Source organism: Streptomyces sp. NPDC058697, from assembly GCF_042715345.1.
Lineage (GTDB): Bacteria > Actinomycetota > Actinomycetes > Streptomycetales > Streptomycetaceae > Streptomyces > Streptomyces liliifuscus.
In genome coordinates this window covers 1-56907 of sequence record NZ_JBHXSU010000001.1, presented here as the reverse complement: position 1 = coordinate 56907, position 56907 = coordinate 1, and the positions used below count along the sequence as shown (strand labels likewise).

The 56907-nt window shown below is 70.3% G+C and carries 48 protein-coding genes (1 of these 48 only partly in view); 24 read left to right on the top strand and 24 right to left on the bottom strand.

Annotated features, from left to right (window positions below):
- The 3 genes from ACFWXQ_RS00240 to ACFWXQ_RS00230 form a co-directional block, all read right to left on the bottom strand.
- On the bottom strand, positions 1 to 300 hold the 5' portion of the coding sequence (locus tag ACFWXQ_RS00240; RefSeq protein WP_386267178.1) for an AAA family ATPase. It extends 870 nt beyond the left edge of the window; 300 of the gene's 1170 nt are visible here — the first part of the coding sequence; the start codon lies at positions 298 to 300; its stop codon lies beyond the left edge, outside the window.
- Between the two features lie 126 nt (positions 301 to 426).
- Positions 427 to 5517, bottom strand: a complete 5091-nt coding sequence (locus tag ACFWXQ_RS00235; protein WP_386267176.1) for a hypothetical protein — start codon at positions 5515 to 5517, stop codon at positions 427 to 429.
- Positions 5514 to 6368 (bottom strand): DUF4132 domain-containing protein, encoded by an 855-nt coding sequence (locus tag ACFWXQ_RS00230; RefSeq protein ID WP_383953940.1) that lies wholly within the window; start codon positions 6366 to 6368, stop codon positions 5514 to 5516. Before ACFWXQ_RS00230 ends, ACFWXQ_RS00235 begins: the two co-directional genes overlap by 4 nt.
- 173 nt (positions 6369 to 6541) lie before the next feature.
- Between ACFWXQ_RS00230 and ACFWXQ_RS00225 the strand changes: the two genes are divergently transcribed.
- From ACFWXQ_RS00225 to ACFWXQ_RS00190, 8 genes are all read left to right on the top strand, one after another.
- On the top strand, positions 6542 to 7393 hold the full coding sequence (locus tag ACFWXQ_RS00225; protein ID WP_383953938.1) for a hypothetical protein: 852 nt from the start codon (positions 6542 to 6544) through the stop codon (positions 7391 to 7393).
- A gap of 124 nt (positions 7394 to 7517) precedes the next feature.
- Positions 7518 to 7883, top strand: a complete 366-nt coding sequence (locus tag ACFWXQ_RS00220) for a peptidoglycan-binding protein (RefSeq protein ID WP_383953936.1) — start codon at positions 7518 to 7520, stop codon at positions 7881 to 7883.
- 94 nt (positions 7884 to 7977) lie between these two features.
- On the top strand, positions 7978 to 8739 hold the full coding sequence (locus ACFWXQ_RS00215) for an N-acetylmuramoyl-L-alanine amidase (protein ID WP_383953934.1): 762 nt from the start codon (positions 7978 to 7980) through the stop codon (positions 8737 to 8739).
- A gap of 133 nt (positions 8740 to 8872) precedes the next feature.
- Positions 8873 to 9883: an ArsR/SmtB family transcription factor gene (locus tag ACFWXQ_RS00210; protein ID WP_383953932.1), complete on the top strand. Its 1011-nt coding sequence runs from the start codon at positions 8873 to 8875 to the stop codon at positions 9881 to 9883.
- Between the two features lie 101 nt (positions 9884 to 9984).
- Positions 9985 to 10953: an RNA polymerase sigma factor gene (locus tag ACFWXQ_RS00205; RefSeq protein ID WP_383953930.1), complete on the top strand. Its 969-nt coding sequence runs from the start codon at positions 9985 to 9987 to the stop codon at positions 10951 to 10953.
- An 85-nt stretch (positions 10954 to 11038) separates the two neighbouring features.
- On the top strand, positions 11039 to 11926 hold the full coding sequence (locus ACFWXQ_RS00200) for an alpha/beta fold hydrolase (RefSeq protein ID WP_383953928.1): 888 nt from the start codon (positions 11039 to 11041) through the stop codon (positions 11924 to 11926).
- An 81-nt stretch (positions 11927 to 12007) separates the two neighbouring features.
- Positions 12008 to 12697: an alpha/beta hydrolase gene (locus ACFWXQ_RS00195; RefSeq protein ID WP_383953925.1), complete on the top strand. Its 690-nt coding sequence runs from the start codon at positions 12008 to 12010 to the stop codon at positions 12695 to 12697.
- 102 nt (positions 12698 to 12799) lie between these two features.
- Positions 12800 to 13636, top strand: a complete 837-nt coding sequence (locus ACFWXQ_RS00190; protein WP_383953923.1) for an alpha/beta fold hydrolase — start codon at positions 12800 to 12802, stop codon at positions 13634 to 13636.
- A gap of 67 nt (positions 13637 to 13703) precedes the next feature.
- Here the strand turns inward: ACFWXQ_RS00190 and ACFWXQ_RS00185 are convergent, their stop codons facing one another.
- The 3 genes from ACFWXQ_RS00185 to ACFWXQ_RS00175 form a co-directional block, all read right to left on the bottom strand.
- Positions 13704 to 16517, bottom strand: a complete 2814-nt coding sequence (locus ACFWXQ_RS00185; protein WP_386267172.1) for an ATP-binding protein — start codon at positions 16515 to 16517, stop codon at positions 13704 to 13706.
- Positions 16518 to 16807: 290 nt separating this feature from the next.
- Positions 16808 to 17317, bottom strand: a complete 510-nt coding sequence (locus tag ACFWXQ_RS00180) for a hypothetical protein (protein ID WP_383957329.1) — start codon at positions 17315 to 17317, stop codon at positions 16808 to 16810.
- The gene (locus ACFWXQ_RS00175) at positions 17310 to 19547 is read right to left on the bottom strand and encodes an MMPL family transporter (protein ID WP_386267170.1); all 2238 of its coding nucleotides are present in this window, start codon (positions 19545 to 19547) and stop codon (positions 17310 to 17312) included. Before ACFWXQ_RS00175 ends, ACFWXQ_RS00180 begins: the two co-directional genes overlap by 8 nt.
- A 161-nt stretch (positions 19548 to 19708) precedes the next feature.
- Here ACFWXQ_RS00175 and ACFWXQ_RS00170 point away from each other — a divergent pair, with 161 nt between their 5' ends.
- The gene (locus ACFWXQ_RS00170; RefSeq protein ID WP_383943424.1) at positions 19709 to 20635 is read left to right on the top strand and encodes an AraC family transcriptional regulator; all 927 of its coding nucleotides are present in this window, start codon (positions 19709 to 19711) and stop codon (positions 20633 to 20635) included.
- Here the strand turns inward: ACFWXQ_RS00170 and ACFWXQ_RS00165 are convergent.
- The 8 genes from ACFWXQ_RS00165 to ACFWXQ_RS00130 form a co-directional block, all read right to left on the bottom strand.
- On the bottom strand, positions 20632 to 21609 hold the full coding sequence (locus tag ACFWXQ_RS00165; RefSeq protein ID WP_383943427.1) for a phosphotriesterase: 978 nt from the start codon (positions 21607 to 21609) through the stop codon (positions 20632 to 20634). The two genes, ACFWXQ_RS00170 and ACFWXQ_RS00165, sit on opposite strands and share 4 nt — an antisense overlap.
- A 284-nt stretch (positions 21610 to 21893) precedes the next feature.
- A complete protein-coding gene (locus ACFWXQ_RS00160; RefSeq protein WP_383943430.1) occupies positions 21894 to 23165 on the bottom strand; it encodes a VWA-like domain-containing protein in 1272 nt (423 codons plus the stop codon).
- Complete coding sequence (locus tag ACFWXQ_RS00155; protein ID WP_383943433.1) at positions 23162 to 24424, bottom strand: AAA family ATPase; 1263 nt, start codon at positions 24422 to 24424, stop codon at positions 23162 to 23164. The genes ACFWXQ_RS00160 and ACFWXQ_RS00155 overlap by 4 nt, the downstream gene beginning before the upstream one ends.
- A gap of 93 nt (positions 24425 to 24517) precedes the next feature.
- The gene (locus tag ACFWXQ_RS00150) at positions 24518 to 25963 is read right to left on the bottom strand and encodes a hypothetical protein (RefSeq protein ID WP_383943436.1); all 1446 of its coding nucleotides are present in this window, start codon (positions 25961 to 25963) and stop codon (positions 24518 to 24520) included.
- Positions 25964 to 26073: 110 nt separating this feature from the next.
- Positions 26074 to 27606, bottom strand: a complete 1533-nt coding sequence (locus tag ACFWXQ_RS00145; RefSeq protein ID WP_386267167.1) for a HEAT repeat domain-containing protein — start codon at positions 27604 to 27606, stop codon at positions 26074 to 26076.
- Positions 27607 to 27676: 70 nt separating this feature from the next.
- The gene (locus ACFWXQ_RS00140; RefSeq protein WP_383943442.1) at positions 27677 to 28213 is read right to left on the bottom strand and encodes a hypothetical protein; all 537 of its coding nucleotides are present in this window, start codon (positions 28211 to 28213) and stop codon (positions 27677 to 27679) included.
- A 48-nt stretch (positions 28214 to 28261) separates the two neighbouring features.
- On the bottom strand, positions 28262 to 29113 hold the full coding sequence (locus tag ACFWXQ_RS00135; RefSeq protein ID WP_383943445.1) for a class I SAM-dependent methyltransferase: 852 nt from the start codon (positions 29111 to 29113) through the stop codon (positions 28262 to 28264).
- Positions 29114 to 29181: 68 nt separating this feature from the next.
- Positions 29182 to 29559, bottom strand: a complete 378-nt coding sequence (locus ACFWXQ_RS00130; protein ID WP_383943448.1) for a MerR family transcriptional regulator — start codon at positions 29557 to 29559, stop codon at positions 29182 to 29184.
- Between the two features lie 134 nt (positions 29560 to 29693).
- Between ACFWXQ_RS00130 and ACFWXQ_RS00125 the strand changes: the two genes are divergently transcribed.
- Positions 29694 to 30767: an alkene reductase gene (locus ACFWXQ_RS00125; protein WP_383943451.1), complete on the top strand. Its 1074-nt coding sequence runs from the start codon at positions 29694 to 29696 to the stop codon at positions 30765 to 30767.
- Positions 30768 to 30869: 102 nt separating this feature from the next.
- On the opposite strand, the gene ACFWXQ_RS00120 is transcribed toward ACFWXQ_RS00125, so the two are convergent.
- Positions 30870 to 32402 carry a DUF4419 domain-containing protein gene (locus ACFWXQ_RS00120; RefSeq protein WP_383943453.1) on the bottom strand — a complete coding sequence of 511 codons (1533 nt, stop codon included), beginning with the start codon at positions 32400 to 32402 and terminating at the stop codon, positions 30870 to 30872.
- A 51-nt stretch (positions 32403 to 32453) separates the two neighbouring features.
- Here ACFWXQ_RS00120 and ACFWXQ_RS00115 point away from each other — a divergent pair, with 51 nt between their 5' ends.
- Positions 32454 to 33437 (top strand): phosphotransferase family protein, encoded by a 984-nt coding sequence (locus ACFWXQ_RS00115; RefSeq protein ID WP_383943456.1) that lies wholly within the window; start codon positions 32454 to 32456, stop codon positions 33435 to 33437.
- 78 nt (positions 33438 to 33515) lie between these two features.
- Here ACFWXQ_RS00115 and ACFWXQ_RS00110 read toward each other — a convergent pair whose 3' ends face one another.
- Positions 33516 to 34232 (bottom strand): FadR/GntR family transcriptional regulator, encoded by a 717-nt coding sequence (locus ACFWXQ_RS00110; RefSeq protein WP_055611957.1) that lies wholly within the window; start codon positions 34230 to 34232, stop codon positions 33516 to 33518.
- Between the two features lie 220 nt (positions 34233 to 34452).
- Between ACFWXQ_RS00110 and ACFWXQ_RS00105 the strand changes: the two genes are divergently transcribed.
- The 4 genes from ACFWXQ_RS00105 (at position 34453) to ACFWXQ_RS00090 (ending at position 38964) form a co-directional block, all read left to right on the top strand.
- Positions 34453 to 35676 (top strand): aminotransferase class V-fold PLP-dependent enzyme, encoded by a 1224-nt coding sequence (locus ACFWXQ_RS00105; RefSeq protein WP_383943462.1) that lies wholly within the window; start codon positions 34453 to 34455, stop codon positions 35674 to 35676.
- A 152-nt stretch (positions 35677 to 35828) separates the two neighbouring features.
- Positions 35829 to 37133: an ABC transporter substrate-binding protein gene (locus ACFWXQ_RS00100; protein ID WP_383943465.1), complete on the top strand. Its 1305-nt coding sequence runs from the start codon at positions 35829 to 35831 to the stop codon at positions 37131 to 37133.
- A 2-nt stretch (positions 37134 to 37135) separates the two neighbouring features.
- Positions 37136 to 38131, top strand: coding sequence for a carbohydrate ABC transporter permease (locus ACFWXQ_RS00095; protein WP_383943469.1), 996 nt, complete (start codon positions 37136 to 37138; stop codon positions 38129 to 38131).
- Positions 38128 to 38964, top strand: coding sequence for a carbohydrate ABC transporter permease (locus ACFWXQ_RS00090; RefSeq protein WP_362070756.1), 837 nt, complete (start codon positions 38128 to 38130; stop codon positions 38962 to 38964). The genes ACFWXQ_RS00095 and ACFWXQ_RS00090 overlap by 4 nt, the downstream gene beginning before the upstream one ends.
- Positions 38965 to 39008: 44 nt before the next feature.
- Here the strand turns inward: ACFWXQ_RS00090 and ACFWXQ_RS00085 are convergent, their stop codons facing one another.
- Positions 39009 to 39473, bottom strand: a complete 465-nt coding sequence (locus ACFWXQ_RS00085) for an SRPBCC family protein (RefSeq protein ID WP_383943473.1) — start codon at positions 39471 to 39473, stop codon at positions 39009 to 39011.
- Between the two features lie 72 nt (positions 39474 to 39545).
- The gene (locus tag ACFWXQ_RS00080) at positions 39546 to 39977 is read right to left on the bottom strand and encodes a Rid family hydrolase (RefSeq protein ID WP_383943476.1); all 432 of its coding nucleotides are present in this window, start codon (positions 39975 to 39977) and stop codon (positions 39546 to 39548) included.
- A gap of 230 nt (positions 39978 to 40207) precedes the next feature.
- Between ACFWXQ_RS00080 and ACFWXQ_RS00075 the strand changes: the two genes are divergently transcribed.
- On the top strand, positions 40208 to 41173 hold the full coding sequence (locus ACFWXQ_RS00075) for a GlxA family transcriptional regulator (protein WP_383943479.1): 966 nt from the start codon (positions 40208 to 40210) through the stop codon (positions 41171 to 41173).
- On the opposite strand, the gene ACFWXQ_RS00070 is transcribed toward ACFWXQ_RS00075, so the two are convergent.
- Positions 41151 to 44018: an ABC transporter substrate-binding protein gene (locus ACFWXQ_RS00070; RefSeq protein ID WP_383943482.1), complete on the bottom strand. Its 2868-nt coding sequence runs from the start codon at positions 44016 to 44018 to the stop codon at positions 41151 to 41153. The two genes, ACFWXQ_RS00075 and ACFWXQ_RS00070, sit on opposite strands and share 23 nt — an antisense overlap.
- A 166-nt stretch (positions 44019 to 44184) precedes the next feature.
- Between ACFWXQ_RS00070 and ACFWXQ_RS00065 the strand changes: the two genes are divergently transcribed.
- Positions 44185 to 44898: a hypothetical protein gene (locus ACFWXQ_RS00065; RefSeq protein WP_383943485.1), complete on the top strand. Its 714-nt coding sequence runs from the start codon at positions 44185 to 44187 to the stop codon at positions 44896 to 44898.
- Between the two features lie 152 nt (positions 44899 to 45050).
- Here ACFWXQ_RS00065 and ACFWXQ_RS00060 read toward each other — a convergent pair whose 3' ends face one another.
- Together ACFWXQ_RS00060 and ACFWXQ_RS00055 are read right to left on the bottom strand one after the other, a co-directional pair.
- On the bottom strand, positions 45051 to 45506 hold the full coding sequence (locus tag ACFWXQ_RS00060) for a PaaI family thioesterase (RefSeq protein ID WP_383943488.1): 456 nt from the start codon (positions 45504 to 45506) through the stop codon (positions 45051 to 45053).
- Positions 45507 to 45605: 99 nt separating this feature from the next.
- Positions 45606 to 46223: a LysE family translocator gene (locus tag ACFWXQ_RS00055; protein ID WP_383943490.1), complete on the bottom strand. Its 618-nt coding sequence runs from the start codon at positions 46221 to 46223 to the stop codon at positions 45606 to 45608.
- 114 nt (positions 46224 to 46337) lie between these two features.
- On the opposite strand from ACFWXQ_RS00055, the gene ACFWXQ_RS00050 reads away from it, so the two are divergent.
- From ACFWXQ_RS00050 to ACFWXQ_RS00040, 3 genes are all read left to right on the top strand, one after another.
- A complete protein-coding gene (locus ACFWXQ_RS00050) occupies positions 46338 to 46790 on the top strand; it encodes an Lrp/AsnC family transcriptional regulator (RefSeq protein ID WP_383943493.1) in 453 nt (150 codons plus the stop codon).
- A 168-nt stretch (positions 46791 to 46958) separates the two neighbouring features.
- On the top strand, positions 46959 to 47402 hold the full coding sequence (locus tag ACFWXQ_RS00045; RefSeq protein ID WP_383943496.1) for a hypothetical protein: 444 nt from the start codon (positions 46959 to 46961) through the stop codon (positions 47400 to 47402).
- 218 nt (positions 47403 to 47620) lie between these two features.
- The gene (locus ACFWXQ_RS00040) at positions 47621 to 49135 is read left to right on the top strand and encodes an FAD-binding oxidoreductase (protein ID WP_383943499.1); all 1515 of its coding nucleotides are present in this window, start codon (positions 47621 to 47623) and stop codon (positions 49133 to 49135) included.
- Between the two features lie 34 nt (positions 49136 to 49169).
- On the opposite strand, the gene ACFWXQ_RS00035 is transcribed toward ACFWXQ_RS00040, so the two are convergent.
- Both ACFWXQ_RS00035 and ACFWXQ_RS00030 read right to left on the bottom strand, forming a co-directional pair.
- Positions 49170 to 50552 (bottom strand): FAD-binding oxidoreductase, encoded by a 1383-nt coding sequence (locus tag ACFWXQ_RS00035; protein ID WP_383943502.1) that lies wholly within the window; start codon positions 50550 to 50552, stop codon positions 49170 to 49172.
- A gap of 43 nt (positions 50553 to 50595) precedes the next feature.
- Positions 50596 to 51573, bottom strand: a complete 978-nt coding sequence (locus ACFWXQ_RS00030; protein WP_383943505.1) for an antibiotic biosynthesis monooxygenase — start codon at positions 51571 to 51573, stop codon at positions 50596 to 50598.
- 78 nt (positions 51574 to 51651) lie between these two features.
- On the opposite strand from ACFWXQ_RS00030, the gene ACFWXQ_RS00025 reads away from it, so the two are divergent.
- On the top strand, positions 51652 to 52218 hold the full coding sequence (locus ACFWXQ_RS00025) for a nucleoside deaminase (RefSeq protein ID WP_383943508.1): 567 nt from the start codon (positions 51652 to 51654) through the stop codon (positions 52216 to 52218).
- A gap of 101 nt (positions 52219 to 52319) precedes the next feature.
- On the opposite strand, the gene ACFWXQ_RS00020 is transcribed toward ACFWXQ_RS00025, so the two are convergent.
- A complete protein-coding gene (locus tag ACFWXQ_RS00020; protein WP_383943511.1) occupies positions 52320 to 53264 on the bottom strand; it encodes an AraC family transcriptional regulator in 945 nt (314 codons plus the stop codon).
- A gap of 108 nt (positions 53265 to 53372) precedes the next feature.
- Between ACFWXQ_RS00020 and ACFWXQ_RS00015 the strand changes: the two genes are divergently transcribed.
- The 3 genes from ACFWXQ_RS00015 (at position 53373) to ACFWXQ_RS00005 (ending at position 56759) form a co-directional block, all read left to right on the top strand.
- The gene (locus tag ACFWXQ_RS00015) at positions 53373 to 54356 is read left to right on the top strand and encodes an oxidoreductase (RefSeq protein WP_383943513.1); all 984 of its coding nucleotides are present in this window, start codon (positions 53373 to 53375) and stop codon (positions 54354 to 54356) included.
- Between the two features lie 273 nt (positions 54357 to 54629).
- The gene (locus ACFWXQ_RS00010) at positions 54630 to 56081 is read left to right on the top strand and encodes an alpha/beta hydrolase (RefSeq protein WP_383943517.1); all 1452 of its coding nucleotides are present in this window, start codon (positions 54630 to 54632) and stop codon (positions 56079 to 56081) included.
- 24 nt (positions 56082 to 56105) lie between these two features.
- Positions 56106 to 56759: a hypothetical protein gene (locus ACFWXQ_RS00005; RefSeq protein WP_383943515.1), complete on the top strand. Its 654-nt coding sequence runs from the start codon at positions 56106 to 56108 to the stop codon at positions 56757 to 56759.
- The last annotated feature ends 148 nt before the right edge of the window (positions 56760 to 56907 follow it).

Sequence of the window (56907 nt, the reverse complement as noted above, 5' to 3'; positions counted from 1 at the left end):
CAGCCCGCGCTCACCGGCGAGGGTGACGACACACCGCTCGACCAGGGCTCGGTCGCCGACGAACTTGCCCTCGACGACGAGGCGCCGCGGCACGCCCTCGGGCGTCGGGGCGTCGTCGGGCAGCCGCAGGGCCCGGCCGTCGCTGCCCATGACGAACGTGACGACGGCACGGGGGGTGAGCCGCCACGCAGGTGGGCGCGGCCCGTCGTCGTAGGCGGCGAGGAAGGCCAGCTCGGTGGCGTGGCGGTCCTCGGGCGGGGTGATCTGGCGGGCCGTGTCGGCGGCCAGGGTGGTGGTCATCGGTGGTCCGTCCGGTCGGGTCGGGAGGTCGTCGGCAGAAGGGGTGTCATCCGGGGAGCCGTCATGCGGGTGGCCGTCATCCGGTGCGCCGTCGGCGAGGGTTCGTCAGGTCGGCTCGGGCGGTGGTCATCGGCGGCGGCCCTTCCGGGTGGCGCGGGTGGTGAGCTTTTCGTAGGCGGGTGCGTCGCCGTCCTGCACGCGGGCCCAGGCGCCGGCGAACAGGTCGGGCACCGGGAGGAGGGGCACGGCACGCGAGCGGTCGCGCACCGGGTAGAGGCCCTCCTTCCAGGTCTCCACCGGCAGGGCGGGGGACTTGAGGTCGCGCCAGCCGCAGGGCAGGAAGAGGGTGCGTCCCGCGCGCGGTCGCTTCGCGTCCACGACCAGGTCGGTGGCCGCCAGTTCGGTGCGGGCCTTCTTCAGCCGAGCGGGCGTCCAGCCGGTCCAGCGGGCGCAGTTGCGGTCCGTCGGATCGGGCAGGGCCAGCAACTGGAGGTAGAGCGCGGCCGCGTCCTCACTCAGACCGTGTGCCGAGGCCACCTCGGCGACCAGTGCGGGAGCGACGACGGTGGGGTCCTGGGCGTGACCGACGGGGCCCTCGGGGTCGAGGCCGGCGGTCAGGGCCCGTTCGAGTCCTGCGTCGAGGATCGTGCGCAGGGCCTGAAGACCACTGTCGCGGTCCGGACCCACCAGGCCCTCCAGGAGCCCGAGGACCGCGTCGTCCGGACCGGTGAGGGCGGCGGGGCGGAGCAGGACCGTCTCCTGATCGCCGTACCAGGGGCGCAGCACGAGCGCCTCTCCGACAGGCGTCATACCGTGTTCGTCGGCTCCTCCGGTGGCGGGAAGACCGTATGCCTTGCGCAGTTCGACCGCCGTCGAGCTGCCCTTGTCCGTCCACTCGACGTCGAGGTCGAGCAGCAGGCCGGGGTCGGTGAGCCGGCGGCGCAGGGCGGCGAGGCCCTCGGGCAGGCAGGCGCGCAGCGGGTGCCCGTACGGCAGGGCATACGCGAGTGCGGCCAGGGAGGCGACGGCACGGGTCAGGTCGTACCGTCCGGGCACTGCCGCGGGGTCCGCCGGGACGAGGTTGCCGTTCTTGTCCGGCCGTTGCACCGTCGTGCGGCTGATCCAGGGGGTGAGCCCCGGATTGAGCACGGCCTCGGCGGAGCCGGCGGGTAGACCGGCGAGGTCGACCGCGAGGTCCTCGGGCAGGCGGACGACGGAGGCGAGGCGCTCGGCCCACACCCGTCCCGCGGCCGCGATGTCCGGCCCGGTCGTCCACAGATCGCCAGGGTCCTCGGGCAGCAGCGCGCTCATGAGCGCGAACCGGTCCTCCCGGCCGAGTGACGACAGACGGCCGTTGCCCAGGTCCATCTGCCGGGGCTTGAGACCGATCGTGGCGAGTACGTCGGCGCTGGGCTGCTGCGGACGCGCGGCGAGGAGCACGGTGGACTGGACGGGGCCCAGACCGTCGCGGGTCGCGGCGGCGAACGCGGCGGGCGCATCCGGGTGCCAGGGGGCCGCACCCTTGTCCCGGATCATCCGGGTGAGGGCGGCGAGCCCGTCGGCCGGAAACGCCGACGACACCGCGGTCTCCTTGTCCAGCGTGAAGTGCGCGACGGCGCCGAACGCGCCGGAGGGGTCGTGATCGAGAGCGAGCCAACTGACCCGGTCGCTCTGGGAGTCGATGTTGTGGCAGCCGAGGAGGACCACGGTGCGGCCCTCCCGACGGAGCACCTGACCGGCGCGCTGCTGTTTGCCGTGCGGCTCGCTCAACAGGATCTCGCGCAGCCCGTGTCCGGGTGCGGCGAGCGGCCCCTCGGCGACCGCTTCGAGCAGCAGGAGCAGCGCTTCCCGCTCGACGTCGGTCAGGGTGGGCGTGGCGGCGCGGTAGGCCAGCGGTCGCAGTACGCCCAGGAGGGACGGCCACACCAGGCCGATGCCGGGGATCGTGTGCTCCTCGCTCCGCCAGCCGTCACGGAGAGCGCCCGTCTGCGCGGAATCGGGCAGCTGCTTGCCGTCGGCGGGCCGTCCGGACAGCACGTGGTTCACGGCCCGGATCTGGCGCAGCGCGCTCCACTGTTGGTCGCCTCCCCACCCCCACAGGTCGGCCATGCCGTCGGTGGCGGAGCGCAGGGTGCGGTCGTCGCCGTGCACGGGACGGTAGTCGGCGAACATCTCCTCGTTCCGCCGCTGTTCGGGCCGCTTCTTCTCGACCGGCGGTGCCACGAACGCGGCGGCCGTCCCGGTGAGTTGGAGCGCCGCACGGACCAGGGCGGACACGCCGATGAGCAGCCGCTCGTCGGTGAGGCCGGGCAGGGCCCGCGCCACGGCAGGCCGAATGAAGTCGTCCACCGACGGGACGACGGGCTTGCCGTCGACGGTGGTGCCGGCGGCGTCGCCCGCCTTGACGACCTGGGCCTCACGCTCGGTCAGGGCCTGGGCCGCGGCACGCAGCACGTCGGCCGCCGCCTCGTCGGTGAGCGCCCGCAGCACGGCGGACGCCTGTTCGTCGCGGGGGCGCAGCGCGTGCCAGAAGGCGACAGGCGGTACGAGCCGGGTGCCCGCGGCGTACTCCCCGCCCCGCTGACCGGGTGTCACCCGGCCGAGTTCGCCGGAGGCGGAGGTGTCCTCGGAGGCGAACAGCACGACATGCTGGTGGAGGTACGCGGCAACGGGCTCGGCACCTCCGGGCAGTCGGAGCGCACCCAGCGGGAAGCCGGCCGTCCGCAGGGTGACGGTCCGGCCGTCCGGCGTACCGGCGGTCGTCCGGGCCTCGGTGCCTTCGCCCTCCGAGCGCACCCAGCGGCCGAGGACCGAGCCGTCGGTGCCGAAGGGGCTGTGTTCGAGGCCGGGTTGCAGCGGCAGGACCTCGCAGTGGTGCTGCAGGAGTGCGGCGTCCTCGCGGATGCCGGACCTCAGGAAGGCGGGCAGGGACGCCCGTCCGTGCGTACCGGTGGCCGGGTCGTACTCCAGCCAGACCTGCTGTCGGCCCTGCCTGCCCTCGCGCCAGCAGGTCGTGCCGTCACCTATGACGGACCGGCTCGGCGGCAGGACGGTGTCGCCGGCGTGCAGGGTGCGTCCGCCGGTGGCCCGGCCGCCGCCGGTCAGGGGGATGGAGGGGTCACCGGCGTCGTTGCCGTACCAGTGGGGCAGTTGTTCGCCGCCGAGGGAAAACACCTCGGACGGCCTGGCCGACCAGTAGCCGAACTGCTTGCTGTCCTGCCGCCACATCACGAGCAGTTCGCCGTCGGTGTAGCGGAACTGCGGGTGCTGCCAGCGGTTGAGCTCGACGGGCAGGCGCAGGTCGTGGTCGAGCAGCACCTTGTCCGGTCCGACGACGACGGCCTTGTGCCTGCGGGAGAGGATCAGCGCGGGCCAGGCCTCGGTCAGGCGCAGTGGGTCGTCGTCGCGGCTGCGGTTGCGGCCGTGCTTGCTCTTGCTCTTGGGTTCGGTGTCGGTTTCGAGGAGGCGCAGGGCCTCGTCCAGGGCGGGCCAGCCCAGTTCGTCCGGGATGCCGGCCCGCAGGGTGCGGCCGAGCAGCGGCGCGATCTCGTGCTCCGCGACATGCGCGACCGCTTGGGGGCTGACCCTGGCGGCGACCGAACGGAAGAGGCGCAGGCGGTGGAGCGCCGCGCGGGCGCCGGGCAGGCCCGTCGAGGCGCGGAACGTCTCGGCCGCGTCGTCCAGCCACTCGCGCAGCACGTCACCCAGCACGGGATGGGAGGCGAGGGCCTCCAGCACGTCGGCGAGTGTCCGGTTGTCGCTCAGCGCGTCGATGGCCCGGTGCAGCAGGGGCCGGAAACGCGGATCCGCGGCGCTGGCGGCCAGGTCGCGCCCACCGGGCTGACGATCCTGAAGCCAGCGGTCGAGGGACAGGTACACCTCTTTGTCCGCGTCGGGCATCGCCAGGGGAACTCCCTGTGACACGCACAGGTCCAGGAGGTCGAGGTCGGCACCGGCGTGCCAGCGGCCCGTGAACAGGTCCACGTCCCGGCCGTCGGCACACAGTCGTGGTGCCATCCGCTCGACGAGCCGCAGGGTGAGCGGGGAGCGGCTGCTGACCGTGCCGCCGTGCTTGCGGTGGGCGGCCCAGCGGCTGAGCCAATCCGCGGCGTCGATGGCGTCGGCCGCGTCGACGGCTCCCGTCTTCTCGCCGCCCGGACTGTCCTCGTCGCCCCGACTGTCCTCGCCGTCCTCGCCGGTGAGGAGGCGGTCGGCGCCGCTCTCGGCGAGCAGTGTCAACCAGAACTCGTCGTCCTTGACGGCGCGTCCCAGGGCGGTCGGCATGATCTCCAGCAGCCGGGCCCGGACGGCCGGTTGCTGCTCGGCGAGGATCGGGAGGGTGGCCCGGTAGGCGGTCCAGAAGGAGACGGGCGCGCGCACCGCGGCGGGCGAGGCGACCAGGTCGGCCACCAGGGCACATTCCTCGGTGACCCGGGGCAGCCCGGCGGCCTTGATCAGGCCGCGGGCATCCTGCGGCAGCGACGCGTACGGCGGCATGCCCGCCGCGCAGCGCTCCACGCACAGCTGCCGGAACTGCGACCACGCCGTGGCCGGATCCAGCCGGTGGGCCAGGTCCTTCACATACTCCTTGAGTGCCTTGACCGTCAGTGCCCCTGCGAAGGCGAACTCCAGGAACACGGCGCGCTGCCGCTCCTCGTCGACGGTGAGCGCGTGCACCCGCTCGGCCTCACGGGCCTTGCCGAAGAAGGCGGCGGCGTACGTCGTGTTCTCGTGCTGGAGGAAGATCCGGGCGGCCTGCTCGTAGAAGGTGGGCAGGAAGTGCGGTACGGCACGGCCGAGCCGCTCGCCGAGTTCCTCGAAGCCCTCTTTGGCGGTGCCGGGGCGGGACTTGGCCTGGCGTGCGAGCCGTTCGACGTCCTTGACCAGGGCCAGTGCGTGGTGGCCGTTGGCCGGGTCGTTGACCAGCGCCCAGGCGGGGAAGCCGAGGGTCTCGCGGCGCACCTGTCCGACCTCGGGGGTCTCCGGTTCGCGGGCCAGACCGAGGAACTCCAGGGCGAGGTCCTCGGCCTCGCCGAGGGTGCCCGGCACGAGCCGGACGGCGAGCCGGCCGTCCAGCGCGGGATGGGTGTACGTCCGTACGGTGAGGGAGTCGGCGTCCTCGCCGCTGGTGGCGCCCACGGGCAGGACGGCGCCGGCTTCGAGCAGCGCGGCCGCGGTGGTGTGTGCGTACGCGGTGGTTTGTGCGTCCGTGGTCATGCCGCCTGCTCCTCGTCCTCGATGTCACGCCCGGCGAACAGTGCGGCAGCCATGCGCATGCCCTCCGACCAGGCGACGGGCCCCACCTGACCGAGCTTCAGCACCCGGCCGGAGCCGTCGGTCCACATGAGGGGGCCGGTCTCGGTCTCCTCGTAGCCGTCGTAGTCGCCGATCCAGACGCGGGCCTCGACGCCGCGGGCGTCCTCCCGCACGGAGCAGACCGCGTTGCCGCCGCGCACGCGGTAGCCGAGCTGGGTGGTCCTGCCGTGCAGGAAGCGCAGTTGCTTGAACGCGCCGCCCGCGTAGTCCTCCACGCTGGTGGCCTCGGCGTCGAGACTCGCCGGGCGCTGCCACACTTCGCGAAAGAGCTGCTGGGCCCGCTGCTCCACCCCGAGTTCGACGGCGAACTCCCGCAGTTCCTCAAGGTCGTCGAGCAGAACGGGATGGGGGAGATGGACGAGCTCGGGGGCGATGCGCACACTGTCTCCGTCGAGGTCGACGAGGCCGAGCCCGCGGTCGAGGTCGGCGTCCCGGAGGAATCCGGCCACCTCGCCGTCCGGACCGGTGACGACGAGATCGCGCAGCGCGCTCTGCCAGGCGGGATCCGGCCACACCCGGGCGATGACGGCGAGGGGCACCGGAAGCGAGCGCACCATCCACTTCTCGACATCGGCGAGGCACTGGCGCTCGTGCCGTTCCAGCCACTCGGCGAGCTGCCGCAGTCCCATGACCGCGGGATCGTCGGCGAGTTTGGCCGGTACGGACTTCAACTGCCGCCCCGCTGAGTTGCGGCACACCACCTTTCCGCCGTCGAGGCCGACCTCGTAGTCGCCGGCCGTGACCCACCCCATATGTGCCTCCCCGCACTCCACTGATCAAGTGACCGGAACTCTAGGTGAGACCACTGACAACGCCTGCTCCGAGCCCCTTCGGACCGTCCTCCGGGCGGAGTTCGAGTCCGAAGCCGGTAAGTCCCCAGTACCCTGCGGGCTTTCGTGGTGATGTGGGAAACAGGGGGCACGGGATGGGACGTCAGGATCTCGCGGACGCGCTGGACGACGAGATGAGGAGGCGGCCACTGCCCCCGACTGCGGTGCGCACGCTGGGACTTTGGCTGGCCGGATCCGGTGCTCAGTACGCGAAAGGCGCCGGCGGTCACGCCGTGGAGTACAAGCCCGCACACTGGTCCGGCGTCGAACCATGGCCCGCCGAGTTCCCCGAGCGGTCGCGGACCGGAACCGCGAGAATCAGCCGTGACCAGGTGGTCGCCGCGACCCGCGGGGCGGCAGAGCGCTCGGAGTGGGCCGAGGCCCTGGTCGCGTCGTACGTATGGGGTCAGGGCCGGATCGGCTACGGTCCGCACCGGCTCAAGGAGATCCTGGCGGAGCCCACTGCGGACGACGCGTTGGCCAAGGCCGGCGCCGCCCTTCGCCAGGAGGGTGCCGTCGCGGCGTACGACGGCCTCCGCGGGGCGGTGAAAGGACTGGGACCGGCGTTCTTCACCAAGTTCCTCTACTTCCTCGACCAGGGCCACGTCCTTGATCATGCGTACTCCCTAGACCAGGGCCACTCCCTCGACCTGGCGACGGACGCTCCCGTCGCTCCCCGCGCGCTGATCCTGGACCAGCGGGTCGCGCGTGTGATGAGGGCTCATGCCGCGCGGGTGGGCGCGGACATGGCACTGGCCCACGCGTCGGACGTGGCCGCCTGGATCTGGTCGGACAGCGGCTGGACCTCCCATCGGTACGGGGTGTACCTGGAGTGGATCCATTCGGCGACCGAACAACTCGCCTCCGCGGGGATCGGGTGGCCCGGGTCACGCCCGGATCTGCTGGAACTGGCGTTGTTCGACGGTGTCTGGAATCCCGAGTCCTGACATCTGGCGTGGAGACACGTCTGACCTGCCTTCTTTCGGCCTGTTCGAATCTCGTGGACCGGCGGTCGTGTTCACACGCACTCTTACGTTCATCACAACAACCACACACCTCGGGAGAGACATCATGCGTACCCGCCGCCTAGCCCTCCTGTGCAGTACCGCCGTACTGGCCCTCGGAGGAAGCCTCGCGGTCGCGCCCTCCGCGAGCGCCACGGCCGCCGAGCCGTACTGCAACTACATCTCCGACACCGCCCGGCCCACGGTCCGTCCCAACGACGAGGGCAACGCGGTTCGTCAGGTGCAGTGCCTCATCAACGTCTACAGCAAGTACCCGACCTACGTTGACGTGGACGGGGACTACGGCCCGGCCACCGCGCAGGGCATCTACTACGTACAGACCTGTAACGCCACCGACGGCGGCGCCGACGGCATCGTGGGCCCCAGCACCTGGAACCGCCTCTACAACCCGAAGCCCGCCTGCGCCATCTAGGGCACTCCTCCGTTCCACCGGCTGCCCGCTCTTCCCGACCGAGGGAGCGGGCAGCTTCGACCGGCCCGGACACCCCCACAGGAGGAATCACGCGATGACGGTCCCGGACTCGAACCCCGCAGGCTCCCGCAGACCGGCTCGCACGGCGTCCGCGGTACCGCGACGCGTGTTCCTGGGTGCCCTCGGAGTCGCCGCCGCGTTGAGCGTCGTGCCCGGCCCGGCGGCCGCTGCCGCCACCGCCGCGTACACGCTGCGCTCGCGTGCTGCCTGGGGCGCGGACGAGAGCCTGCGGTACGCCGCCGACGGCACGGAGATCTGGCCGCCGGAGTACTACCCGGTCCAGACCCTCACCGTGCACCACACCGCCGACGGGAGCACCGATCCGGACCCGGCCGCGGTGGTACGCGCGATCTACCGCAACGACACTGTCGGCAAGGGCTACGGCGACATCGGCTACAACTTCCTGATCGACAGGAACGGCCTTGTGTACGAAGGGCGTTGGTCCGGCACCGACGGCACACCCGCGCACGACGCGTCGGGGCGGCTCGTCACCGGCGCGCACGTCCAGGGATACAACAGCGGAAACCTCGGAATCGCCCTTCTGGGGACGCTGACGACCACGCCCGCGACGACCGCCGCACGCACCGCGCTCATCCAGCTCCTGGCCGAACTGGCGGAGCGCCATGCGATCGACCCCTTGGGGAAGGTGTCCTACGTGAATCCGGTGAGCGGAGCCGCCCGCGTCGCGCCGGCCATCGGGGGTCACCGCCACTGGGCCGCCACCGACTGCCCGGGTACGGTCTTCGCAGACATGCCCGCCATTCGCACAGAGGTGGCCGCCCTGATCCAGGGCTGACGGTCCGGGCGGGCGTACACAGCACTGACCCCGCTGTGTGCGCCCGGAGGTTGAGCCGTTCCAGTCATTGTCTTCACGAGGGCCGGCGCGGCATCGTCTGCCGCGTCGGGCAGGAATCACGCATGGGGGGACCGTGCTGCGCATCCACTTCACGTCGGAGGATCTCGTCCGAACGCGGCTCGCCTGCCGCCCAGATCCCTTATGGGAGATCACCGCCAGTCTGCACCGGTTGCAGTCCCAGATGGGGCGCTGGGCCCACGCCGCCTGGTACCGCGACGCCCGCGCCGCCATCGCCACACAGCAACTGGGCTCCGTCGTGCGCACGTTGCTGTTGCCGCTCTTCCCGCGCGCGACGTACTTCCCCGACTTCCTGACCCCGGCCGAGGCAGGCGACGGGCTGAAGAGCGGGCTCGACGCGATCCTCGACACGCCGCCTGCCCGGGTCCGGCACGAGATCGGTCTGCTGGCCCAGGTGAGGAACGTGCCGACGGACATGTACCGCCTGGCGGACAAGGACGTCCGCGGAGACCTGGTCGCGGCGCTGCGCAAGTACCACAACGCGGTCATCGCCCCCTACAGCGACCGAATGCAGGCCCGTGTCGACGCCGAGTGCGCCCGCCGGGGCCGCGATCTGCTGCACGGCGGAGCGGAAGGGCTGCTCGGGGGACTGGGTCCCGCGATGCGCTGGAGAGCCCCCGTCCTGGAAGTGGAGTACGTGGGCGGTGTCGATCGTGATCTGCACCTGGGCGGCCGCGGCCTGGTCCTGATCCCCTCGTACTTCTGCTGGCAGAAGCCGGTCTCCTTCGCCGACCCCGACCTGCCGCCCGTCCTGCTGTACCCGCTGGCGTCGGGCGGCCCCATACCCCAACAGCGCCCGGCCGAGGCTCCGTTGTCGGCACTGCTCGGACGCACCCGCGCCGCGGTACTGCTCGCGGTGACGTACGGCGCCACCAACGCGGAGATCGCCCGCGCGGTCTCGGTGTCCCCCGCCAACGCCAGCCACCACACCACGGTGCTGCGCGACTCGGGACTCATCGCCAGCCACCGCCATGCGAACACCGTCCTGCACACCCTCACCCCGCTGGGAGCGGCCCTCCTCCGCCTTCCCGACCAGGACCGCCAGATCACGGTGCAGGAGGACTGAATACCGGCGGAGCCCGGTCCTCCCGGGGCGGCCGTGACGCCACCGGGCCGCCCACAGTACGGTCGCACCCAGGACGGGAGACGGCGGAAGAGGAACACCCCATGAGCCCGAACGCGGACGACGCCGCACGTCTGGAGGACGCGGTGCTCACGCGTGCCGCGCAGGCGGGTGACGTCACCGCCCTGGGTCTGCTGCTCGAACGGCACCGGGCAGGCATGCGCGCGGTGGCGCTGAGCATCCTGGGGCCGGGGCCCGACGTCGACGACGTCCTCCAGGACGCGGCCGTGACCGCGCTCCGCCGAGTGGGCGACGTCCGCGACCCCGGAGCCATCGGCGCGTGGCTGCGGATGATCGTGCGCAACGCCGCCCGTTCCCTGTTGCGAGGCGCCGTCGCCTTCCGGCCGATCGACGATCTGCAGGTGCCGTCCACGGACGCCGGACCGGAGCGCCGGCTGGAGCACCACGCGATGCGGGACTGGATCTGGGAGGCCATCGAAGAGCTTTCCCCCGCACTGCGACTGCCCCTGGTACTGCGTCACTTCAGCACCGGCGTCACGTCCTACGAGCGGATAGCCGAGGCATGCGGAGTCCCGGTCGGCACGATCCGCAGCCGGCTCAACCAGGGACGGGCCAAGCTCGCGACCGCCCTCGCCGCCACCGCGGACGCCCCGCACGGCGACACCGCGCGGCGCACCCGTGCCAGCCGTGTCGAGGCACACGAGACACTGGCCGCCGCCGAGAGCGGACGGTTCGGCGCGCTGCTGACGGAACGCTGGTCACCCGGGATCGCCCTGCTCAGGGGGAACGAACCGGTGGGCGACCGGAGCCTCCTCGTGCGGGGCATGGACGGTGACCTCGAAGCCGGCGTACGTCAGCGCCTGGCCCATGCCGTGACCGGCCGGTCCCTCGTCGTGTGGGAGATGGACCTTCTCGCCCCCGCCGACGATCCCGACCACTGCCCGCCCTCGGTGGCCTGGCTGATGACCCTGGACGACGCCGGTCGTCCGCACCGGCTGCGCCTCCTGCACCCCAGGCCGGTCCAGGCCCTCCAGTCACTCACTCCGATGTGACGGGCGTCACGTAGGCGGGGTCGAACTTCGTCCTCCCTCCGGCGTCCTGCCGGTGTCATCGACACCTGCCCGACACGGAGACCCCATGACAACGTCCTCTTTGGCCAACCCCCTGGCCGCCGGCACGCACACCGTCGAGATCGACGGAGTCGAGCAGCGCTACCACGTGCACGGCACCGGTCCGGTGTGCGTCGCGCACTCCGGCGGACCCGGCATCTTCTGGGAGTACCTGCGGATGCCCGCGCTGGAGCGGCATCTGACGGTCGTCTACCCGGAGCCGATCGGCACCGGCGCCTCCGGCAGGCTGCCCTCCCACCCCCACGGCTACACGCGGCCCCGCTACAGCCGGTTCCTCGGGGCGCTGATCGACCACCTCGGCGTACCCGAGGTGCACCTCCTGGGGCACTCGCACGGCGGCTTCGTCGTCCAATACCACGCCCTGCACCACCCCGAGCGCGTCGCCGGTGTGATCCTCTACGACAGCGCGCCGCTGACCGGTCCCGAACACGGCGCCGAGGCCATGCGCCTGGTCCAGCTGTTCGCCGAGCGGCACGCGGACCACCCCGGACTCCCCGAGGTCCTCGCGGCCTTCCAGGCCATCCCCACGATCTCCGACGACGCACGGATGACGGCCGTCGCCAGGGGACTGCTCCCCTCGTACTTCGCCGACTACTGGGGCAGGGAGGAGGAGTTCGCCCCCTTGCGAGCCTCCGTGCGGGCCACGCACATCTCCGGTCTTGACGAGAACCTCGCCCCGCACGTCATCGACGACCGTGCGGACCTCGGCTCACTCACCGTGCCCGCCCTCGTCGTCGTCGGCCTCCACGACGTCATCTGCGGGGTGCGGTGGGCCGAGGAACTGCACGAGCTGATCCCCGGATCGGAGCTGCTGATCCTGGAGAACAGCGGGCACTTCGGCCACATCGAGGAGCCGGAGGCCTTCTCGCGGGCAGTGACGCGCTTCGTGAACTAGGCCATTTGGCAGAAGCCTGCGCGGACGGTCCGCCCTAGCTTGTAGCTGCCCGGAAGCTTCCGACAAACAAGGAGCAATCGCATGAGCACCGTGAAGAACATCGTTCTCGTACATGGAGGATTCGTCGACGGCTCCGGCTGGCAGTCGGTGTACCGCCTCCTCACCCGCGACGGCTTCAACGTCAGCGTCGTGCAGAACCCGACCCACTCCCTCGAAGGCGACGTGGCGGTCACCCATCAGGTCCTCGACTCGCAGAACGGGCCGTCCGTGCTCGTCGGCCACTCCTACGGAGGAGCTGTGATCACCGAGGCCGGCCGGCACGACGGTGTGGCCGCGCTGGTCTACATTGCGGCCTTCGCGCCGGACAAGGACGAGTCGGTCGGCACCCTGATCGCCGACCCGGCTCCCGGCGCGCCCGTTCCGCCGATCCTGCCGCCCCAGGACGGCTTCCTCTTCCTGGACCGCGAGAAGTTCGCCGCGTCGTTCGCGGGCGATGTGCCGCCCGAGGACGCGCGGTTCATGGCCGACTCGCAGGTCCCCTGGGGCCTGGGGGCCCTCAACGGAACGGTCACGGAGGCCGCCTGGCGCGCGAAGCCGAGCTGGTACCTCGTCGCGACCGACGACCGCATGATCCCGCCGCCGGCGCAGCGCGCGATGGCCGAGCGGACCGGAGCCACCGTCAGCGAGGTCGCCGGAAGCCACGCCATCTACGTCTCCCAGCCGGAGGCCGTGGCGGAGCTGATCAAGCAGGCCGCCGCCCACGAGGCGTGACCCCGGCCCAGGACGGCCACCCGCAACGAGCGTGAGTTCTCACGAATCCCGACAGGATTTCGTGCCACCAGAAACGTCAGCAGAAAGCAGAGAACCAAGAACATGCGCAAGAAGGTCGTACGTCGAGGAATAGTCGCTGCGGGCACCGCGGGCGCCGTAGCGGCTGTCCTCCTGGCAACGACGGCGTCAGCGGCGCCGACGTCCACCCCGAAGGACACTGCCAAGCCGACGGTCGTGCTCGTGCACGGCGGCTTCGCCGACGCGTCCGCGAGCTGGAACGACGTGATCAAGCAGCTCCAGAAGGAGGGCTATCCGGTCGTCGCCCCCGCCAACCCGCTGAGAGGGCTGCCGACCGACGCGCCCTACCTCGCGAGCGTCCTCAAGTCCGTCAAGGGGCCGGTCATCCTGGCCGGCCACTCCTACGGCGGCGCGGTGATCACCAACGCCGCGGCCGGCAACCCCAACGTCAAGGCCCTTGTCTACGTTGCCGCGTTCGTGCCCGACAAGGGCGAGCAGGTGGGCGAGCTCCTCGGCAAGTACCCGGGCAGCGAGATCCCCGACGCGGTCAACCCCGTGCCGTTCCCGAACCCGGACGGCAGCACGGGGTCGGACCTCTACCTCAAGGCCGACAAGTTCCGCAGCGCCTTCGCCGGAGACCTTCCGGCGTCGGTCACCAACGTCATGCACGCCGCCCAGAGGCCGTTCAGCGCGTCCTCCCTGACCGATGTCACCCAGGCCGCCGCCTGGCGCACCATTCCCTCCTGGGGGCTGGTCGCGACCTCGGACAAGGCCATTCCGCCGGCACTGCAGCGCTTCGAGTACCAGCGTGCCCAGGCCCGTGGCACCGTCGAGGTCCGGGGTGCCTCCCACTCGGTCATGATCAGCCACCCGGAGGCGGTCACCAAGCTCATCGAGCGGGCCGACCGCGGCACGCGCTGATCGACAGTCACCACTGAGCGACGGCCCGCCTGTTCTCCATCACAGGCGGGCCGTCCGCGGTGAGCCATCACGGAGCCGAAGGCGTGCTGTCCTCAAGCGCAGGTGGTGAAGACGACCGGGACAGGCCGGTCAGAGCGTCGCGCAGTCCGGCGCGCGAGGTGACGTTCAACTTCCGGAAGACACTGCGCAGATGGGCGGCCACGGTTCGAGGAGACAGGAAGAGCCGCGCGGCAATCTGCTTGTTGGTCAGTCCGGTGGCGGCCAGTTGGGCCACCTGCCGTTCCTGCGGGGTCAGTTGAGAGGGCGGGGCCGCCCCGGGAATGACCGTCCTGATGGGGATTCCGCTCGCCCGCAGCTCGTTGCCCGCCCGCGCGATCCAGGGGGCTGCTCCCAGGCGTTCGAACGTGCTGAGCGCCGCTTCCAGGTGCACGCGGGCCTCGACGCCCGCTTTGGCCCGGCGCAGCCTTTCGCCGTACGCCAGACAGATCCGGGCCCAGTCGAAGGGCCATCGCTCGGCTCCGGGCGTGGCGATGGCCGCTTCGAAGAGTTCATGGTCCACGAAGTCCGGGGTGGCGATCGCCTCGGCGGCATCCGTCAGCATGGCCAGCCGCGGCGAGATCGACGGGATGTCAGTCTTCCTGACCGCCGCGACATGCGCGGCCGCTTCGGAGTGGCGGCCGGAGTGGGCGGCGGCCTCGGTGAAGTCCAGCAGGAGCCACAGGGCATGCGGCATGTGCGGCGGCAGTTCTCCGGGGGTGCCCACTTCGCCGAGGAAGCGGTAGGCGGCGTCGAAGTCCGCGCTGCCGAGCGCCGACAGGGCCCGGATGTGGGAGGCGTAGTAGCGGAGCATGCCCAGGCCCCGGGGGTTCCCCCAGGAGATGAGGCGGTCCGCGATCTGCCGTGCGGTGGTGCTGTCTCCCTGTGCGGCGGCCACCAGCCCCTGAAGGAACTGGGCAGCGCATCCCAGTACGCGGTAGTTGTAGGTCGCGCACCACCCGAGACCCTCGTCCGTGGTCCTGCGGAGTTCGTCCCACTGCCCGCTGGTGTACGCGTCGTTCGCCAGGAGGAACAGCGCCTCGATCGCCGACGTGATGGCACCGCCGTTCCGGCCGTCGTCGATGACGCGCCGCAACGCGCTGCGGCAGCCCGGCAGCCGGTCGACATAGGTGGCGGAGACGGCTGCCCGGATGATGCGCGTGGGGTCGGTCTCCTGGTGGAGGCCGGAGATGAGTTCGTCGAGACCGTCCAGTACGGACAGTGCCGCGTGGGCCGGATCGCCGAAGGCGCCCCGCATCACCGTCAGCAGGGGATCCGAGGAGCACGGTCGGGATCGCGCGACGGCACGGTCGAAGGCGCGCCACAGGTCCGGCCGCCCGCCGAAGAAGCACACCCCCAGCAGGGTGTGCAGCGCCTCGCGGAGGACGGTGTCGTCCGCCCCGTCGGGCAGGCCGTGGTGGTCGACGGCACCGACGAGAAGCTGGTGGGCGGTGTCCACGTCGCCCTCGCCGTTGAGGAGTTGGCTGGCCGCGGCGACGGCGGCCGCCAGGGAGTCCGCGCCGACCGGATCGGCGCGGCCGGCACGGTCCAGCAGAGCGCGTACGTTGCGGAGGTCACCGGTGATGTTGGCGCCCAGGTAGGCCGCCTCGGCCAGCCTTCGCCCCTTGGCCGTCCCCGTGCTGCTCAGCTCCGAGGCGCGCAGCAGGGTCGTGACGGCACCGACGGCGTCACCGCGGTGCAGGGTGCTGTAGGCCACCTGGTGCAGGAGGGCGGCCACCTGGTCGTCGGGGCCCACGGCGGCCTCGGCGAGGTGCCGGGCCCGGCGTTCGGATCCTTCCGGGAGCTCAGCGGCGAGCGCCAGGTGTCCCCACCGGCGTTCGGCGCTGGTCGACAGATCCATGACCGCGGACCGGGTGAGCGGATGCCGGAAGACCAGACGGCCCGTCAGGGTGTCCACCTGGACGAGTCCGTTCCTCTCGGCAGGAGACAGCTCCGTCAGGCCGTCGGGGTCGCCCATGGCCTGCCGCAGGATGTGCAGCTCGCCCGAGCCGTCAAGGACGGCGAGCAGGAGCAGTTTCCGGGTGGCGTCCGGAAGCGCGCCCACCCGCGTGGAGAAGATCCGCTTGAGCCGCTCGGTCAACGGCAGCACCGTCGGCAGCGTTCCTCGCTCCGACCGCTGTGCGTCGTTGAGCGAGACGGGCAGCTCCAGCAGCGCCAGGGGGTTTCCCCGGGCCTCCGCGACAAGACGCCTGCGGACCCTGGCCGCCATGGCGGGGAACCGGTCGGTCACCAGCTCGTTCGCCGATATGTCATCCAGGGGCCGAACCTCGTACGTGGGTATCCCGGTGCTGTTCAGGAACGACTCGTCGCCGGTCCGGGACGCGCCCAGCAGGGCGATGGAGCCGGTGCGTATGTAGCGGGCGACCGTGCTCAGAACCGCGGCGCTGGGGCGGTCCACCCACGCCACGTCATCGATGACGAGAGCGAGAGGGCTGCCCTCGGCGGCAGCCCGGGACAACAGGATGTGCACGGCGTTCGCGATGGCGAGCAGCTCGGTCGGCCGCCCCTCGGACAGGCCTCGGACCACTTGCAGCGTTTCCGCCTGCCGTGCGGGCAGCGCGGCGATCTCTCCGGCCAGCGGCTGCAGTATCTGGTTCAGAGCCGAGAAGCTGACGCCTTCCTCGAACTGGGAGCCGACGACACGCAGCACCCGGAAGCCGGATTCGGAAGCGCGCCGTGCCGCGGCGTCCAGCAGCGCGCTCTTGCCCACCCCGGCCTCTCCGGTCAGCATCAGCGCGGCACCCTTTGCGACGGCAGTGCCGAAGAGTCCGTCGATGATCGCCAGCTCCGCCGACCGTCCGACGAGGCGGCCGACCGAGTTCACATCGGAATTGCCTGTGCGATTCCGGTCGCCTTTCGGGGCAGGCGGTGAAAGGGGTGCCATGAAGCCTCCCGTAATGGTCGGGCACGGTCAGGTTCGTCGAGAGGAGGGCCGGCGGACAGGGGGCAGGACAGCTACGGCCGACGCGTCCAGCCGTATTCAGGACAGCCTGGGAGCGGACGGGTGAACCCGCCGTCACACAAGGCGCCGCGGGCCTCGCCTCCCGCTCCGGCGGTATCCGTCCCCAATCTGGGGGGGGAGCGTCGACGCCGAAGCGGGAGGGAAACGAGGTCTCAGCCGACCGCCGGAGGCGACGGAAGGCCCCACTGCGAGAAGTCCATCTGACCGTCACCGCTCTTCGTCAGGAGATCCTTCTTGCCTGACGACCAGGCAATCGCGATCTTCTCGCCGCTCGATATCTCGACGGTGCCCTTGAGCCGGTCCTTGTTGTCCTCGACGCATTTGAGGAGGATCGACTTCTCCTGGAGAAGGCCTTCGCACGCCTGCCGCTTCTGACCGTCCGCGGACTGGAAGGCGAGCATGACCTTCTTCTTCTGGACGATCATCGCGACCTTGTCGACATCGGATTCTCCGAGCCATCCGCCGTCGAGGCTGCCCGTCTCGCCACTCGCGCCGGTGCTGCTCGGCGTTCCAGGCGTGCTCGGGACTTCCTCGGCCGCGTTCGTCGCCGGCGCCGACGGCCTGTCGTTCGATGCGTCGTCGGTGGAATCGTCGCTCTGGCAGCCGGTCAGCAGGACGACGCCGACACCGGCGGCAACGCCGATCTTCACAAGGTTACGCATTTCGTGCGGACTCCTTCATTGACATTGGTTCGACTCCCGCGGTGGCGTGGCTGCTTGCGGGGCCGTTCTCACTGATTCCGAAACGTTGGTGGAACTTACGAAGCGGTCCCGGCGCATACCAGGCCGAGCGGCCGAGCAGCCGCATGGCGGCAGGCAGGAGTACTCCGCGTACGGCGATGGCGTCGATGAGGATGGCCAGGCCGCTGCCGAGGCCGAACATCTGCATGAAGCTGACCTTCGCCGTGGCGAACGCGAAGAATCCGACCGCGAGGAGACAGGCCGCGGCGCTGACGATCTTCCCGGTGTGTCCGAGGCCGTGGACGACGGCGTCCTTGGTGCTTTCGCCCTCGTCGTGGAGCTCCTTGATCCGGCTGGTGACGAACACCTCGTAGTCCATGGACAGACCGAAGGCGATGCAGAAGAGCAGCACGGTCATGGATGTGTCCATCGGCTGGGCGGTGAATCCCAGTACGGAGCTGAGATGGCCGTCCTGGAAGATCCAGGTCATCGCGCCGATCGCCGCCGCCAGGCTGATGATGTTCAACGCCAGCGCGCGGAGCGGCTGGACGATGCTTCCGGTGAACAGGAAGAGGAGGATGAAGGTGGTGACAGCGACCAGGCCGCCGGCCAGGGGGAGCCGGCTCGCGATCGATTCCTTGGTGTCGAGCAGCTCCGCGTCTCCGCCTCCGACCAGGACCTCCTTGGAACCGGCGGGCGCCGCGACGTCCCGGACCGCCCGGACGAGGGACTGCGCGCTGTCCGACTTGGGCGGAGCGGTACCGATGACGGTGACCCGCTGTGCGTCGGGGCGTTCCAGAGCCTCGTTCGCCGGGCCTGGAGCCTGCGCCTTGCCCTGTGCGTACGTGCCTGTCGCCGCCTCGACGCGAACGACCCCGTCCAGGAGCGACAGCTTCCCCGCGTACGCGTCGACAGCCTCGTAGTTCACGGATCCGTCGGCCACCACCTGGATGGCCGCCTCGTCGTCGCCCTCGAAGTCCTCCTGCAGCGCGGTGGACACCTGCCGGCTCGCGGCGTCCTCGGGAAGGACCCTTTCGTCGGGGGTACCGAACGTGACGCCGAGGAGCGGGGCCGCGGCGAGCAGGAGCACAGCGAGGACCGGCACGCTGGTCAGCACCGGCCGGCGCATCACGGTCCCGGCCAGCCGGCCCCAGAAGGGTGCGCGCCGGCGATGACGGTCGGCCTTGGGCCAGGGGAGCCTGCCGCTGTTGATGCGATGCCCCAACAGCATGAGCAGGGCGGGCATCACGAAGAGGGTGCCGACGGCCGCGATGACGACCACACCCACGCCGGCGTAGGCGAACGAGCGGAGGAAGTACTGCGGGAAGACCAGCAGCGCGGTGAGCGCCACCGCGACCGTGCCGGCCGAGAACACGACCGTACGTCCCGCGGTGTGCACCGTCGTACGAACCGCGTCGGCGACGCTCGTCCCCAGGGCGAGCTGCTCCCGGAAACGGCTGATCATCAACAGCGCGTAGTCGATGCCGAGTCCGAGCCCGAGGGCGGTGGTGAGGTTGATCGAGAAGACCGACACGTCGGTGACGCTGCCCAGGAGCGCGAGTTCCGCGAAGGTCCCGGCGACCGCCACCGTGCCGATGGCGAGCGGCAGCAGAGCCGCGACCACACCCCCGAACACGATGAGAAGCAGCAGCAGCGTCACGGGGACCGCGATGATCTCCGCGAGGAGGAGGTCCTTGAGAACCTGCTCCGACAGTTCGGCGCCCACCGCCGTACCGCCGCCGGCCTTGACGGTCAGGCCCTCGTACTGGCCCGTGTAGGTGTCGATGATGTCGTGCGCGTGCTCTTTCCGCGTCGACTCGTCGCCCTTCACATGGGCGAGGACCATGGCCGAACGGCCGTCACGGGCGAGCAGCGAGTCGCTCTGCGTGTCCCAGTAGGAGACGATGTTGCCGAGCTCGGGCTCCTTGCGCAGATCGGCCACCAGCTGTCGGCCGTCCTGCTCCACCGCCGGGTCGGTGACGCGCCGCGTGCCACTGCTGACCAGCAGCACCAGGTTCGCTTCCCCGCCGAACTTCTCGTCGATGACCCGACTGGCCTGTGTGGACTGCGAGTCCGGGTCGTCGAAGCCGCCGCCCACCAGTTTCCCGAAGGCGCCCACGCCCACGACGCTCATCGCAGCCACGAGGACGGAGGCCACCACAAGCACAGCTCTGGGCCACCGAACCGTCAATTCCGCAACGCGGTCAAACATGTCCATCCTTTGATCGAGGGGATCTCACGGAGGCGGATCCCGGTACGACGCCGTTCGGCTGCGCGCAGACAAGACGCAGGACCGGCCGAGGAGTTCGATCCGGGCGACGTGACCTGAATCACAGCTGTGGAGCGGTCCTCGGCCGGCCCATACGATGAGGTGTGCCTTCCTGGAGCCAAGACCTCACGGTCTCCTCGGCGAGCGCCTGGGACGAGGTCTTCTCCGACCTCCACGGCGCGAGCCGCATCAAAGTGCCGGATCGCCACGCACCGTGGGCCGGACGCTTGGAGTGGCAGCGGTCGAAGGCCTACGGCCTCGCCCTGTGCGCCGGCGGAGAGGAAGTGGTCAGCAGGGACACCCGGCACATCCGGTCCGACCCCCGGGGCACGTACGAACTCCTCGTGCCGCTCGCCGGGACGGCCTGGGTGGAACAGGGACCGTCCTCCGGTGAAATAGGCCCCGGCAGCATGGTGTTGTGCGACATCGACCGCCCGCTGACCTTCGCGCACGGCGACGATCTCGTGGGGATCTCCTTCCTCATGCCCGGCCAGAACGTCGCCGGGCGCAGCCCTGTCGCGGCCGAAGGGCCGCACATACTCGACGGTGCCCGCGGACTGGGCCGAGTCATCCAGCAGTTGACGACCACACTGCACGAGGAGCGCGACCAACTCTCCGAGCCGACCTTCGACATCGCGTGCGACCGGCTGCTGGACCTGGTGTGTCTGGCAGCGGAGGGCGGCAACGACTCGGCGCCCACCGGGCAACGAGCGACGGTGGAGGCCGCGGTCCGGCGCTACATCCGCCGGCATGCCTGCGACCGGGACCTGGACGTCGTCGGCGTCGCGCGGGCCCTGGGCTGGTCCGCGCGCTATGTCCAGCAGGTGCTGCAGGCCGCCGACACCACTGCACGCGACCTCATCCGCCGCGAACGGCTGGACGTCGCCCGAACCCGTCTGGCCGGGGCGAGTTGGGCCACGTACTCGATCGCGGAGATCGCCCATTCCTGCGGCTTCGGCAGCCATGCCTCGTTCGCCACCGCGTTCCGGGCGGAGTTCGGCATGACACCCAGCGAGGCCAGACGTGGCTAGCCGTTGGGCGGGCTGAAGTACCGGCGGGGATTGTCCACCAGCATGGTGGTGAGCTGAGCCTCGGTGACGCCGGCGTGGCGCAGCGCCGGAAGCACCTCGTCGTGCAGGTGGGTGTAGTGCCAGTTCGGCGCGATCTGCTCCCGTACGCCGGGCGGGAACCAGTCGATGTGGCACGACGCGTCGTGCGACAGGACCATCCTCTCGGCGAACCCTTCGCGCGCGAGCGCCGCGACGGTCGCCACCCGCTGGTCGCCGGGCAGGAGGATGTCCAGGCCGAAGCGGTCCATTCCGACGTACGAGCCGTTGTCGATGAGCCGGTGCAGATAGTCCAGGTCGGCGGTGTCGCCGCTGTGGCCGATGACGACCGCCCCGAGGTCCACGCCTTCACTGCGCAGGACGTCCTGCGCGACGAGGCCCGTACGGGCGCTCGCGCTGGTGTGCACCGTGATCGGGGCGCCGGTCCGCAGATGGGCCTGCGCCACCGCTCGCATCACCCGCTCCACGCCCGGGGTGAGTTCGCCCTCGATCGCGCACTTCAGGAACGCGGCCCTGATGCCCGTGTCCGCGATGCCCTCGGTGAGTTCGCGGACGAACAGGTCGGTCATTCCCTCGGGGCCGCCGAGCATCGTGCCCGGCCCGTGGTAGCGGAAGAAGTCGGGGACGTCGGCCAGCGTGTAGAGGCCGGTTGCCGCCACGATGTTGAGGTCGACCTGCTGGTTCACCAGGGCGACTCGTGCGACATCGCGTCCGAGCCCGATGACGGTCGGGTCGACGATGGTCGTGACACCGGTCGCGGCAAGTGACTTCAGCCGGGTCACGGCGTCGCTGATGTGCTCCTGCTCGTCCCAGGTCTCCGGAAGGGCCTGCCGGAGTTCCTCGCTGAGAACGAAGACGTGCTCGTGCATCAGTACGGCGCCGAGGTCACCCACCGCCACGGGGCCGCGGACGGTCTGTACCTGCGGGGTCGAGGTCATGCGGATCCTTCGATGCTCGCCCGGAACCAGCCCGTCGGGCGGGCGGCCGGGGTGTGGTGGCCGGGGTGTGGTGGGAGAGGGCTGCTGTCGAACCGTCCGCTCCGAGGCGGTCCCGGGTTCGGCCTGGTGACGACTCTCGCAGGGCCGTGGGATGCCGTCTTTCGCGTCGGCGCGCAGTTCTTTCGCACAGGCGTGATGTCCGGCCGGGCCGCCGAGCCGGACATCACGTCAACCGGCCACGAACATGAACTCCCGAACCCGGTCCACGAGTTGGCCCGAGGGGACTACCGAACGGCGGGAACCGAGCCGATCTCCACCACGCGGGCCCAGTCGGGCGGCGTGTCGGGGACGTACTCGGGATCGTCCTCGTCCGACGATCCCGAGTACGGCGCGGAGTCGTACGGCCGGGGGAACAGGCCGATCACCGCCCGGCAGGACGGCTGCGCGCTCGGCCAGGGTGTCTGACCGTCGGTCAGGACCACGATCACATCCGGCCGCGGCCGCGCACGGAGCGCCTTGGCGAAGCCCGTGCGCAGATCCGTGCCCCCGCCGCCCAGCAGCGGAATACCCTCGGCACGGCACAACGGGTGCACGATCTCGGCGGACGCGTCGCACGGCAGCACGGAGACGAGGTCCCGGCGGCCGCCCACGGCACGGGAGATCGCGGCAACCTCGCGGAGCGCACTGCCCAGTTCGGTGTCGCTGACCGAGCCGGAGGTGTCGATGATCACGGAGACCCGGGGAGGCCTGCGCCGGAGACTGGGGAGCACCACGCCCGGCAACCCGGCCGACCGGCGTGAGGGACGGCCGTAGCTGTAGTCCTGGCCCGCGCCGGAGCCCGAGGTCGCCGAACGGATCGCCGCGCCCAGCAACTCCCGCCACGCCTGCGGTGGTTGGAAAGCCTCCTCGGCCCACCGCTGCCACGCCTTGGACGTGCTCCCCGGACGGCCCTTGATGCCCTGCGCCACCCGGAACCGGACCGCGTCCCGTTCCTGCGCGCTAAGGCCGTGCGCTCCGTTCGGTCCCAGCTCCCACTCCCTGTCCAGACCGTCCGCCCCACTGCCGCAGTCCAGCCAGGAGTGGCTCTGCGTACGCGGCCCGAGCCGGAACTGCCGCAGGTAGTCCTCCATGAGCTGCCCCTCGGGCAGCCCCAGGGAGCCCGGCTCGACGACGTCCTGGGGCCAGGCCAACCCGTCGCCGTACACGTCGTCGTTGATCTCGCAGTCCGCGGCGATGTTCATCCGCAGCCGTTCCCCGGGGCCGGTCAGTCCGCGTTCCTTCGCGACCCTGTCACTGCGTCCGTGGTGGTCGCGCAGCAGGTGCGACACCTCGTGCACCCACACACCGGCCAGTTCCTCCACCGGTGTGCGATCCACGAACGCCGGTGAGACGTAGCAACGCCAGTGCCGGTCGACGGCCATCGTCGGTACCGAACGCGACTCCACGGTGTGCAGGGCGAACAAGGCCGTGGCCAAGTAGGGCCGGGCCCGGGCCGCCTGCAGCCGGGCGGCGAAGAGCTTGTCGAGGTCCAGCGCCCTCGTCGGCTCCGGGGTCACCGGCTCGCCCCGGTGGCGACCGCGGCCCGGGCCGCCGCCCGGTCCGCCCGCCGGGAGATGGACACCGCTCCGGCGAGCCGCTCGATCGATGCCGGAACGTCCCAGTCCTGCTGCCGAAGCGAGGCGAGTGTGGTCGCGGGGACGACCACCAGGTCCGGGGCTCCGGTGTCCAGCGCCCGCACCAGAAGCGCCCACGCGGCGTCCCAGCGCGCCTTGTCCGGACGCTTGCGGACGGCGGCCACGACACCGTCGAGCACGGCCTGGCGCAGGTCTCCCCGCTCGGGCAGGACGGCGGACTCCGGGTCGCCGAGCAGCAGTTCGGGGTCCGGCAGGTCCATGCGGTCCAGGCCGGCAAGGAGCTCCAGACCGGGGCCGTCTCCCACCGTTCCCCGGACCAGCAGGGACAGCACCTCCCTTGAGGAGCCCGCCGCGGTCGCGAAGGCGATCAGGCACAGGGTCATCTCCCAGCTGCGGGGTGACGGCCAAGGTCCGCCCCGGCGCGTCTCGTTGCTGGGCAGCCGGTGTACGAGTCCGGGGCGGGCGGAGAGGAGTTCGCAGACGGCACGGCGGGCGAAGTCCACGGCCTCCGGCAGACGTTCCGGATCCAGCCGCGGCAGGGTGGCCCGCGGCCATGTCCCGCCGAGTCCGCGCACCACCACGTCGTGGTCGTGGGTCCACTGGAGATGGACGAACCGGTTGGCCAGGGGCGGACTCAACTCCCAGCCGTCGGCCGCCGAGGACCGTGGATTGGCGGCGGCCACGATACGTACGCCCGGCGGCAACCGCAGGGCGCCGATGCGCCGTTCGAGTACGAGGCGAAGCAGCGCGGCCTGCACGGCAGGAGGCGCGGTGGACAACTCGTCCAGGAACAGCAGCCCGCGGCCGGCCCGTACCAGTCGGACCGCCCAGTCCGGCGGGGCCATCGGGACGCCCTGTTCCGCGGGATCGTCGCCGATGACGGGCAGCCCGGAGAAGTCCGACGGCTCGTGCACGCTGGCGATGACGGTGGTCAGCGGAAGGTCCAGGGACGCGGCGAGCTGTGTCAGGGCCGCGGTCTTGCCGATACCCGGCTCGCCCCACAGGAGGACGGGCAGGTCAGCGGCGACGGCCAGTGTCAGGGCTTCCAGTTGGATGTCGGGGCGCGGTTCCGTGGTGGTGTCACGCAGACGGGCCAACAGGTCGCCGGCGACGTCCAGTTGGGAGATGTGCGTGGGGTCGGAGGGTGAGTCGGGCGCGGCGAACGGGCTGTATGAGGGCATGTTTGATCACCTGAGGGTTCGTGGAGCGGCGAGTAATGGCAGGGGCGAGCCGAGGACAGGGGCGAGCGCAAGACAGGGAAAGACGTCCCTGGATCAGCGGCCGGTCGTGTGGCGTGGATGGGAGCGGTGGCCGGGAGGGCGAGGCAGACTCGGGCGGACGCGGCCGGGTCCCGGGCCGACGAGGTCCGCCCGGAAGAGCCCGTGGAGGATGCGCCGCCGCGCGGCCGCCTCCAGTTCGTCCCGTAGCGCGCCGTCGCGCAGCCGTGCGTCGGGGCCGAGCAGGCTCTCGACGACGGCCAGCGCTCCGGCGATGTCTCCGTGTTGGAGGCGTTCCCGGACGCCGGTGAGGCAGTCCGGATGACGATGGGCCGTGTCGATGGTCTGGAGGCAGGGGAGTGGTGTGCCGGTCAGCTCGGCCAGGAGCTCTTCCCGACGGATCTCGGCAGGGTCGTGGTCGAGCGGGGAGAGGACTCCGTCGACCAGACCGATCCGGTGCCGTTCTCCCCGGCACTCCACGAGGTGCGGCTGCCCCGGCACGGAGAGCGCCCGCCCGGGGGCCCGTGAGCGCCCCTTCGGGGACTTGTCCGGTGCCAACGCCGAAGCGACCAGCGGGTGCAGCTGATCGATTCCGATCGAACCACTGCGGAGCAGTTCCAGGTCGGGCAGCGTCCAGGTCGCAGCGTCCGGCAGGACCGGCAGCGCGGCGGTGGCCCCTCTGGTGGGCGCCACCGAGACGCTGAACCCGGGCGGCCCCGGGCCCTCACCGTCCGCGACCAGGTCCAGCAGCAACCGCTGCCCGGATCCCACCCGCACGGCGACGGTACCGGTGGACCGTCCCTCGGCGCGGAGCAGTATCCCTGCCTCGGCGGCCCACCGGTCGACGGCACAACGCGGATCCCACGGCACCGGCACCGGCAACGGCTCCGGCACATCCGGGTTCACCGGGGGAAGGCCCTCGGCGGCCGGCCGATCGGCCCCCGACCGGACCCGCAGCTCGTCGCTCCTGCGCGCGTCCCACAGATGCCGGTGCAGATCGAGACGGAACCGCCGGTTCGGACGGGGGTGCGGGTGACGGCGGGTGCCGGCATCGGCGTGGGATCCGTCCCACAGCGCGAGGCTGATGCGCTGGCCGGCATCCGCCCAGGCGGGCGCCGTCCGGACCACCAGACACACCGTGCCCGGGCCGTCACGCGTGCCCGGGCTGTCAGGCTCCGCCGCGTCGTACCGCGTCAGAGCGATCGTCAGCCCCGGGCGCAGCAACCCGTGGGGAGCGATCCTCGGCATGTGCCAGCGCAACAGGTCGGGCGCCAAGTGGCGGAGATCCGCGCGGACTTGGGCGGCGAGGTCCTGGCCTCGGGTACGAGCCAGGGACCGTAGATCGAGGTCGACGTCGACGCCCGCAGCGGCGCACGCCCCTGCCCAGTCCCCGGCACGGCGACGGACGGTGGCAGTCTCGATCATGGAGGGCGGCACGGCGAACTCTCGCACGCGCGGCCAGAAGGAAAGGCGGAGATCCTCGTACGCGGTGTCAGTGAGCATCAGCACTCACCTTGCGCGGACGGGACCCCCGATCTGTCAACAGAATGAGTCATCATCGCGAGCGACAGTAGCGCCCCCGCGTCGACCTGTCAGGTGGTTTTCCGTGGCAGTCAGTTCCGGCCACCTGGATCGGCGAGAGCCTGGAGCACGGCGGCCACGGTCTGCCGCACCCGCGGGGACGGGTCGTGCCAGGCAAGGTCCATGAGCCGGTCGTACAGCGCATCACGGTCCGGCGGCAGCGCGAAGCCGACCTTGAGCCACTGCTCCAGACCGAGCGCGGCGCTGTACCGGACCGGCTCCTGAGGGTCGTCGAGCCCCCGCACCAATCGGCGTACGTCCTCCTCGGCGCCGTAACCGCCGCGCCCGCCGGAACCGCCGTGACCAGCGCCATCCACGTCTTCCGGGACGAGCAGCCGGAGCACCGCGGCCCGGACCTCGCTCTCCTCAGTGCTGTCGGCCAGGCGGCGCAGGTCCGGCAGGGCGTCGGGCAGCCCGATCAGTGCATAGCCCGTCCGCCAGGCGGTGCTGGGATCGGCCGTGAGGCGAGCGACCAGGGCGTCGGCCACGGGCCGACGCTCCCAGAGTCGCAGTCCGCCGTAGACGGCTGCCCCCAAGCCGTCGACGGCACCTGCCTGCACGTCCGTGTCCGGGTCGTCGAGCAGCGGGAGCAGCAGCCACACGGCGTCCCATCTCCCGCACTCGCCAATGGCTTTCGCGGCGGCGGCACGCGTCGGTCCCGGGATCGCCGCGTCGGCGATGACGCCACGCAGGTGTTCCACGGCGGTCCCGGTGTCCACCTCGCCCAGCGCGCGAGCGGCCGCCGGACCGGCCACGGGGTCGCGGAGCCATCGCCGTGCCGGGCCGATCAGCTGCCGGTCGTCCGGCTGTTCCAGCATGCCCAGCAGACGCGCTGCCACGGCCGGGCTCCGCTCGGCGTCAAGAGCTGCGGCAAGGGCGTCACGAACCTGCGGCGTCTCCATGTCGGACAGTCGTCCCGCCACCGCGGTCCGTACGTCGGGAGACGGGTCGCGCAGCCCCGCGAGCAGCGAGTCGAGCAGTCGCCCGGTGCACTGGCGCGGCAGCAGTGTGAGCGCCTCGATGCGCGCGGCGGCGTCGCCCTCCCGGGCCGTCCGGATCAGCTCGGCCTTCACGGCCGGATCGTCCCTCAGCTCGTAGATCAGACTCCGCGCGCGTCCCCACACGGCCCCGTCAGGATCGCCGAGCAGGCTCACCAGCGCCGGGACATCGCCGGGTACGCCCAACGCCGTCAGGCCGACGAGAGCGTTGATACGGACGTGATACTCCGGGTCGTTGAGCAGTTCCGCGAAGGCCCGTACGATCCCGTCGCCGCGTAGTTCGAGGTGGATCGCGGCGAGCGAGGCCCTGCGGCGTACCCATGGGTCCATGTCGTCCATCAGGAGCGGCAGCACCTTCATGCCCGCCTCGGGCACCCCCAGCCGACCGAGGCCGATGGCAGCGGCCTCGCGCACCTGGGGCACCGGGTCACCGGCCGTTTCGGCGAGCACCCAGGCGTGCTCGCGACGGCCGACCTTGCCCAGCCCCTTCGCCGCCGCCACACGGCGCTGCGTATTCCGTCCCGCCAACTCCCGTAGGAAGAAGGCGATTTGGTGTTCCGACCCCATGTTCCACCCCGGAAAGGAAGACTTCCGAGCCGCTCGGAGGTTGTACGGCGGGACCGGGTCCCGCCAGGGGTCACAGCGCGCGGGCGAAGGAGTCGAGGACGGCGAAGTCGGTGTCGAGCAGGCCGACCCGCGCGTCGACATGATGGAGAAGTGCCGGACTCCCGTGGTGCGAGGCGACGAAAGCGCGGTCGGTGTCGTCGAGGTCGTCGTCGACCCAGGCGAACGGGCGGCCCTCGGCGTGTGCGACGAGGTGACGGGTCTTCCAGAACGTGCCGTCCGGGCGTATGTCATGTGTCGTGGGCCAGTCCACGACCGGCAACCGGGGAAGGCCGATGACAGGCCCGATGTACGTGTTGGCCTCCGCGCCCCAGGTGGTCGCCCACACCAGCTCGTACCGCTCACCCAACTCCCGCAGTCGCGAACCGTGTTCGGGGTTGAGCCAGACCCGGAGTGGTTTCACATGGGCCCTTGGCGTACCGGGGTGCTGGGCGATCCAGCCCTCGGGCTTCATCCGATGCGTGGCGTACCCCGCGGGCCGCCGGTGCGGCTTGGCGGCGTAGGGGTTGAGCGGCCCGTCCACGTCGAGGTAGAGAAGCGGCCGGTTCATGCCGATACCCCCTTTCCCATCACTGCTCCCGCCCCGCGACCGGCTCGTCTACGCGCGCCCCGGCCACGTGGCGGTCACCAGCCAGAGGCGGGAAGTCAGCCGTACGCCGGTGTCCGACTCGTAGGCCCGGAAGGCGTCGACGGCCGCGAGCCGGGCACGCTCCGTGGCCTGCGGGTCGGTGTCCCGCAGCCAGTGCCGCATCGGGCCCCAGCCGAACAGGAAGTTCGCGGCGTCCTCGGCGTCCGCGCCCCACAGTTGAGTCCGTTCGATCGCCTCGGCGCCGGCGCCCTCGAAGCCGGCGTCGCGCAGTACGCCTGTCGTGCGTTCGGGGTCGGCGAAGGAGGCGGGGCCGGTCTTCGTGTCCTGGGACAGGTCGGGCAGGGGTACATGCCCGGCGATGGCGGCGAAGATGACGGACTGTTCCATGCGGCTGAAGGCCTGCGGACAGACGAAGGCGAGGCGTCCGCCCGGCCGCAGAGACCTTCCGATGTTGGCGAACGCGGCAACCGGATCGGCGAAGAACATCACCCCGAAGCGGCTGAGCGCCACGTCGAAGCCCGCCTCGGGAAAGGGATGCACCTGGGCGTCGCCCTGCACGAAGGAGACGTTGTCGAGCCCCTCCTCGGCGGCGCTGGCCGTGGCCCGCTCCAGCATCGGCACGGACAGATCGACACCGAGGGCACGGGCTCCTCGGCCGGCGGCGAGACGGGTGAGGCGTCCGTTGCCGCAGCCGATGTCGAGGACCGCGTCCGTGTCCTCGATGCGGGCGGCGGCCAGGAGAGGCTCGTTGGCGTCGTCGTTGAGATTGTCGTAGCGCGTCTGGTGGTCGGCCCAGTGGGTGCCTTCATAGCCGTTCCAGGCCTCGGCCTGATGCGTGTTCACGATCGTCTCGTCCGTCATGCGTACATGGTGACGCCCTGCTTTGTCCCATGTCACCGTCTGGGCGGGGCGGGGCGCGGGCGGCGGTGTCAGGCGGATGCGGCCGACTGGAGCTGATCGCGGTGTGCGCGGGCCGTGGTCATCAGGCCGTCCAGGGCGTCGCGGGTCTGGACGAGTTCCGCGATATGTGCCGTGAGCCGGTCGCGTTCCTGGCCCATGCGTTCGAGAGCGGCGTCCGAGTTCTCCTCGCTGGGCGAGTCGACGCAGGGGAGCAGTTCGCCGATGGTGCGGCTGGACAGGCCTGCCGCGTACAGCCGCTGGATGAAGGTGACCCGCTCGACCTCGTTGTCCGTGTAGTGCCGCTGTCCGCTGGTGCTGCGGGTGCTGGTGAGCAGGCCCTGTTCCTCGTAGTAGCGCAGGGACCGGACACTGACGCCGGCCCGTTCGGCGAGCTCTCCGATGCGCATGCCGTTCTCCCCGCTCTCCGCTGTTGCCCGCGCTGTTACCTACGACACAGGCCTTGCCTCTGACGTCAATGTCAGGTTTTAGCGTAGCCGCTGTGCCCGTGACCCGGGTACACGGATCGAGAAGGAGACTTGAAGTGACGAGCCTGTTCCAGCGCCATCAGCTCGGCGAACTGACCCTGCCCAACCGCGTCGTGATGGCCCCCATGACTCGGGTGAGGGCCGCTGCCGGTGGCCTGGCGACACCGTCGATGGCGACCTACTACGCCCAGCGCGCGACCGCCGGGCTGATCGTGACCGAGGGCGTCCAGCCGAGTCTCATCGGGCAGTCCAACCCTGGAACGCCCGGACTGCACACCGAGGAGCAGCAGGCCTCGTGGCAGCCGGTGACGGACGCCGTGCACGCAAACGGCGGACGGATCTTCGCCCAGCTCATGCACGGCGGGCGCGTCTCGCACCCCGACACCACGGGCACGCAGCCCGTCGGCCCGTCGGCCGTGCCCGCCGTCGGCGACGTGTTCACGCCGACCGGTCCCCAGCCGGCCCCCGTACCCCGTGCGCTGGACACCTCGGAAGTCCCGGAGCACGCCCGCTCCTACGCCGACGCGGCACGCCGGGCAGTGGACGCGGGATTCGACGGGGTGGAACTGCACGGAGCCAACGGATACCTGATCTCGCAGTTCCTCTCGTCCAACGCCAACCTGCGCACGGACCGGTACGGAGGCTCCGTGGCTCACCGGATCAGGTTCGCCGTCGAGGCGGTGTCCGCGACCGTCGAGGCGGTCGGCGCGGCGCGCACGGGCATCCGGCTCTCCCCGGGCGGAACCTTCTGGGGCGTGCGGGAGACGGCGGTCGCGGAGCTCTACACGGCCCTGCTCGGCGAGTTGGCGCGGCTGGAGGTGGCATACGTCCATCTCGAAGCGACCGCGGACGAAGAGGTGCTCGTGGAGCTCCGCCGTGTCTGGCCGGGCACACTCGTCATGAACCCGGTCGTGCCCATGGGCCCCAAGCAGACCGGCCGGTCCGAGGCCGACCACTGGCTCGGTCTGGGCGCGGACCTCATCAGCTTCGGCCGCGCCTTCATCGCCAACCCCGACCTGGTGGAACGCCTGCGCACGGGCGTGCCTGTCGCGCCCGTCGACGAGGCGACCTACTACCAGGGCGGCGACGCGGGGTATCTGACGTATCCGGCGCACCAGTACAGCGCCTGACACCGGCGGTCTGACCGGGCGGTCCGACCGGGTGGCTTGCGCGGGTGGCTCGGGGGGCGGCACGCCGCTCGCCGGTTCCCGAGCCCTGTCCGGTCGCTTCGGTCAGGCGATGTCGCGGTCCAGTTCGTCGAGTCGGCCGGTCTCCAGGTGCGCGATGTCACCGCCCGAGTCCAGGGCCGCGTCGAGGAGGAGAGCGAGCGAAGTGCCGTACACCGGGACCTCGTTCGGCTCGTCGACGAGACGGAAGCGCGGACGGTTCGTGTTCGAACCGTCGGACGGCACTTCCTCGATCCGGCAGACGACCCAATGGGTCGTCCCTGTACGGGAGTTGTCGACCGCGCCGAGGCTCCGGCCGTCCGCGAGGTCGATGACGAGGGCGATCGAGTGGGCGCGGTGACCGCGCCACACCGTGCGGCGGTCGGCGATCGGCCGGAGTCGCCAGGCGCCGTCGAACAGTGTCGCGGAGCCGACGCGGCTGTAGAGCGCCACCACGTCCGCGCAGCCCTCGAACCAGAGCCCGTCCGGCGGCTGCGCGGGGGTGGTGGCATGGTCACGCACGATCCGGTCGATCACGTCATCCATCTCGACCGTCGCCGACGCGAGATGCCAGCCCGCCACCGGCCGCAGCGATCCGTCGTCGTCCTGGCCGACAGCCACGAGTCCGGCGTGCAGGGCGACCACTCGATTGTCGGCTCCCACCCGGTCGTTGATGTGGACGACCAGCCGTGACAGCGTCGCCGGCACGTCATCGCTGCGCACTCCAGGGCCCCGGTAGAACATGCCGTCGAGGGTCAGGTCGCGCGGTTCGTCGAGCGGAAGCTCCAGCAGTGGGTTCGGCCTCGTGACGGCACCATGGCGGGTCAGGTACGGATAGAACCGCGCGATCCACCCGGTGACCACCTCGCCGCCGTAGGCGTCGACCGGACTGTAGATGCGGCGCCAGAACGCGGTGTCCACGTCGCCTGCCGCGGCACGCACGAACTGGTCGGCCATCGGGACGAGCGACCGGCACCACGTCTCCGCCCCCAGATCGGCGACCACGTCCAGCCGTGCGCGAATCCGCTGCCAGTCCTCGACAGTTCCGGCCAACGTGATCGACGGGATGCCACAGACGAAGGTCATCCACACGGCGAAGTACGGGGCGTACGCGTCGAGCATGACAATGCGCCCCGCGACCCGCTCGACGTCGGTGCTCGTGGAGAAGTCGCACTCGAAGAGGCCGGCGGCCGTGCCGGTGCCGTCGATCTCCGCCGCGAGCAGTTTGTGGAACAACTCCACAGCGTCCTGCCAGGAGTTGGGGTCGTGCGGCATCGGCCCGTCGACGGTCACGGTGAGCCGCTTGCGGCCCGCGTGACGCACCAGCCGCGGACGCAGTTCCTCGGCGTGCAGACGGATGTGCTGGGCGAGGCCCTGCGCGATCGTCAGCCACACCGCGTCCGGAGTCAGGACGAGCCGACGATGATCGGCGAACGCACGCCCCACCGCCCCGAGCAGCGGATGCACACCATTGGGCTCGATGACCGGGGTGCTCGGGTCCCCGCCGACCGCGAGCGCGTCCACGACCAGTTCGCCGAGAGGCCGGGTGGGCAGCGGCTCCGGAGCGGGCGTCACATCGTCGATCTCGAAGGTCACCATCGCGCGATTCTATGGAGTTCCGGGCTCCTCGGTGATCAGTAGGCTGTCCCCGTGGACGCGGGCGAGCATCCGGACGTCATCGGTGCCGGGGTGGACGATCAGGGTTGGTCCAACACCCGTGCCTGGGTGGAGAAGACGCTGGGTGAAGGCGATCGCATCAGGGCCGTCGTCCCGCTGCACGGCGGCTGGACCTCGCAGATGCGCCGTCTCGACATCGAAGGGCAGGGCGAGCCCCGGTCGCTCGTCCTGCGGTCGTTCGTCAAGCCCTTCTTCGTCAAGCACGCGCAGGGGCTGCTCACACGCGAAGCGGACATGCTGAGGTTCCTCGCGGATACACCCGTGCCGGTCGCCGACTTCCACGGTGTGGACGCACAGGCAGAGCACTGTGACCACCCCTCGCTCCTGATGTCCTGGCTGCCGGGACGCGTCAGGCTGGACGACGAGGACGTGCCCCGCAGGACCGAGCTGCTGGCTCGGCAACTCGTCGACATCCATGGGCTGTTCGTGCCGACGTGGACACGACCGCGTACGTACCAGGCCTGGATGGCAGCCGGTCGCGTGCGGTTGCCCGAAGGCACGCTGCGGCCCGAGCTGTGGCAACGGGTCGTGGATGTCATCCGCCGTCCGCCTCCGCCATACCGGGCCTGTTTCCTGCACCGCGACTTTCATCCAGGCAATGTCCTCTTCACCGGCCACGGCGCGGACTTGGCGGTCACCGGGGTCGTGGACTGGGTGGAGACGTCCTGGGGCCCGGCCGACCTGGACGTGGCCCACTGCTCCACCGCGCTCGCCCTGCTGCATGGCGCCGACGCCGGAATGCGCCTGACCGAGGACTACTTGGCAGCCGGGGGAGTGCTCGACGGGGATCCCGGAGCCCACCTGTACTGGCGTCTGCTGGATGCCCTGGGCTTCGCACCGGACGCGGAGAAGGTCGCCGGGCCCTGGCGGGAACTCGGCCGACACGACCTCACACCCATGACGCTCACCCACCGCCTGGAGGACTACCTCCAGGCACTCCTCACCCGCTACGGATGACTCCGCAGCAGATGACCCAGCTACGGATGACTCCGCTACGAATGACCGTGCCCGACCGCGCTCCGAGAACGGGTGGTGTCAGCTCGGGGCGTCCTCCGGTCCGCCGTCGGTCTCCTCCACCGGTGGCATGAAGGCCCGCAGCCACCGTTCCGTCTGGGCGACGTGGGCCTCGGCCGCGCCCGCGGCGGCGCCCGGGTCGCGGTCGGCGATCGCCGTGGCGAGGACCCGGTGGTCCGCGTCGCTCTTGCGCCGCATCTCGGGGCCTTCGGGGAGGGTGAAGACCTGGTACTTGCGGGAGCGGGCGCGGAAGACCGCGAGCAGGGAGGCGAGCGTGGGGTTCTCGGCGGCCCGCGCCACCTCGGCGTGGAAACGGTGGTCGAGCTCCGAGGCCTCGGTGGGGTCCTCGGTCGCCTCCATGGACTCGATGAGCGAGTAGAGCGTCTTCACCGTCTCGGGGGTACGGCGCGCGGCGGCCTTGGCGGCCACGTGCGCCTCCAGCACCCGCCGGATCTCGTAGACCTCCAACAGGCCCGACAGCGGCAGGAGTTCAAGGGTCAGAGACAGACTTCCGATGACGTCCTCGGGGCGGAGCTGGGAGACGTACGTGCCCGAACCATGCCGCGGTTCCACCACACCGAGCGCCGCGAGCATCCGTACGGCCTCGCGCAGCGGACCCCGTGAGACGCCCAGTTCCTCGCCGAGCTCGGCCTCGGGCGGGATGCGGTCCCCCGGGCCCAGGCGCCCCGTCGCGATCATGTGACGCAGACCGTGGAACGCCTTGTCGACTGCCGACATCCGATTCCTCCCCTGACGGGCCGGCGGCACCACCGAGGCCCTCGGGCACTGTAGTCAGTCATCTGATGTCTCGGATGTATCGGCCGGGAGTCATCTGATGACTTTCGCTGCACGACCCTTGCGAGGCCCGAAAACGCCTGCCAGGATGCCGAGTCATCATACGTGTCGCCGTCATCCTCTGATGTCTGGTGGCACTCGGGTTCGGCTGATGTGGAGTGATGTGAGCGAGACCGAGGTCACCACCGCCCCGCGTCCCCTGCTGCTGGCGGACGGCCGGCCCGCCGCCCGGGCATGGTCCCTGGACCCCGTCATGAAGCACCTGAACCACGGCTCGTTCGGGGCGGTCCCGCTGGTGGCGCAGGAGCGGCAGAACGAACTGAGGGCCGAGATGGACCGCTCCCCGGTGGTGTGGTTCCCCGCGCTGCCGCAGAAGATCGCCGACGCCCGGGTCGACCTCGCCGCCTTCCTGCGGGCCACCCCCGACGACCTCGCCCTGGTGCCCAACGCGAGCGCCGGAGTGAGCGTCGTACTCAACGCTCTCCCGCGCCGTCGCGGCGGCGCGATCGTCGTCACCGACCACGGCTACGGAGCCGTGACCATGGGCGCCGAACGGCTGGCCCGGCGCTGGGGCGGCGAGGTCCGCACCGCCCGCGTGCCGCTGGACGCGGACGAGGAGCAGGCGTACGAGGCCGTGCTGGCGGAGGTCGACGACGCCACGGATCTGATCGTCGTCGACCAGATCACCTCGGCGACCGCCCGCCGGATGCCGGTCGAGCGAATCGGCGCCGAGGCCGCGCGGCTCGCGATCCCCCTGCTCGTGGACGGCGCGCACGCCCCCGGTCTGATCGAGGCTCCCCTCGACGGCCTGACGTGCGACTTCTGGGTCGGCAACCTGCACAAGTGGGGCTGCGCGCCCCGCGGCACCGCCGCGCTGGTCGCACGCGGCGCGCAGCGCGAGGACCTCTATCCGCTGATCGACTCCTGGGGCGCCCCCGATCCCTACCCCGACCGCTTCGACCAGCAGGGCACGGTGGACGTCACCGGCTATCTCGCCGCGTCGACAGCACTGGACTTCGTCGACGGCACCTGGGGCTGGGACACCGCACGCCGGTACATGGACGACCTGGCCGGCTACGCCGAGCGCCTCGTCGGAGCCGCCTTCGCCGGACTCGGCGCCGTCCCCGGCATCGTCGACGTGGGCATGCCGGTTCCCGGGATGCGGCTCGTGCGGCTGCCCGAGGGACTGGCCGGCAGCCGGATCGAGGCGGACGCGCTGCGCGACAGAGCAGCCCGCGAACTGGGCGTGGAGGCGGCCTTCACCAGCTTCGACGGCATCGGCTACATGCGGATGTCCGCACACGTCTACAACACCGCCGCCGACTACGAGTACTTCGCCGAGGACTGTGTCCCCGTCATCGGCGAATGGGCCCGCGCGGCCCACTGAAAGCCCGGCGCGTCGAGGCGCGAACCGCGATCCCCGACACGGCGATCCCTGACACCACGGCCCCTGACACCACGGCCCCCGCCCCCGACACCACGGCCCCCCGCCCCGAAGCCGCAGCCAGCGCGCCCGTATCCAAGGAAGAGGTCGGCACGATGAGTAGAAGGACGGCAGCTCTCGCCCTCGGCACAGCCGCCACCATGGTCCTGACCGGCTGCTCCGCCATGAGCGGTGGAGCAGCCGACGGAACCGTCACCCTCAACATGGTCGAGAGCCTGACGAACCCCGCCCGCACGGACCTGCTGAAGAGCCTCATAGCGGACTTCGAACAGCAGAACTCCAAGATCAAGGTCAATCTGATCTCGCCGCCCACCGAGCAGGCGGACCAGAAGATCCAGCAGATGCTCCAGTCCGGCAGCGGCGTGGACACCCTCGAAGTACGGGACACCACCGTGGGCCCCTGGTCGAACAACGGCTGGCTCTACGACATGAAGAAGGACCTCAAGCCCTGGAAGGGCTGGGAGGCGATGACGGAGAACGCCGTCAAGGCCTCCGAGACCGCCGACGGCAAGACGTACTTCGTCCCGTACGGCTTCTACGGCCTGAGCGTCTTCTACCGCACCGACCTGATCAAGGAGGCCGGCTTCGACAAGCCCCCGGCCACCTGGGACGAACTGCTCGAACAGGCCTCCGCCATCCACGATCCGGCCAAGCGCCGGTACGGATACGCCTTCCGCGGCGGGGTCAACGCCAACGGCAACGCCACCGCCGTCATCGAGGCGTACGTCGCCGACAAGATCGACCCCGCCGACGGCTTCAAGGTGAAGGACGGCAGCACGATCTTCGCCGCCCCCGAGGCGGTCGACGCGATGAAGACCTACCTCAAGCTCTTCAAGGAGGCGTCCCCCAAGTCGTCGGTCTCCTGGGGCTATCCGGAGATGGTCGAGGGCTTCTCCAACGGCTCCACGGCCTTCCTGCTGCAGGACCCGGAAGTGATCGCCACCGTCTCGGAGTCCAAGTCGATCGCGAAGGACCAGTGGGACACCGCCCCGCTGGTGGCTGGGCCCGGCGGCAAGACCGTACAGCCGCTCGCCACCGCCGGCTGGGGGATCGCGGACGGCAGCAAGCACAAGGCCGAGGCCGTCAAGCTGGTCGAGTTCCTCTCCGAGGGCAAGGCGTCGACGGCCTTCACCAAGAAGAACAGCCTGGTGCCGATCCTCAAGTCGGCGACCGAGGACCCCTTCTACAAGACGGGCCCCTGGTCCAGCTACGTCACCATGACGGAGAACCCGGACACCTACCTCAACGTCAGCCAGCCGCGCGGCGTCGCCTGGTGGGCGGAGTGGCAGCAGAAGGCCGACGCGGACATCCAGAAGATGGTGCTGGGCAAGACGACTCCCGAGAAGCTGCTGGACGGCTGGGACGCGTACTGGACCGAGAAGCGGCAGCAGGAGAACTAGCCATGCCGACCGCGTCCGACACGACGGAAACGACGAAATCGGCGTCGGCGGGGCCCTCCGGAACAGGGGGCACCCCGCCCGGTCGCGGCGCCCAACGAGGCCGCCGCAAGCCGGAGTTCACCGCCCGGCGCGGCTTCCTCATCGCCGCCTTCATGGCACCGGCCGCGGTCTTCGTGGCGGTCTTCACGTACTACCCGATGATCGCCGGCAGCCAGATGGCCTTCCGCAACTGGAAGCTGACGGACCTGACCGACACGTCCTGGGTGGGCCTGAAGAACTTCCGTGACGTATTCGCCGACCCCGCCTGGGGCACCGTGCTGGGCAACACCGGGATCTGGGTGTTCGGTTCGATCGTGCCCCAGCTGGTGATCGGCTTCGCCCTCGCGCTGTGGCTGCGCAGGAGGTTCCGCTTCCGGGGCCTCTACCAGGCGCTCATCTTCTTCCCCTGGGCGATCTCCGGCTTCCTCATCGGCATCCTGTTCCGCTGGATGTTCAACAGCGAGTTCGGCGTCGTCAACGACCTGCTGCAGAAGGCCGGACTGATCGACGAGCCGGTCGCCTGGCTGGCCGACCCGCAGACGGCCATGTTCGCCGTCGTGGTCGCCAACATCTGGTACGGCGTCACCTTCTTCACCATCATGATCCTGGCCGCGCTGCAGTCCATCCCCGAGGAGCTGTACGAGGCGGCGGCACTGGACGGCGCGGGCAAGGTGCGCACCCTCTTCCAGATCACCATTCCGTACATCCGGGTCACGCTCGCGCTGACCGTCCTGCTGCGCGTCATCTGGATCTTCAACTTCCCCGACCTGATCTTCGGGATGACCGGCGGCGGGCCGAACAACGAGACGCACATCGTGACCACCTGGATGATCAAGATCACTCAGCAGGGCGACTACGGCAGGGCGTCGGCCCTCGGGCTCATCGTCGTCGCCACGCTGCTGGTGTTCGCGGTCTTCTTCCTCCTGGCCACGCGTGAGAAGCGAGAGGTGAAGTCGTGATCGGCAAGGAGTCCACGGCGGGCCGGGCCACCAAGTTCACCTTCCTCGGACTGTGGCTGGTGTTCACCGTCTTCCCGCTCTACTGGATCACCATCACGTCCCTGAAGGCGCCCGGCGACATCTTCGCCTTCCCGATCGCCTACTGGCCCGAGCACTTCTCGCTGGAGAACTACAGCGGGCTCTTCGGCAAGGCCGACTTCGGCGTCTACCTCACCAACAGCCTCATCGTCGCGTTCGTGGCGGGCGTGGTGGCCACCGCGATCTCGATGCTGTCGGCCTATGTGCTGGCCCGTTTCGAGTTCCGCACCAAGTCCGCCCTGCTGATGGCCGCGCTGGTCACCCAGATGATCCCGACCTTCATCGCGCTGGGACCGCTGTACCTGCTCATGACCGACCTCAACCTGGTCGACAACAGGCTCGGGCTCATCCTCGTGTACGTCGCCGTGTGCATCCCCTTCTGCACGGTGATGCTCCGCGGCTTCTTCGAGAACATCCCGGACGCGCTGGAGGAGGCCGCCATGATCGACGGCCTGTCCCGGTTCGGGGCGCTGTTCCGGGTGCTCCTGCCGGTGATGCGTCCGGGGATCGTGGCCGCGTTCATCTTCAACTTCGTCAACTGCTGGAACGAGCTGTTCCTGTCGGTGACGCTGATGAACAGCGACAGCAACAAGACCGTCCCCACGGCCCTGAACGGCTTCATCTCCAGCTTCAACATCGACTGGGGATCCATGTCGGCGGCCGCGGTCCTCACCATCCTGCCCACGATGGTGCTCTTCGCCTTCGCCAGCCGCCATATCGTCCAGGGGCTCACCGCCGGTGCGGTGAAGGGCTGAGGGCGGCCTCGGAGAGTGGGTGCGGGCGCTGGGCCGCGTGCGGCTCAGCCGCTGCGGCCCTCCAGCGCCGCGGCGATGTCGTCGAGGTCCTTGGCAATGGCCTTGCTGACCGCCCGCGCGCCCAGGGCACCCATGATCTTGGCCAGGAAGCCCGCGACCCCACCGGACGCCACGGCCGAGAACGTCATGCGGACGGTCGTCGTCACCGGGCCGTCGGCTCGCAGCGCCCACTCCGAGATGTAGTGCGAGCCGTGGGACTCGGCCTCCACCACATACCGTTCGGGCGGCTCGCTGGCCGTCACCCACATCTCCTCGGTGGCGTCCTTGCCGAACATGCGCCGCGTCTCCCGCCACCGCGTGCCGACGCCGAAGGCGCCTTCGGTGAGGACCTCGACCTTCGAGACGCTGCTGAGGACGTGCTCCATACCGGCCAGGTCGGTGATGGCCTCCCACACCGGTCCCTGGGCCGCGGCGATGCGCCGCTCGACGACGACACTTCTGCTGGTCATGGTTCCCATGAAAGCACCAGGGTCCGACAACGGCCCGACGACCGCATGAGAGGACCGTCCTCGCTCACGACCTCAGACTCGGGCGACGAGTTTGACCTCGACCAGTAGCTCGGGGAATGCCAGTCGAGGGGTGCCGATCATGGTGCTTGCCACCTGGGGGTCCGGTCGGCCGTAGGCCTCCTTGCGCACCGGCCCCGCCGCGGCGTCACCCGCGTCGGCATCGACCACGTAGATGACTTCGTCGACGACGTCGTCCAGCGATGCGTCGAAACGCTTCAGCAATTCCGCCGCGTTGGCGTAGCACTGGCGCAGCTGTTCGCCCATGTTGGAAAAATCGGTAACCAGTCCGTCCTCATTCACGGGGGCCGGGGCGATGAGTTCCGTCCCGTCGTGTGCCACCTGGCCGGAGACGTAAATGGTGTCGCCGCGCTTGACCGCTTGTACGTACCCGTAGCTTTCTTCCCAGGGGACTCCGAAGCTTTCTGTCTGATCTGCCTTGCTCATGTCGCTCCGATCGTCAAAGGTATGTTCTGTAAGAACGACGTGGGATCTGTAGGAACGAAAGTGGATTCGGTAAGGACGATATGCGGCCAGGCCGGGGTGGAACCAGACGCAGCCGTGCCACTTTCGGCAAGGATCGTGCCGGAAGTGCAGGCCAGGTCCGATGGCGCACCCGTGAGCTAGCCTGGAGAGGCGCGTAGGCAGTAGGGGGCGACAGAGACCAGGGGGCGCAATTGCGATCCAGAGACGGCCGGACCATTGTCGCGATCCTTGCGATGCCGCGAGCGTATTCACTGGATGTCAGCATTCCGGCGCATGTGTTTGGTCAGCATCCGGGATATCGCGTCTTTGTGTGCGGCGACCAGAACGGCGACCGGAGTCTCGACGTGGCCGCGGACATCAGGCCGACCCACTCGCTCTCAGATGCGGAGTACGCGGATATCGTCGTGGTTCCGGGCTATGAGAACCCGAGTCTCCCCGTCCCGGAGGACTATCTGAAGGCGGTGCAACTCGCGGGTGAGCGGGGTGCCCGTATAGTCGCCGTCTGCACGGGCGTGTTCGCGCTCGCGGCCACTGGATTGCTCGACGGGAAGACGGCCACGACACACTGGCAATACACCGACCGACTCCGGACGGCGTATCCCGAAGTCGACGTCGCCGAGAACCGGCTGTTCGTCGAGGACGGGGCAGTTCTCACGTCCGCGGGTGCGGGATCGGGCATCGACGCATGTCTCCACGTCATCCAGAGCGATTTCGGAACGACAGTCGCCGACGACGTGGCGAAGGACGTCGTCTTCTCCGCTGCCCGCGGTGCGAACGAGCCACAGTACGTGGATGTTCCGCCCCTTCCTCGCGCCGGTCTTCAGGCGACCCGGGAATGGGTGATCGAAAACATTGGATCGTCGATCACCGTGCAGCGGATGGCGGACCACAGCCGGCTCTCGCGGAGAACCTTCATCCGGCACTTCGTGCGCGAGACAGGAATGCCGCCGATGCACTGGGTCGCCCGGCAGCGGATCCTCGGCGCGCGCCGACTCCTCGAATCCTCCGACTGGTCCGTGGAGAGGATCGCCGGAGCGACGGGGTTCGGCACCGCCGCGAACTTCCGGAACATCTTCCGACGAGAGGTGGGCGTGACCCCGACCGCCTACCGGAAGACACATGCGGCCACGGCTGTCACTCGGTCACATACGCGTTGAGCGGCGACAACCCGTCCAGGTCCACCTGGACCCCCTTGAGCCTGGAGCTGTAGAGGAACGTGCGCACCGGCACGTACACCGGAATGGCCGCCGCCTGCTCCATCACCCGGCGGTCGACGGTGGACCACTTCTCGCCCGCGGCCGCCACGTCGGCCGTCGCGTTGGCCTCGTCGATCGCGTCGTTCACCGCCGTGCTGTTGAGCCGGGAGAAGTTGGAGGTCGTCGGGTAGGTGTAGCGGCCGTCGAAGGAGTCGGGCAGGAACGCCGACGCCAAGGGGAGGCCGCTGATGTTCATCGGCAGGCGGGCCAGGTCGTAGGCGCCGTCGCCCACGTTCTCGTAGAGGTCGGAGACGTCGACGTTCTTCAGCGTGACCCGGAAACCGGCCTTGTCCAGGGCCTTCTTCACCGCTTTGGCCCGTGCCTCGTCGGCTGTCGTCGCATAGGCGACGGTGAGCGGGTAGTCCGTCTCACCGGCCTCGGCGAGCAGCGCGCGGGCGCGGGCGGGGTCACCGTGCTTCCCGGCCCCGTACAGGTCGAAGTCGCGCGAACCGGGGATGCCCGGCGGCAGGAGGTGGTGCGTGGCCTCGCCGTCCTCGCCGCTCGCGGCCAGGACGTCCGCCGCCGGATACGCGGTGGCGATGGCCTGACGGACCTTCAGCTTCGGTACGCGTTTGGTGTTGATCGAGTACGCGTGGACATAGGGAGCCGGTGATGTCACCCGGACCGTGCCGCTGCCGGTGGCGCCGTCCGTCGTGCCCAGCCCGTCCTTGTCCAGCGAGCCGGAGAACGTCATCACGGCCGACTTCGAACCGGCCGCGCGGATCCGGGACTTGATCTCGTCGATGGTCAGCGAACCGGTGATCTCGTAGCGGTCGGGGTACGCGGTGCGCACCGGGTCCGTGTCCGCGTGCCACTTCGGGTTGCGGCTGAGCGTGAGGTTCTTGGCGCCGGTGAAGGAGTCGACCTGGTACGGGCCCGTCGACGGCAGGAGTGTGGAGGTGCCGGAGATGTCGGCGACCCGCTCCGGCACGGGTGAGCCGTTCGGGCCGGCCAGGACGACGTTGAAGTCGGGGTGGGCGCCGTCGAGATGGAAGACGATCGTGCGGTCGTCGGGGGTCTCGATGACACCTGGCGGCATCTCGTGCTCGCCGCCGATGCCGTCCGCGTCCTCGGGACCGAGCAGGAAACTGCGCAGAGTGCGGTCGCCCATCGGGAACTTGTCGGGGTCGAGAGCGCGCTTGACCGCGAACGCGAAGTCCTGGGCGCGTACGGGCGATCCGTCGTTGTAGGTCAGGCCCGGTTTGAGGGTGAACGTCCAGTCGCGACCGTCCAGCGTCGGCCTGCCGGTGTCCTGGGCGAGGTCCCCGACGAGTCGGACGGAGCCGTTGGGCAGGGTTTCGAGCGTGGTCAGGCTGCGGTAGACGAGCCGCGAGATCAACCGGTCGGGCCCGGACCACATGTTGCCCGGGTCGAGAGTGGTGATACCGCCCGGTTCGAGGACCGTGACCTTGCCGCCCTTGGTGGCGCCCCGTACCGCCGGGGCGGGGCCCTTGGCATCGGCGTCGGAGCCGATCGTGAGGGTCTGGGTCTTCGCCACCGGGGCCACAGTGCCGGTGGCGGCCTTCGACTCGCCAGGGCCGCTCTTCCCGCTTCCCTCGTCGCCGTCGCCGCCTCCGAAGGGCTGGACGACCGACAGCACGACCACGAGCGCGGTGACGACCGCCGAGGCCGCGATCCATGTGACGCGCCGCCCGCGCAGGCGAGCGGCCGGGGGAGCGGGCGGCTGCTTCGGGATCGGCGGTGCGAGCGGGTACGAGGTGGGGTCGGGGCTGGTGGTCGCGGCGCCCGCGGCGAGTTGCTGCGGGACCGCGGTCGATGCGAAGTGCCGCGGTTCGGGCGATACGTGGGCCGGGTTTCCCGGTGCGGTCGAGACGGCGGGCTGCCCGGGAGGCGGCGTGTGGTCGGCTGGTTGGGCCGGAGGCTCGCCATCGAGTGGGACCCGCGGCTCGGCCAGGGCGAGTCTCTCGAATGCCGCCCGTGCCTCCTCCGCCGTCGGCCGCTGATCGACCGGCTTCGCCAGCATCCGCCCCACCAGCTCGTCCCACTCGGGGGCGAGCCCCGGACGCCGTACCGACGGCTTCTCCGGTGTCTCGTACACATGGCTGTGCATCAGCGCGGGAGCCGACGCCGAGTCGAAGGGCGGTGCGCCGGTGAGCATCTCGTACACCGTGCAGCCCAGCGCGTACACGTCCGTACGGCCGTCGTCCGCGCCCCGAGTGAAGCGCTCGGGCGCCATGTAGGGGAGGGTGCCGATGGGGGAGTCGGCGGTCGCGGTGAGCATGCCGCCCCCGGCCGCCGCGTCGAGGAACTTGGCGATGCCGAAGTCGAGCACCTTGACCGTGCCCTCGTCGGTGAGCATCACGTTCGCCGGTTTGATGTCACGGTGCACGATGCCCGCCCGGTGCGCGGTCGCCAGGGCCCGGCAGACCTGTGCCGCGAGCTCCGCGACCCGCCCCGGCGGCATCGGCCCCTCGGTCAGCAGCTCGCCCACGGTCCGGCCCGAGAGCAACGGCATGACCAGGTAGGGGACTTCACCGTCCGCCCCGTGGTCGAAGACCGGCACGATGTACGAGCTGTCCAGTGCGGCGGCGGCCCGCGCCTCCCGCCCGAACATGGCGAGCAGCCGCTCCCGCTCGGCGCCGGCCGTGCCCGGCGGCAGGCTCAGCAGCTTGACGGCCACCGGGCGTTCGAGCCGCGCGTCCCTGGCCCGCCACACCACGCCCATACCGCCGGCACCGATCTGCTCCGTGAGCGTGTACCGGCCGTCCAGGACCGTGTCGCGCATCCCCGCCCCCACTCGCTCAAGGAATCAGCAGTCTCAATGTACCTACGCACAAGGGGAGTTGAGCGGTTCCCAGGTGAGGTGAGAGGGCTTGCGTGACCGATGCCGACGTCCCATGCTGGCCGCAACGCCGAGGCAGGGGGGCCTTGAGATGCGATACGGGCGTGTCATGCGAGTTGCCGTCTTACTTGGTGTACTGGTGTGGGCATCCGGCTGCTCGGACGGCGGCGACGATGGCGACGACGGCGCGCGTGGATCGTCGGCGCCACCGACCGTGTCGACCCCGGCCACGACCGGGACCCCGTCGAGCAGCTCGTCCAAGCCGGCGTACTACGACAACGACGACAACGTGCTGATGGCCAAGGGTGACTGCTACGGGCCCCCGAGGGGCGAAGAGCAGGGTCATGCCGTGGAGATGCCCTGCGACGACCCCGACGCCATCGGCAAGGTCCTCAAGCGCGTCGAGAAGAAGACCACCGTGTACACCTTCATCGACTGTTCCGACTCCACGGACGATGTGCTGGGCATCAGCGGCGATCCCGGATGGGAGGTCGCGGGCTCGCGTGACTACCTCAAGTACGTGGTCGGTGCGGGCTATGCCTGCGTACGCAACCTCAAGGCCCCGCACCCCGGCGAACCGGGCCAGGGCGGCATGGAGATCCGCGTGGGTGACTGCCTGGAGGCTTCGGACACGGGTGACAAGTACGAGGAAGTCCCCTGCGACGGCGAGGTGTTGCCCGACGTCAAGGTCATCGGCGAGCCCGACCTGGACAACAACTGCCCGCGCAAGGACGACACTCAGCTGACGGAGGAGTCCATCCTGGATGTGGCCGGGCTGGGGGGCGGTCCGGAGTACTGCGCAAGGGCTTACGCGGAACTGTGAGGAGGCGTGCGCGCGGAGAGGAAGCGTGCGCGCGGAATTCGGCGTACGAGTGGATCAGGCCGGTTCGTGAACCTGGGCCTTGTCGAGCAGACAGCCTGACTCTTCACCGTCACGCCGTACGCGGGCAGGGGACGTCGATCCTGTCGGCGAGCTCAGCCCTCGGACCTCTTCACGCACATCAGCGTCTGCTGGCCGGTCGCGACGAGTGATCGGGCGTCGCCCTCAACGCCGAACACCTCCAGTTGGCACACCGTCAGTGTCCGTCCGGGCTTCAGGACCGTTCCCACGGCCTCGATGTGATCGCCCACGGCGGGCGCCAGGAGGTTGATCTTGTACTCGACCGTGAGGACCGACGTGTTCTCGGGGAACAGCGTGAACGCCGCATAGCCGCCCGCGCTGTCCGCGATGGCGCTCGTCGCCCCGGCATGGAAATAGCCATGCTGCTGGGTGACTTCGGGGCGGTGCGGGAGAACGATGTGCACGCGGCCCGGTGCGATGTGCGTGATGCGCGCATCGAGATGGCCCATCAGTCCCTGGAGTCCAAAGCTGGTCCGGATGCGTTCCTGCACCTCGGGGCTTGCCTCTTCCTGCTGATCCTGGTGGTCCACTGCGCTCCTTGAATGGGTGTCCCGGTTCGGACCGGCCGGACCGGCAGGTTGGCTGAGGGGAGGCGGGGGTGTCTCCCGGGGGCCGAACACGGCGGGCCGTCATCCGGCCAGACGTTCCACGAGGAGGAACCCGCCGATGGCGATCATCATGGCACCGCTTGTACGGGTGACGGCTCGCGCGGCTGCCGGTCGCGCCTGCAACACGGTCCGGGCCAGTACGCCCACGGTGAGGTAGACGAGGGCGCAGCCGGCCATGTGAAGCGTGCCCAGCAGAGCGGTCTGGGCGGCGACGGGCCAGTCCGCCGCGGGGTCGATGAACTGGGGGAACAACGAGAAGTACAGCAGCAGCGCCTTGGGGTTGAGGCCGCTGATCCCGGCGCCCTTCAGCATGATCTGCCGGTTGGAGGCGGCCATCACCTCGCTGGAGGCGCCGGGTGTCGCCGGCCGTGCCAGGACGCCCCAGCCGAGCCACATCAGATAGGCGGCCCCGAGCACGGTCAGCGCCGTCAGCAGGGTCGCGGAGCTGGCGACGATCACCACCAGGCCGGCCACCGCGAGCATGGTGTATCCCGCGTATCCGGCGACCAGTCCGGCCACCGCGGGGACGATCGACCGGTTCCGCAGCCCTGCCGTGATCGCGTACGCCCAGTCCGCGCCGGGCGTGAACACCAGCAGAAGATCCACTGCCAGGAATGCCGCCAGTGTGCCCGCGTCCATGCTGAACCGATCCCTCTCTCGCTCATCCTTACGAGAGGGAACGCTAGGCGGGATCCTGGCGAAAGTGTTCCCGTATTTTCCACGGATCCGGGCAGCTGGGGCACAATCTTCCCCATGGATGACCTCGACCGGAAGATTCTTACCGAGCTGCAGCTGGACGGCCGTCTGACGGTGACCGAGCTGGCCGCCCGGGTGAAGCTCAGCGTCTCGCCGTGCCATCGGCGCCTGCGCGACCTCGAGCGAACCGGCGCGATCCGCGGCTACCGCGCTGTCGTGGATCCGGCCACTGTCGGTCTGGACTTCGAGGCCCTGGTCTTCGCCACCCTGCGCTGGGAGGACCGCGACACCGTCGCCGCCTTCGAGCAGGCCGTGGCCGCGGTCCCGCACGTGGTGCAGGCCCAGCGCCTCTTCGGCGAGCCCGACTACCTCCTGCGCGTCGTCACCGCCGACCTGGCGGCCTATCAGCAGCTGTACGACCAACAGCTGGCCACCCTGCCCGGAGTCCAGCGCCTGACCTCCACCATCGTGATGAAGCATGTTGTCGACGACCGCCCGCTGCCTGCCTGAGACCGGTTCCGGAGGCACTGGTCCCGGCAAGCGCCCGGAATCGGCCAACGGGCGTAGCCGTCGACGACCGAGTGGGAGAATCCCCCTCCCGGGGCCGCGCGCTACCGCCATGGGACGGTCGGTGCAACTCTCCGTCGGCTCCCGGGAGGACCGGAAGGAACCGTCAGCGTGATCGAGTGGGTGTATCTCAGCGCCGGGACAAGGCCCGTCCCCCGGCCGGTCGCCACCCCGCTGGTGTGGGCCGCCGCCTTCGGCGGTGCCCTGTTGCTGGTGGCCACCCTCAACACCCTCGTCGGCCCCGACCGGCCCGCACTCGCGCTGACGGCGCTGTCCCTGCTGGCCGCCCTGCTGGGCGGGCGTTCACGCTTCACGGCGGCACCCGGAACGGCCGCACTGTGCTGGCTGTTCCTCAATGTCTTCGCCATCCCGCCCCTGGGCACTTTCAGCTGGGCCGGACACTGCGACACGTTCTGGCTCAGCTGCCTGCTTGCCGCGGCCCTCATCGGCACAGCGGTCGCCCGCCTCGTCCATGCCCGCGCCGCCTACCGCCGCATAGCCGCGGGAGCCGGCCCCGTGGCGTGGGCGCCGGGCGAGCGCCCGGAGGACGCCTGACGGGCGACGTCTGACGGGAGGGCCTCTGACCGTGGGCCGGGCCTTGACCGTGCATGGCCCGTTCGCATGAAGCTCGCTAGCCCCAGGGTGTCAAAACCCATTCCCCACCTCGTCCTTCTCCATCGTGAGCCCTGCCCGGGCTGAGGGATCTTGCGCATGGCGCGTGGACGACCCCCACGCCTTCGGCATTCGGACACCATGCGTGAAGGGGCGTACCTGTGCAGACTGGCCGACGAGATGTCCTGCGAACCGGAGGGGCCGTCGCGGCCACAGGGGCCGCGATCGCGCTGGGCGGCGGAACCGGCCCGGCGTTCGCCGCGGCCCGCCGGACCTCCCTCGTCGGGGGAGCGGAGCCCGGCGCCTGGCGCGAGCTGGTCAGGAGCCTGAGCCCGGCCGCCCGGCTCTACAGACCGGGACAGCCGGAGTACGCGGCCCGCGCGACGGCCGACAACCAGCGCTACGCGTCCGTGCGTCCGGCCGGCGTCCTCGCCTGTGCCACGGAGAGCGACGTACGGACGGCGGTGCTGTGGTGCGCGAAACACGGAGTGCCGCTCGCACCCCGCTCCGGCGGCCACAACTACGCGGGTTACTCCACCACCCCGGGCCTGGTGATCAGCCTGCGTGCGATGAACCAGGTGGTGCCGCGCGGGCATGAGCTGCGGCTGGGCGGGGGAGCCACCAACTCCGACGTGTACGCCGCCCGCGTCGCGAACCTGTACTTCCCCGGCGGGCGCTGCCCCGAGGTGGGCGTGGCGGGCCTGACCCTCGGTGGCGGCCTCGGCTTCAACGACCGCAAGTGGGGCCTGACGTGCGACCGGCTCACCGAGACCCGTCTCGTACTGGCCAACGGCACCCTCGTCCGCGCGGCCGAGGACGAGAACCCCGACCTCTTCTGGGCCTGCCGCGGCGGAGCGGGCGGCAACTTCGGCATCAACACCGCGTTCACCTTCGCCGCCGTACCCGTGGGCAGGCTGCGCGCCACCGTCTTCCACGTCACCTACCCCCTGCACAAGGCCGTCGATGTGCTGGAGGAACTGCGGGACATCCTCGACGCCGACCGGGACAACGACTTCGACGTACGCATCGGCTTCAAGCACGCCGGCGACGGCACGGCCACCCTGGCCCTGCTCGGGCAGCGACTCGGCGACGAGGACGGACTGCTCCGCCGGTTCGCGCCCCTGCTGCGCCTGCGTCCCGCCCAGGCCGTCATCGAGGAACGCGGCTTCTGGTCCGCGCAGGACTTCCTGATGGAGACCCCCGGCCCGAAGGAGGCCTACGCCTCCAAGTCCCTCGTCCCCGACCGGTGGCCGAGCCCGGACACCGTGGCAGCCATCGCCGACTGGACCCGCAACTGGCGCCCGGGACCGGGCCGCAGCACCGGCTATGTGACCCTGTTCGCCATGGGCGGCGACACGGCGACACGACGACCGGACGAAACGGCCTACCCCCACCGGGAAGCCGCCTTCGTCATCGACATCGGCACCCACTGGAAGCCGGCCACCCCGTCCGCCCAGGTGCGCGGCCTGCTGGAACAGACCCGCACCGCCCACCACATGCTGCGTCGTCACCTCAACACCGACGCCGCCTACGTCAACTTCCCCGACCCGGACCTGCACGACTGGCGGCACGCCTACTACGGCGCCAACTACGACCGCCTGGTGGACGTCAAGCGCAGCTGCGACCCCACCGCCCTGTTCCGCTACCAGCAGGCCGTCGGCCGCCCACAGCCCTGACCGCGAGCCCCTCCGGCGTGAGGTACCCGAGCCTCTACGGCGTGAGGTAGGTGTGGAAGACGTTCGCGGGGTCGTACGTGGCTTTGAGGGCCCGCAGCCGCTCCCAGTCCTCCGGGGCGTACGACCTCCGAGCCCTGGAGGCGTCCGCGGTGAGGTCGGCCTCGGCGATGTAGTGGCCGGTTCCGTACGGCTCGACGGCACGCATGGTGTCCCGGAGCCAGCCGGTGTTGGCGCTGTCCGCTGCCGGGTCGTCCCAGATCGCGAAGGGGGCGACATAGGTCTCGCCCAGGATCGAGAAGGCCATGTCGTCCGAGAGGGAGCGGTCCCGGGAAGCGGGCCACAGGGGAGCGAGGATGAGCGATTGCTCGGAGGGGGCCTGGTCGAGCGAGGCGGCGAGGATCGGCAGCAGGGTCTCGTACCCGGTGTCCGACCACAGGGTGTCCACCGCGTTGCGGTGCGCCCGGGGCCAGAAGCCGGACGACGTGCCGTACAGATCCTCGAAGGTCTTCGGCTCGTCCGTCTGCCGGAACAGGGCGCGTTCGGCCAACGGGCAGGCCCGTAGCGGCTCCAGACAGCGGACCGCCTCGTCATGCGTGCGAGCGAAGGCCGTGCCGGTGAAGCTGATCACCTTGGGCCTCGGCGAAGCCGACGTGAGGTCCGGGGAGGCGGTCGACAGCATGAAGGACGCCTCGACATTCGCCGGAAGGCGCTCGGCTGCTTCGCTGGCCCAGCGGGTCACCGGTTCGACCTCGGACAGGGGAAAGGTGTACGTGGTCTCGGCGACCGCCGTCGGAAGGTCGTGCAGAGTCACGTGGAAGCGGGTGGCGACCGCGAAGAAGCCGGGTCCGGCGCCCCGCGCGGCCCAGAAGAGGTCGGGGTTCTCGCTCCGGCTGCAGGTGAGGGCATCGCCGTCCGCCGTGACCACCTCGACCGCCTGCACGGCTGCGGCAGCCGGACCGAGCAGGCCGGAGTTCCAGCCGAGGCCACCGCTGAGGAGGTAGCCGCTCAGGGCGACGGGCCCACAGTGCCCGGCCGGGAAGGCGAGGCCGTGCGGGGCGAGCGCGGCGACGAACTCGCGGCCGGTGAGCGCGGGTTGCACGGTCGCGGTGCGCGCGGCCGGATCGATCTCGCAGGCGTTGAGCGCGGACAGGTCGATGAGCATGCCGCCGTCGCGCAGCGGGGAGCCGCACCAGCTGTGCCCATGGGAGCGAATGGCGACCCTGAGACCTTCGGAGCGGGCCAGCCGGACGGCCGCCCGGACATCGCGGTCTGAGGCGACCCGGACGATGAGGTCGGGAAAGCGCTGCGGCTTGAGGCCGTTCCACAGCATGGCCGACCAGGTGCTGTCGTAGGCGGCGTCGCCCCGACGGACGACCTCCCCCTCGATCACTACGCCCGCTTGGCCAACTCCGCTCATGACGCGCTCCTCAGTCGGTAGTCGGCCGGTGGTCAGCCGGTGGTCAGCCAGTGGTCAGCCCGAAGATCAGGATGCACAGCGCCCAGCACAGCACCACGAGGGCAGCCCCCGCCACATGGGTCCGTACGGTACGCACCCGGCTGGGCACCAGCCAGAAGGCGAGGATCCTGTTCACCAAGGGCATCAGCAGCCAGGTCAGGATGGAAACGCTCAGCACGTTCCCGATGAACAGGCCGATGTAGCCGGGCAGTCCGATGTCGTCCAGTTCAAAACCGACGGTCAGATTCAGAACCATCACGGTGGGATACAGCGCCAGCACCACGGTCATGGCCTGTTTCCAGTTGGGCGGGACCGCCTCGTCCGCGCCCTCCCCGAAGCGGAACCAACCGCTGAACGCCGACTCCACCTTGCGCAGGTCGTAGGAGGCGAAGTATTTCCGGCCCTCCTGCAGAAGCTTTTCGCGAGCGCCGGACGCGAGCCATTCGTCGAGGTGTTCGCGGGTGTCGAATCTGAAGACGACGACCCAGTTGTCCTGGATCCCCTCGACCGGCTTGAACAACTCGGTCCCCATGAAACCCGGATACTTCTCCTGGGCCTTGAGGGCCTTGTCCTGCCACCGCACGAAGTCCTCTTCCCGGCCGGGCCGCACCTTGTGGGAGATGACCGCCGTGACGGCTTCCTCATCCGTGGGCGGCGGCGTGCCGCCGACCAGGACCTCCTGGGTCGGTGTCCCGTCGAACAACGGAAGGCCCTCGGCAAGCAGTTCCTGACGCTCGCAGGAGTCCAGCCAGGCAGTCAGCAGGTCGATACGGGAGAAGCGAAAGACCACCACCCATTCCCGCTCGCCACCGGCGCCCGGGGGATATATCTCCGTCCCCTCGAATCCGTCGAATGCGCGCACGGCCCGGTTGGTCCGCTCCTGCCAGCGTTGATAGTCGTCGGCGCGGCCTTCCCGCACCTTCTGGGAGGTCACAACGGTCGCACCGTCGCCGGTCGGGGCACGGATTGCACTGACACCCATACGGAGTAGTCTAATTCCAAGGGGAGTTATTGGACAAACGGGGCAATTTTCCTCGGTGATGCCGAGCGGAGGTCCGTCATGGGGCACAAGGAGTTTCTGACCGAAGCGGTACGGCTTGCCACCGAATCCGTCGAAGAGGGCTGGGGCGGTCCGTTCGGCGCCGTGATCACCCGGGACGACGAAATCGTGGCCCGGGGCCAGAACCGCGTCCTGCTCACCGGCGACCCCACCGCGCACGCCGAAGTGGAGACCATTCGCAAGGCCGTGCAGCGCCTGAATCCCGAGGCTCCCTCGATATCGCCGGAACACCAGAACGAGAGCACGCTCGAATACGTGCCGCGCCCCGAAGGATCCCCCGACCCGGTACCGGAGCGGGCCCGGATGCTCAAGGGCTGCTCGATCTACATCAGCGGCGCCCCCTGCCCGATGTGCATGAGCGCCATCTACTGGTCGCGGATCGACAACGTCTACTACAGCAGCGATCTGAAGGCCACACGCGAGATCGGCTTCGACGACGCCTTCCAGTACGAGGACTTCCAGAAGCCGCTCGACCAGCGCCGGATCCACGTGGAGCAGATCCACCCCGAACTCGGCGCCCAGGCCTACGAAACCTGGTCGCACAAGCCCGACCGGCATCCCTACTGAAGCTGTCGCTGAAGTCGTCGGGGCGGGCGCGATGCCAGTACGGGCGCAGCCGTCGCTCGGAGTATCAGTTCGGGATGCCAGTTCGGGATGCCAGTACGGGGTCAGCTGTCGCTCGGGCGAATTCCGGCGGCGGCCTCCACCCGGTAGATCCGCGGGGCCACGCCCACCGCCCGCTTGAAGGCGTTACTGAAGGCGCTCTCCGAGGTGTAGCCGACGGAGCGGGCGAGTGCCGCGACCGGGGCGGTGTCCTGCCTCAGGGCACGGGCGGCCAGGCTCATGCGCCAGTTCAGCAGGTACGTCAGCGGCGGCACCCCGGCCGCCTCCTTGAACCGTACGGCGAACGTGGTGCGGGACATCGCCGCCGCCCGGGCGAGTTCCTCCAGCTGCCAGGGGTGGGCCGGGTCGCCGTGCATCAGGCGCAGCGCCGGGGCGAGCCGTTCGTCGGCGAGGGCGCGCAGCCAGCCGGGCGGCAGCCCGTCCGAGTCGGTCAGACAGATCCGCAGCACCTGCACGAACATCAGCTGCGCGAGCTGGGCCGAGACGAACTCGACGCCGGCCCGGCCCGCCCTCATCTCCGCCACCAACTGCCCGATGAGCCACCGCAGTACGCCGGCTTCGGGCGAGTCGGCCCGGACGTGGACCAGCTCCGGCAGCGCCCGCCGCAGCAGGTCGCCGCGGTCCCGGCTCAGGTCGATGTGCCCGGACACGCACGTGACGTCCACCGCCTCGCCCTGGCCGAGCCGGGCCATCCGCGTTGCCGGGTCCATGACCACGTCGTCGGGGGCGATCGGTTCGACTCCCGGCCGATTGCACAGCACGTACGGCTGGTCACCGTCGGAGACCACCACGTCCCCCTCGGTGAGCCGCATGGGTTCACCGCCGGCCTCGCGGACCAGCAGGCAGCTGCCCTGCAGTACGGCCTTCACCTTCAGCCGGTGGCGTCCGCGCAGCTCGATGGCCCAGTCCCCGCCGGCCGTGAAGCCGCCGGAGAACACACTGCGGGCGTCGGCGACGGCGAGGGCGTCGGACAGCGGGTCAACGGTCATGCTCGAACTATCACGCAAGTAATGCGGATTCTCAAGCATTCATCGTACGGATCCATCGACCTACGGTGGTCTGGACAGCTCGACCTGAGGCTTGAGGAGAGACCCGACATGACCACCACACAGCACCCCCTGGGTTCCGGCTTCGGCGCCACTTCCACCGCCGAGGAGGTGATCAAGGGGATCGACCTGACCGGCAGGGTCGCGATCGTCACGGGCGGCTACTCCGGCATCGGGCTGGAGACGGCCCGCGTCCTGCGTGGAGCCGGCGCCGAGGTCGTCGTACCGGCACGGGACGTGGAGCGGGCCCGGACGGCTCTCAAGGACGTGCCCGGAGCCGAGGTCGGGCACCTGGATCTGCTGGACCCGGCGTCCATCGACGCCTTCGCGGAGAAGTTCCTGGCCTCCGGGCGTCCGCTGCACCTCCTGGTCAACAGCGCCGGGATCATGGCGACCCCGCTGGCGCGGGACGCGCGCGGATACGAGGGGCAGTTCGCCACCAACCACCTGGGGCACTTCCAGCTGACCACCCGGCTGTGGCCCGCGCTGGTCGCCGCCGGGGGCGCGCGGGTCGTGGTGCTGTCGTCGCGGGGCATCCGCTTCGCCGGCGTCGACTTCGACGACCTGCACTTCGAGCACCGGACCTACGAGCCCTTCGTGGCCTACGGCCAGTCGAAGACGGCAAACGCCCTGTTCGCCGTGGAGGCGGACCGGCGCGGGCAGGCGCAGGGCATCCGGGCGTTCGCCGTGCACCCGGGTCTCATCATCGACACCGGCCTGGTCAAGCACCTCGACCCGGCGGCGCTCCAGGCCGCGGGCGCGCTGGACAGCGAGGGGCGGCCCGTCCGTGACCCCGAGCGCCAGATGAAGACCGTGCAGCAGGGCGCGGCCACCAGCGTCTGGTGCGCTACCAGCCCGCAGCTCGACGGTCTCGGCGGGGTCTACTGCGAGAACGTCGACATCAGCCCGCTGGTGGCCCCCGAGAACGAGGCCGCCTGGGCCGGCGGGGACAGCGTCCCGGGCGTACTGCCCCGCGCCGTGGACCCGGAGGCGGCCGCCCGGCTCTGGGAGGTCAGCGAACGGCTCACGGCCTGAACGACCCCATCGCTACGGGCAGGCTCGTCGGCGTCGAGGTCCGGGTCGCGGGTGACCGCGACGCCGTCCTCGGTCTGCGGCGGGCTGCCCGTACCGACCGGGGCAGAGGTCGCCCGGCCCCAGCAGGGCCGTTTTTGCTCTGCTCCTCCGGCCCTCCGGGAGACGGCAGTGACACCACGTCATGCATTCGTCCTGACGAACGTCATGGCCAAGTGATGACACCACGCCCTGTCAGGTGAGTGTGAAGGCGGGTGGGGTGGATGCATGACCTCGATGCACAGAACTTTGTCACTCGCCTTCGCCGTAACCGCGGTGGCGGCGACCGCGATGCCCGGGGTGTCGGTGGCCGCGACGCCGGACACCGTGCGGTGGGGCCCGTGCCCGGAGAAGGTTGCCGCACCCCGTCTCGAGTGCTCGACGCTCGAAGTCCCGCTGGACTACCGGGATCCCGACGGCCGGCAGATCGAGATCGCGATCTCCCGGCTGGCGAGCGAGAAGCCGTCGCAGCGCCGCGGCGTCCTGGTGACCAATCCCGGCGGCCCCGGCATCACGGGACTCGGCTGGCCGGCCGTACTCGCCGAATCAGGACTGCCGCAGAAGGTGTTGGACTCCTACGACGTGATCGGCTTCGACCCGCGTGGCGTTGCCGGCAGCACACCGGTGACCTGCGATCTGACGCCGGAGCAGCGGGCACGCGGCAACTTCCCGACGTACGCGCACACCGCGGCCGATGTCGTGCGGGATGCGGGGAAGGCGCGGACCGTCGCCAGGCAGTGCGCCACCTCGCGGACGGCGTGGATGCTGCCGCACATCACCACGGCGAACACCGCGCGCGACATGGACCGGATCCGGGTGGCGCTGGGCGAGCCGAAGCTCTCGTACCACGGTGTTTCCTACGGCTCCTACCTCGGTGCGGTGTACACGACGATGTTCCCGAAGCGCAGCGACCGGTTCGTGCTCGACAGCAACCTGGGTCCCGGCGGTTACGACGCCACGGCCATGCGGTTGTTCGGCCGTGGCATGGAGGACCGGTTCCCGGACTTCGCGGAGTTCGCGGCCGCGCGCCCCGAGTACGGTCTGGGCACCACACCGGAGCAGGTGACCGCGAAGTACTTCGACCTCGCGGAGCGGTTGGACGCGAAGCCGGTCCAGGGCATCGACGGGACGCTGTTCCGCGGGCTCACGTTCGGGGAGATCTACGGTGACTCGGCCATGCCCGAACTGGCCGAGACCTGGCAGGCGCTCGACACGGACCGGCCGTTGCCGATCGACCCGCCGCCGGGAAGCATGGACAACTTCATGTCCGCCCGTTTTCATGTCGTGTGCGGTGATACACGCTGGCCGGGGACTGTCCGGGAGTACCAGCGCAATGTCGCGGTGGACCGGCTGAAGTACCCGATGCTGGGCGCGTCCACGGCCGGCATCGGACCGTGCGCTTTCTGGCCGACCGAGCGGGTCGAGCCGCCGGTGCGTATCGGTGACCGGGGCCCGTCGAACGTGCTCATGGTGCAGAACGAGCGCGATCCGGGGACACCGCTGGCCGGCGCCCAGGAGCTGCGGCGGGCGTTCGGGAAGCGGGCCACGTTGGTGACGGCCGATCAGGGCGGACACGGCGTCTATCCGTACGGCCGCAACACATGCGCGAACGACACGGCGACGAAGTTCCTGACCACCGGGCAGCGCCCTTCGCGGGACCTCGCCTGCGCGGCGGAGCCGGTCAAGTAGCGGGAATTGGAGGGGAGGAGAGACATGCTCAAGGAGTGGCGGCGGCGTCGGGCCGTGCAGCGGGTCAAGCCCGGGGACGGGCGGCCTTTGAAGCGGTTCCGCTGGTGGCAGATGCTTACCCGCGCACTGTTCCATCTTCGGCTGATGAACGACGACGGCCGGCCGACGGTCTACACCGTCGACGTCAAGCATCAGAACGCGTCGGACGGCTATGTCAGGGCCCACCTGTACCTCGATGGCAGGCATCACGCCGAGTCCAGAGTCCCTGCCGTCTTCCCCGTCCGGGGCGGCACCGTCGAAGTAAGGGCGAGCGGCTTCGGGCTCAAACGCTGCCACTACGTCACCGCCGAGGGCGCCGAGCACCAACTCGTCCCGGATCCCGCCTCCGCCGAGGGGCGCCGCGCGCGCCTCGACCGATCGCACCCCGCACTGAGCCGCTGTGTCGGTTTCCTCTCGGTGATCGTGCTCGTCATCGGCCTGGTACTCCTTGTCCTTCAGCTCGCCGAACAGGTCACCCGGGCGCCGGAGGGCCTCGCCCAGTACGTCGGGACCTTCACCTCGCCCATTGATCTGTCGGCATTGGCCAACACCGTGGTCGGGCTCGTGACTGTGGTGGCCAGCACGGAGCGGGCGCTGCGGCTGCGCTACAGCCGGCTGCTCGACGGCGCGGCGGGCTGAGCTCGACGTTCGTCCGGGTGCCGGCGGTCGAGCGCTGGGAGGTGCGTTCGGGACCAGGGGCCCGTGCGGGGGGTTGTGGACTGGAGGGGGGCGGGTGCGCCGGGTGGGAGGCCTGTTGTGGTGCTGGATAAAACCGGGTGCGGATGTG

What these genes read in the sequence shown, in the direction of transcription:
- ACFWXQ_RS00235 (WP_386267176.1), bottom strand. Translation starts at nt 5,517, where the DNA reads ATGACCACGGACGCACAAACCACCGCGTACGCACACACCACCGCGGCC.
- ACFWXQ_RS00230 (WP_383953940.1), bottom strand. Translation starts at nt 6,368, where the DNA reads ATGGGGTGGGTCACGGCCGGCGACTACGAGGTCGGCCTCGACGGCGGA.
- ACFWXQ_RS00225 (WP_383953938.1), top strand. Translation starts at nt 6,542, where the DNA reads ATGGGACGTCAGGATCTCGCGGACGCGCTGGACGACGAGATGAGGAGG.
- ACFWXQ_RS00220 (WP_383953936.1), top strand. Translation starts at nt 7,518, where the DNA reads ATGCGTACCCGCCGCCTAGCCCTCCTGTGCAGTACCGCCGTACTGGCC.
- ACFWXQ_RS00215 (WP_383953934.1), top strand. Translation starts at nt 7,978, where the DNA reads ATGACGGTCCCGGACTCGAACCCCGCAGGCTCCCGCAGACCGGCTCGC.
- ACFWXQ_RS00205 (WP_383953930.1), top strand. Translation starts at nt 9,985, where the DNA reads ATGAGCCCGAACGCGGACGACGCCGCACGTCTGGAGGACGCGGTGCTC.
- ACFWXQ_RS00200 (WP_383953928.1), top strand. Translation starts at nt 11,039, where the DNA reads ATGACAACGTCCTCTTTGGCCAACCCCCTGGCCGCCGGCACGCACACC.
- ACFWXQ_RS00195 (WP_383953925.1), top strand. Translation starts at nt 12,008, where the DNA reads ATGAGCACCGTGAAGAACATCGTTCTCGTACATGGAGGATTCGTCGAC.
- ACFWXQ_RS00190 (WP_383953923.1), top strand. Translation starts at nt 12,800, where the DNA reads ATGCGCAAGAAGGTCGTACGTCGAGGAATAGTCGCTGCGGGCACCGCG.
- ACFWXQ_RS00180 (WP_383957329.1), bottom strand. Translation starts at nt 17,317, where the DNA reads ATGCGTAACCTTGTGAAGATCGGCGTTGCCGCCGGTGTCGGCGTCGTC.
- ACFWXQ_RS00175 (WP_386267170.1), bottom strand. Translation starts at nt 19,547, where the DNA reads ATGTTTGACCGCGTTGCGGAATTGACGGTTCGGTGGCCCAGAGCTGTG.
- ACFWXQ_RS00165 (WP_383943427.1), bottom strand. Translation starts at nt 21,609, where the DNA reads ATGACCTCGACCCCGCAGGTACAGACCGTCCGCGGCCCCGTGGCGGTG.
- ACFWXQ_RS00155 (WP_383943433.1), bottom strand. Translation starts at nt 24,424, where the DNA reads ATGCCCTCATACAGCCCGTTCGCCGCGCCCGACTCACCCTCCGACCCC.
- ACFWXQ_RS00150 (WP_383943436.1), bottom strand. Translation starts at nt 25,963, where the DNA reads ATGCTCACTGACACCGCGTACGAGGATCTCCGCCTTTCCTTCTGGCCG.
- ACFWXQ_RS00145 (WP_386267167.1), bottom strand. Translation starts at nt 27,606, where the DNA reads ATGGGGTCGGAACACCAAATCGCCTTCTTCCTACGGGAGTTGGCGGGA.
- ACFWXQ_RS00140 (WP_383943442.1), bottom strand. Translation starts at nt 28,213, where the DNA reads ATGAACCGGCCGCTTCTCTACCTCGACGTGGACGGGCCGCTCAACCCC.
- ACFWXQ_RS00135 (WP_383943445.1), bottom strand. Translation starts at nt 29,113, where the DNA reads ATGACGGACGAGACGATCGTGAACACGCATCAGGCCGAGGCCTGGAAC.
- ACFWXQ_RS00130 (WP_383943448.1), bottom strand. Translation starts at nt 29,559, where the DNA reads ATGCGCATCGGAGAGCTCGCCGAACGGGCCGGCGTCAGTGTCCGGTCC.
- ACFWXQ_RS00120 (WP_383943453.1), bottom strand. Translation starts at nt 32,402, where the DNA reads ATGGTGACCTTCGAGATCGACGATGTGACGCCCGCTCCGGAGCCGCTG.
- ACFWXQ_RS00110 (WP_055611957.1), bottom strand. Translation starts at nt 34,232, where the DNA reads ATGTCGGCAGTCGACAAGGCGTTCCACGGTCTGCGTCACATGATCGCG.
- ACFWXQ_RS00100 (WP_383943465.1), top strand. Translation starts at nt 35,829, where the DNA reads ATGAGTAGAAGGACGGCAGCTCTCGCCCTCGGCACAGCCGCCACCATG.
- ACFWXQ_RS00095 (WP_383943469.1), top strand. Translation starts at nt 37,136, where the DNA reads ATGCCGACCGCGTCCGACACGACGGAAACGACGAAATCGGCGTCGGCG.
- ACFWXQ_RS00085 (WP_383943473.1), bottom strand. Translation starts at nt 39,473, where the DNA reads ATGACCAGCAGAAGTGTCGTCGTCGAGCGGCGCATCGCCGCGGCCCAG.
- ACFWXQ_RS00080 (WP_383943476.1), bottom strand. Translation starts at nt 39,977, where the DNA reads ATGAGCAAGGCAGATCAGACAGAAAGCTTCGGAGTCCCCTGGGAAGAA.
- ACFWXQ_RS00070 (WP_383943482.1), bottom strand. Translation starts at nt 44,018, where the DNA reads ATGCGCGACACGGTCCTGGACGGCCGGTACACGCTCACGGAGCAGATC.
- ACFWXQ_RS00065 (WP_383943485.1), top strand. Translation starts at nt 44,185, where the DNA reads ATGCGAGTTGCCGTCTTACTTGGTGTACTGGTGTGGGCATCCGGCTGC.
- ACFWXQ_RS00055 (WP_383943490.1), bottom strand. Translation starts at nt 46,223, where the DNA reads ATGGACGCGGGCACACTGGCGGCATTCCTGGCAGTGGATCTTCTGCTG.
- ACFWXQ_RS00050 (WP_383943493.1), top strand. Translation starts at nt 46,338, where the DNA reads ATGGATGACCTCGACCGGAAGATTCTTACCGAGCTGCAGCTGGACGGC.
- ACFWXQ_RS00035 (WP_383943502.1), bottom strand. Translation starts at nt 50,552, where the DNA reads ATGAGCGGAGTTGGCCAAGCGGGCGTAGTGATCGAGGGGGAGGTCGTC.
- ACFWXQ_RS00030 (WP_383943505.1), bottom strand. Translation starts at nt 51,573, where the DNA reads ATGGGTGTCAGTGCAATCCGTGCCCCGACCGGCGACGGTGCGACCGTT.
- ACFWXQ_RS00025 (WP_383943508.1), top strand. Translation starts at nt 51,652, where the DNA reads ATGGGGCACAAGGAGTTTCTGACCGAAGCGGTACGGCTTGCCACCGAA.
- ACFWXQ_RS00020 (WP_383943511.1), bottom strand. Translation starts at nt 53,264, where the DNA reads ATGACCGTTGACCCGCTGTCCGACGCCCTCGCCGTCGCCGACGCCCGC.
- ACFWXQ_RS00015 (WP_383943513.1), top strand. Translation starts at nt 53,373, where the DNA reads ATGACCACCACACAGCACCCCCTGGGTTCCGGCTTCGGCGCCACTTCC.
- ACFWXQ_RS00010 (WP_383943517.1), top strand. Translation starts at nt 54,630, where the DNA reads ATGCACAGAACTTTGTCACTCGCCTTCGCCGTAACCGCGGTGGCGGCG.
- ACFWXQ_RS00005 (WP_383943515.1), top strand. Translation starts at nt 56,106, where the DNA reads ATGCTCAAGGAGTGGCGGCGGCGTCGGGCCGTGCAGCGGGTCAAGCCC.